Below are 57,671 nucleotides of genomic sequence, written 5' to 3'. Positions count from 1 at the left end.
GTTTTTGCCTATTTAGTCCATTTCGGGAAATAAGGGAAACTAAAACGTTTGAAGTAAGCTTTATTTAATACTAATTTAACCTTTTGATATGCTGTCAGTTATGGCTTTAAAAGGTATTTTCGTCCTGTAAACGAGATGGTAATTTTTTAGTCTTTAGCTATGAACAATTTTCTTTTTGTCGCCTCAGAAAATGATGCAATTTCTAACTGCAAAGTTGGTGGGGTAGGTGATGTTATCAGGGATGTCCCACGACAGATCTCCGATAGGGGAGACCGGGTGCACGTGATCGTTCCTTCTTATTCCCGCCTGCACAAAATGGGAAAATTAAAGGCAACTTTGAATTTTGAGTTGAGAGGCGAAGCTTATTCGGCCCAGCTCTATGAGGTTGCGCCAAAAGAACAGCACAAAAACATTACGCACTATGTGATCCATCATCCCGAGATCGAAGCGGGAAGCATTGGAGGAGTGTATCATCATGATCCCTATGAGCCCTTCTTCACCGATGTGATCAAGTACACCATTTTTTGTACTGCAGTGGCCGAAGCTGTAAGACAGGGACATTTTGGAAAACTGGATATCATTCACCTTCATGACTGGCATTCCAGCATGCTGTTGTTCCTTAAGAATTTCCATCCTTCTTATAATAAATTGAAGAAGGTGAAATTTGTTTATTGTATCCACAACCTGGCTCTCCAGGGGATCCGTCCTTTTGAGCATAGCTATTCTTCTTTAGCAACCTGGTTCCCTAACATAGACTGGAACAGGGAAGCTCTTAAGGATCCGCGTTATCACGATTGTTTTAATCTCATGGCCATGGGAATAAGGTTCGCCGATTCTGTACATACAGTTTCTCCTTCATATAAACAGGACGTTTTGCTGCCGAGCGAAGCACCCGAATTTATTGGGGGCGAAGGTCTTGAGGAGGATCTAAAGCAGGCCGATAGGGAAGGCCGTTTTCACGGAATTCTCAATGGGTCAGATTATGAGAATGTACCGGTTAAAAAAGGAAAGCTTTTCCAGAATATTGCCACTACGATCTTTCAGCAGCTTCAAAGAGAACCCCACAGAAGTAAAGCCGAATTTCTTGCCCACACAGGTGAAAAAATAGTTCCTTTTTTGAAGAAACGGCCAAAGTTCATTTGCGCCAGTGTTGCCAGGCTTACAGAGCAAAAGTTCTATTTCTTTAAGCGTTCGCCAGAAGCCCTGCTGCAAATCCTCGATCAACTTGAGGAAGTAGGCGGAGTATATGTGCTGCTTGGGACAGGAGCTCACGACTATGAGGACCTGTTGAAAGATCTTAGCTATAAAAGAGAGAACTTTATATTTATTAATACTCAGAGTGAAGCTGTAGTCAACTCCATTTACAGGGATTCCGATCTCTATTTCATGCCAAGTCTTTTTGAACCTTGCGGAATAAGTCAGATGCTGGCAATGCGAAATGGGCAGCCATGTCTGGTTCACCATACCGGCGGACTTAAAGATACCGTGCAGCACGTGCATACAGGATTTGCCTTTGATGGAAAGACCTACGATGAAAAAGTTTACAACATGGTAGAGAGTTTCAAAGAAGCCCTATACCTTTTTCAGCACGAAAAAACTACCTGGAAACAGATACAGGTAAATGCCAGGAGAATGCGTTTTACCTGGAAAAAATCTGTGGATGAGTATTACAAACTCCTTTACGCTTTCAATCCGGCGGAGGTGAGAGTAGCTTAAGCTCAGCCAGCAGTGGTCAGTCTTCAGTGGTCAGCACCTCCTATGTGAATAGGGGCAGTAGTCAGAAACTTAGAAATACAAAAGTAGCTGCAGTGGTAGAGAATGAAGGTTAGTACGGAGGAAGCATAAGTTGCAGTATACGGGAGGTGAGTGAACCTGCCCGAATACTGCTTTTTGCTTTAAACAATGTCCGTGGATAGGTTTAACAAAGGTAAAAATCACTACCTTATATTCTTATCAAATTGTTGGCTTATGAAACCAGAGAAGCTCTTTCTTAAGGATGACGGCTCTATCCCGAATAGTAAACTTCCGTTACTGGTGTACAGGAAAGTTACAGACGAAACCGGGGAAACTGCTGCGAAATATTTTGAAGAACTGTTTGCTAAGAACAATTGGAAGAACTCCTGGCGCAACGGAGTTTTCGATTATCACCACTACCACAGCAACACCCATGAGGTGCTTGGGATCTACAACGGTAGGTCACTGCTACAATTAGGGGGCGAAAAAGGGGAAAAACTGGAAGTCTTTGCAGGAGACGTGATCGTAATTCCCGCCGGGGTGGCTCATAAGAATTTGGATGAGGAGGACTTTGCTGTGGTGGGAGCTTATCCTGAAGGTAAATCTCATGATATGAATACCGGGAAACCCGATGAGAGACCAGCAGCAGACCAGAATATTGCGGCGGTGCCTTTACCCGGGGCCGATCCTGTTCTTGGAAAGGATCTGGGTCTTAGGAAAATATGGGCTGAAATTTCCTGAAATAAAATTTCTTTCATCTGCCTAACTCAGCCATTTCTTTTGTTTGTTTCCTCAAAAAAAGCCTATTTTTGCCGGCTCTTATGACGAGCAGCAATAAAACATATTTTATCACCGCTTACTCCATTGAGATCCTTGGAGCTAAGCTAACCTCAATCTCTTTCTTTTAAAGGAAAGACAATCATCCATTTCTTCTTTAGTAAAAATAACATGAAGCAGATCTTCAACCTTTTCGATTTTTCCCAGAAAGTAGATTATAAAAATGAAATCCTGGCAGGACTCACCGTTGCGTTGGCGTTAATTCCTGAAGCTGTTGCTTTTGCAATGATCGCAGGACTTTCACCTTTGACAGGTCTTTACGCTGCTTTTGTAATGGGTCTTGTGACTTCTATCCTGGGAGGACGTCCGGGAATGATATCGGGTGCTACCGGGGCAGTAGCAGTAGTTATTGCAGCACTGGCAATTTCGCACGGGCCGGAATATGTTTTTGCAACCGTTGTACTTGCAGGAGTGCTTGAACTGCTGGCAGGAGTCCTAAGACTTGGAAAGCTGATAAGGCTGGTGCCACATTCGGTGATCTTTGGGTTTGTAAATGGTCTTGCCATTATCATCTTCATGTCTCAACTGGACCAGTTCAAAACCCTAAATGAAGCCGGGGAGCTCGTGTGGATGACGGGCCAGAACCTTTACATTTTGCTAGGCTTAGTTCTGCTCACTATGCTCATCATTTGGGGATTACCTAAGTTAACTAAAGTATTTCCTTCCTCCCTTGCAGCAATTCTGGTGGTATTCGGGCTGGTTGCATTCTTTGGAATAGATACCAAGACTGTAGGTGATATTGCTTCTATTGAAGGAGGTTTTCCTCCGTTTCATATTCCTATGGTGCCCTTCACCTGGGAAACTCTTGCTCTTATTTTCCCTTTTGCGGCAATCATGGCAGGAGTAGGATTAATTGAAAGTTTGCTTACCTTAAATATTGTGGATGAGCTTACCGAAACCAGAGGGAGAAGTAACAAGGAATGTGTGGCGCAGGGAACTGCAAATATACTTTCAGGATTCTTCTCGGGAATGGGAGGCTGTGCCATGATCGGGCAGAGTTTGATCAACGTTTCTTCAGGTGCAAGAGCGAGATTATCGGGAATTGTTGCTGCTGTAATGTTACTGGTCTTTGTTATGTTCGCGGCAAACATTATTGAATTGTTACCAATGGCCGCTTTAACGGGAGTTATGATCATGGTTTCCATTGGTACCTTTGAGTGGGCGAGTTTAAGAACCTTCCGAAGAATGCCAAAGAGCGATGTATTGGTGATGGTGCTTGTAACTTTCGTTACGGTAGTACTTCACAACCTGGCCCTTGCCGTACTTGTTGGGGTGATCATTTCGGCTCTTGTTTTTGCCTGGGATAACGCAAAGAGAATCAGGGTCCGCAAGTATGTTGACGACAAAGGTGTAAAGCATTATGAGATCTACGGACCCCTTTTCTTCGGAAGTGTAGCTGCATTTAATGAAAAGTTCGACGTTACCGGAGATCCGGAGGAGGTGATCATTGATTTTTCTGAAAGCCGTATCGTCGACATGTCGGGAATTGAAGCCGTGAACAGGTTGACCGACCGGTACCTGAAGCAGGGTAAAAAATTGCATCTTAGGCACCTTAGCCGCGATTGCAGGCAACTTCTTAAGAATGCCGATGAGATCATCGAGGTCAACATCCTTGAAGATCCTACCTGGAAAGTTGCTACAGACCGAATTTAATTCTTAAATTCAAGTCGTAACTAAATTTGAACCTATGAAATTCAGAGATAGAGACGACATGGAATTCGATCCTGTGCCTTCCTTGAAAAGCAAGGCCCTAAGAGTCAATCTCAACGAGCACATCTACGGTACCTTTGCCGAGATTGGAGCAGGGCAGGAAACGGTTCGTAATTTTTTTCGTGCCGGGGGCGCTTCAGGAACTATAGCAAAGACCATGAGCGCCTATGACAAGGACTTTAGTGATGCTATCTATGGAATTGAAAAAGATGCCCGCTATGTTACCGAAGCCCGGCTCAAAAGCATGCTCGAATACGAAACCCGACTTTTAGAGGAACGAATCTCCAGGGAAAAACATCCCGATAAGCTCTTTTTTAGTTACGCCAATACCGTTGCCACCATAGATTTTGCCAAGAAATATAAGGGCCATGGATGGTTGGGAATAAGATTTCAGACAGATCCAAAAGAGGATTTTAATGAGATCATTATTCATGTTCAGTTTCATGAAAATAATGCAGGCCTTCAGCAAATTACGCTGGGAACTATGGGCACCAATTTGATCTATGGGGCCTTCTACCAGTATGATGATGCCAAAGTTCTCCTGCAGCATCTCTATGACCATCTCAACAGCGACCAGGTGGAGATCGACATGATCAATTTTACAGGGCCTGTCTTCAAAGATGTTGACAATCGCCTTATGAGCCTTCAGCTAGTGAAAAACGGCATGACCCAGGCGGTCATGTTTGCTTCTTCGGGGAACAACGTTTTGCCAGCCAATGAGCTGTATAAGAAGAATATTCTCACGCTTCGGGGAAGTTACCGGCCGGTTACAAAGGTGAACATGAACATGTATGAGCAATCTCTCGATCTGTTTCTGAAGGAGAAAAAAGTTAAGAAGGAAAAGACCCGGGTCATTTTTGAGATCACGCTTTCAAATTTAAAATCTGAAGGAGATATTGACGAAAAAGATTTCCTTGACAGGGCAGATCTTCTGGGTTCCCTGGGACAAATGGTGATGATCTCAAATTTCCAGGAATACTATAAGCTGGTAGAGTATTTTTCCCAATTCACTGCAGAAAGAATGGGATTGACGATGGGAGTCAATACATTTATCGCTTTGTTTGATGAAAAATACTACCGCCATCTTAGCGGAGGTATACTGGAGGCCTTTGGTAAACTCTTTTTCAGGGATCTAAAGGTTTATCTGCATCCGCTCAAGGATCCCGACACGGGAGAGATCATTACCAGCGAAAATCTTAAGGTCCATCCCCGCATGAAGGAGCTTTTCAAGTTCTTCAAGGACAATGGCAGGGTAGTGGATATTACCAATTATAATCCGGAGATCCTGGATATTTATTCCCGTGAAGTACACAAAATGATCTCTGAAGGAAAGAGTGGATGGGAAGACATGCTGCCTCCAAGAACTACCGAAATGATCAAGGAAAAGCGTTTGTTTATGCCTGCTGAAGCCTGATTGGAAGAGGTTTTAAAAATGACATTTTTGAAGCTCTATTCAGGACTGTTATTTTGCCGTTTCTTTAATTGGAAAACCTGTTTTATTCATGCTCCTGCTCAAGTCCCCAGGCCTTGTTAATTTTTCCAATTAATTGGGTAAAGCGTTCATCCTTACGCAGGTCTGCAAATACCTTGGGAAAAAGATACCTGATGATCTCGTTTGAAAAAGAACCCCACTCCTGCACATTTTCAAGAGAACGAAAAGCGGCATTTTTTTCATCATAGAGGGCATGTAGCATAGCCATGGGGAAAGGATTTATACGGCTGTGAATCTCCTCTTTTAAGTTCTGTCCCCACTCGCTATTGCCAAGTGCGTGATAACAAAAAGCCATCAGGGTCTGTACTTCTGCCCTGGAAGGAGTACTAAGAGGAAGCGCGTGAGGCAATGTTTTCTTTAAAGCGAACAACGCTTCTTCAAATTGGTCAAGATGATAAAGGCTCAGCCCTTCTACAAAATGAGTGAAGCTATAATCGGGATTGATCTCTCTTGCTCTTTGAGCTTCTTTAAGGCCTTCAGCATACTTCTTATTTCCCAGATAAATAATTGATAAAAAGATCCTGAAGGCAGGGGAAAGAGGATTGAATTTTACAGACTTTTCGCCCACGGCAAGTGCTTCTGTAGCATTTCCCATCATTAGATTGATCCAGCCTAGCCAGATATAAGCTTCGGCATAACTGGGTGAAAGATTTATTGCTGCTTCGAATTCCCTTTTGGCAGCAGGACCATTCTGTTCTCCGGAATAGGCAATCCCTAACGAGCAGTGAGCTTCTCCGAGATTGGGGTTTAGTTCCACAGCCTTTGAAGCAACAAATATTGGGGATAGGGAATTTGGCGGCAAGGGGAGTCCATAGTATTTTAACAGGGAATGTGCATCAGCAAGACCTGACCAGGCCAGAGCATAGTCAGGATCAAGTTCTATCGAACCTTTAAAGAGATCAAGTCCGCGGTAGATACCGTCCTCTGTTCGCAGGTCCAAACTACTTCTGCCTAAAGTGTAAAGCCGGTAGGCCTCAAGGTTCTGGGTAGGATGCTGTACCTCCCGTGTTTTCTCACGAGGAGACAGCCGAATCTTCAAGGTCTCTAAAATGTCATCTGCAACCGCATCTCTTATTGAAAAAATGTTCTCTGCCGTTAATTTCTCTTGATACATTTTTGACCATACCTGTGAATCATTCGGGGCATGTACTAAACGAACATTGATCCTGATAATTTTTCCTGCCTGCTCAACTTCCCCTTCAAGAAGCCAGGTGACATTAAGCTCCCTTCCAATAAGAGCCGAAGTTTTTTCGGTTTTAGGATAATTTTTTACGGAGGTCCTGGAGATGACATGAAGATCACTTATCCGGGAAAGTGCGGTAAGGATATCACCATGTATCCCTTCGGCAAAGTGCAATTTCCTGGAGCTGAGGTCTTCAAAAGGTAGAACGGCCAGAGCATTTTTTGAAGCCTCATCTTCTGTTTTGTTACTTGGATCTCGCGGTGGTTCCGGAACTTTCTTTGTTTCTTCGGAAAGATTGGAGGCGAATTTTCTGATTTCCGGTTTGGGCACTTCATTCCATTCGTCCTGCAAATACCTGCTGAAATTCTCATAAACTTCAAGGGCAGCCTTATTGTTACCGTCATAGTGAAGTGACTGCATCAACTTCATATGAAGCTCTTCCGAGTCAGGATCTAATTCTATTCCCTTTTTCAACCATTTAGCCGCATTTTCATAATTATTTTGTTGTAAGAATGAATCTGCCAGATTTGAACAGGCATCTCTGGCTAAAGTATGGAACCTTTCCCGCTCTTTCTCCAGCCAGTGATCGAATTCCAGGGAAATGTTGCTGACAAAGAATCCTTTAAGAAGATCACTTCTATAGACCTTTAGTGCATTTTCATAATCCTGTTTCCCGATCGCTTCCTCGAAGAATAAAGCATCTGAAGAAAAAGCCTGGGGAACCATCATTATCTCTTCTGTGCCTCTGCTCTTTAGTGCCTCTTTCCCAAGAGTTTTTCTTATGTGGTAGAGCATATTGCTAAGGGAATTCCTTGCACTTTTTTGATCCTGCTCAGGCCAGAAAAGAGGGAGCAGGCTATCTCTGCGGTGAAAGCCGCGGGGGCGGTGCAGTAACAGGAAAGTAAGCAGGGCTAAACGTTTTGGGCCGGCCAGAAAGGAGTTTTCCAACTCTCCCTTAGAATTTCGTATTTCGGCCGGCCCTAAAATGTTTAACTCAATCACTTCTAATGAATTCTGCTCTTAGATGGAAATCTAAGACATAAAACGGAGTTAGCAAAGAATCGCCGGTAATTTTACTGCATTAAACAAACAGGAGAATTAAATCCTGTTAAAATTGAATCTATAACTTAAAACCTAATTATCATGAAAAATCAAAGTTTTGAAAAAAAATTCATTGCTGCCGGGATATTTTCCCTCCTATTTATCGGAATTATAAGTTTGGTCATGTTTGTGGGATGTGAACCTGAAGATATTCAGGAGTCTGAAGCTTTGGCATTGCAGGCAAAAACTGATAAAGGAGTAAAAGCGAAGCAGAATGTGGTTGAAGTAGTAACTAATCATATGGACCTACAGATCCAGTCTCAAATCCCTTCTGGATGGACGACCTTTGAGTATGTCAATAATGGTCATGCTCCGCACTTCTTTGTTATCGAAAGAATGCCCGAAGGGAAAACCTTTGAGGATAGTAAGGCAGAAATTGTTCCTCTTTTCCAGGATGCAATGGATGCAATTGTTGCCGAGGATTGGGGTAAGATGAACGAGGCTTTTGCTGCGATTGGGGCTGTTGAATGGTATGGTGATATTGTCTTTACCGGAGGACCAGGTATAGTTTCAGAAGGCCATACAGCCAGAAGCACAGTCTACCTGGAGCCGGGTACTTACACTATTGAATGCTATGTTAAAAATGAAGCTAACATCTTCCATGTCACCATGGGGATGATCGAAGGATTTACAGTCACTGATGAGGAAAACGGTTATGCCGAGCCCAAATCAACAATGGAAGTTGATATTTCAACTAACTCCGGAATCACTTTTGGTGAAAAGGTACGTCCCGGAAAACAGATCATAAAAGTCAATTTTGAAGACCAAACCACTTACACCCATGCCCTTGGTCACGATGTACATCTGGTAAAGCTCAGCGATAATGCCGATGTGGACGGCCTTAATGCCTGGATGAACTGGTCATCACCTGCCGGTCTTCTTACTCCGGTTCCGGAGGGTGTGACATTTCTTGGAGGAATGCAGGAACTGCCGGCAGAAGACGGGAACTACGAATCAAGTGTAGGTTATATAGAGGCCAGGTTAGAACCCGGTACCTATGCATTTATAGCAGAGATCCCCGATCCACAGAGCCATAATATGTTCAAGATATTTTCTGTTCCGTCGGCAAAGTAGGAATGTGCGTTGTTGTAATCCGCAACAGCGTCTCTGCCGGAGTATCCCGCCCTTGGTGAGACTCGAAACTGTAAAAATCAGGTGTCTAAAATGTCATTTTTGACACCTGATTTTTCTTTTAATCTTCCTTCAGGAATTTTCCTGCGGAATCAAATTCTAATTCCCGACCATCTGCCAGTTGCACTTCGTGGCCGTCATCCTCTTTTTCCCAACTCACTACATGGTCTGCCAGGTTGTTCTGCTCTAAATAAGTGCTAATCACCTGCGGAAGAGCCTGAAGAGGAATTGTAAACCCTTCCTTGCTGTCAATTTCTGTGATCTCACCGTTCTTATTGAAATCCAGCTTGATTCCGTTTGCCAGTTTGACCTCATACATTTCATCCTTGTCCCAGTTGTACCAGCTGTCATTCTTCTCTACTTTTGCAACTTGTTCCGAAGAAAAATGTTTCTTGAGGAAATCCTGAGAGCTTTGAGGTAACTTACCTGTATCTGCCTGGGCAAATGTAATGGCGGTGGAAAACAATAATCCTATACCTGTCAAAAATAACTTTTTCATGATCTTTTATTTTTAGTTCCTATAAATTTAGAACAAGCTGCTGTCCTGGCAGCCGGCAAAGATTTAATATTCTGTTAAATAGCTGGTTGGGATTGAAAGCTGAGAAGGTCCCCATTAAATACCTACAACTCATAAAATAATCTTATAAAATAATTATCTGCATTAGCATTTTTTAATTTTTTCTTACTTTTTAGAAAAAGCAACTATGAAAGAACACAAAAAGACTATTGAGAGCTATTTTGCGTCTATTGGGAGCAAGGCCAGTGAAGTAGGTCTGGCTAAAGAAGATATAAAAAAGGATTTTCTACATAAGCTTTTTTATCATCTCGGCCGGGTGCCTGCGTTAACGACAAATAATGATCTTTATACCGCACTTGCACTTACAATTCGGGATAGGGCTCTTAGGCAATTTGTACGTTCTACAGAAGAATTTGCTCAAAAGGATGCCCGTGGAATCGCGTATTTTTCAGCCGAATATCTTCCGGGGCCTCACCTTGGAAATAACCTTCTAAACCTGGAGATCATCGATGAAACCCAGGAAGCCTTAAGTGAATTAGACCTGGACCTGGATCAAATCCTTGAACAGGAAGTGGAACCGGGTCTTGGAAATGGTGGATTAGGCCGCCTGGCTTCCTGTTATATGGACTCTTTAGCAACCCTTGGAATTCCCTCCATAGGTTACGGAATACGGTATGAATTCGGAATCTTTAAGCAGGATATCCGGGATGGATGGCAGGTAGAAGCTACAGATAAGTGGCTGCATAACGGCAATCCATGGGAAATCATGAGACCCGAAATATCTTATGTTGTCAAGTTTGGTGGCCGCACCGAACATGGTATGGATGAAGAAGACAGATATCAGGTAAAATGGCTGCCTGAATCGGAAATAAAAGGAACTGCCTATGATACACCTATCCTGGGGTATCAAAGCAACGGGATCATCATGCGACTTTGGAAAGCCGAAGCTGTCGAATCTTTTGACTTCTCAGTCTATAATCTGGGAGATTACTACCGTGCTGTGGAGAAGAAAATGCGGTCGGAAAATATTACTAAAGTACTGTATCCAAACGACGAGAATCTTTCAGGCAAAGAGCTGCGCCTCAAGCAGCAGTTCTTTTTTGTATCCTGTTCTTTGCAGGACATGATCAACCTACATACAGTGCAGGGTAGGAAGCTGAAGGATTTTCATAAGAAGTTCGTTATTCAGCTAAACGATACACATCCTTCAATTGCCGTAGCCGAACTCATGAGGCTATTGGTCGATGAACATCAAATGGAATGGGAAGCTGCCTGGGATATTACCCGGGAAACCTTTGCATATACGAACCATACCTTACTACCCGAAGCTTTGGAGAAATGGGCGGTAAGTTTATTAGGCAGGTTGCTCCCCCGGCATTTAGAGATCATTTACGAGATCAATGGTCGTTTTCTGGATGAACTTCGGGATAAAGGATTTAGCGGAGAGCAGATCGCCCGTATGTCCTTGATCGATGAGCAGGGGGAACCTTCAGTTAGAATGGCTCACCTGGCGACAATAGGAAGTTTTAAGGTCAACGGGGTTTCTGAACTGCACTCCCGACTTCTCAAGTCGCAGGTATTAAATGATTTTGCCGATCTCTGGTCCAATAAGTTTACTAATGTAACTAACGGAGTGGCCCACAGGCGCTTTCTTGCAGTTGCCAATCCCGGTCTGGTGAAACTTATTTCGGAGAAGATCGGTGACAAGTGGTTGACCGATCTTACAAGCTTCAGTTACCTGGAGAAATTTTCCGAAGATGAAAAATTTCAGAAGAGATGGCAGGAGGTAAAACTTCAAAATAAAAAATTCCTTGCACAGCACCTGGAAGAGCAAACAGGAGTAAGGGTAGATCCACACATGCTTTTCGACGTACAGGTCAAACGTATCCATGAGTATAAAAGGCAGCACTTAAAACTGCTGCACATCATCGACCTGTATTTGAGAATAAAGGAAGAAAAATCTGAAAATATTGCACCTTCAACTTTCATATTCGCAGGAAAAGCTGCGCCCGGCTATTTCATGGCCAAACTCATTATAAGACTGGTTACCGCAGTGGCCGATCTCGTGAACAATGATGAGGAGGTAAATAAGCTCTTAAAGGTGGTTTTTCTACCGAATTTCAATGTGAAACAGGCACAGAGAGTTTACCCTGCAGCCGATCTTTCGGAGCAGATCTCTATGGCAGGAAAGGAAGCTTCGGGTACAGGAAATATGAAATTTGCACTGAACGGGGCGCTCACAATTGGTACACTTGATGGAGCGAATGTGGAGATCCTTGAAGAGGTAGGAGAGGATAACTTTTACCTGTTCGGACAAACCACAGAGGAAGTTCAGCAGTCGAAAAAAGAAGGTTACCGGCCTTACCAGTTATACCAGGAAAATAAGAAGTTAAAGAAAGTCCTTGATTTTCTGGTGTCGGGAGAACTGGCCGACGGCGACACTGAGCTATTTAAACCTCTTTATCACAATTTACTGCAGCAGGACCCATATCAGCTCTTAAAAGATTTTGATTCCTATTGTACAAAGAAAGAAGAGATCTTTAAACTTTGGGATGATAAAAAGGAATGGACCAGAAAATCTATTCTTAATGTTGCAAGGATGGGGAAATTCTCTTCAGATCGTTCTATTAGGGATTACTGCGAGAAAATATGGAAAGTAGAACCTGTAAGGATTAAGGACTAACTTGCCAGCCGGGCTTTTTGTTCAGCCAAATGGGCAGCCTTTACTTCTTCACAGTACTTTTTACAGTACGTAGTATGGTAGGAATGGTTGGAAAGGAATTTTACCTGAATTTCATTCCATTCCTGCCTTGACAGCTGCGGCTGGCTGTGTCTTATTTCTTTGTACAATCTCTCGCTAATTTCATAGAAGCTATCAGTACCCAAATACTCAAGATCGGCATCAGCCAGGATCTTTTCCGAAAGATTCTTTGGTTGCTGAGGTATTTTTGTGGCCATGATCATCCCGCAAATTCTTTCGATCTCGTTAGGAGTAATATCGAATTCAGGTAGTTCGGCAGCAGCCATTTCACAACTTTTGCACTCATGTTCCTCCCTGCCTTTGATGAACCCAAGGTCGTGGTAAAGGGCTGCAACTTTAATAAGGAACAGTTCCCTGCCTGAGATTTGTTCCTGTTCTGCTAGAAAAATTGATTTTTCAAGAACATATCTGGTGTGGTCGGGGGAATGGTAGTATAACCAGGAAGGGAGGTTATTCTCCAGATTGGACATTACTTTCCTGTAGATTTGCGTGAACATGATCTTCAAAAGGGTCTTTTGCGGTTTGTTTTCCAATTCCTCCTTTTACCTCTTTTATCCTCTGGACAAAGAAAAAGGCTTTAGGATCTATATTGATAGTGGCTTCTTTTATTCTGTGTATTTCCAGTCGGGTTACAATGGTCATCACAATATCGCAATCATGCTTTACATTGTAAGTTCCCGGTAAATATCCTCTTTCTCCCTTATAGACAGTAATAGCTTTTCCAAAGTCATTTACAATAAGGGATTTCACCTTTTCACATTCACTGGAGATTATGGTCAAGGCCGTGAACGCTTCAAAGCCATCTATTACATAATCTGTGGTCTTGGCCGCAGTGAAATATACTAAAAATGAATACATCGCAGTCTCTATGTCAAAAACAAATGCTGCACCAATAAAGATCAGGGCATTGAAAGTAAGAATGATCTCGGCCGTGGAAAACGCAGATCTTTTGGTGGTATGCAGGGCCATGATCTCAATACCATCTAATACACCTCCGGCCTTAATGACCAGGCCAATTCCCAGCCCAATCAGGAATCCACCAAAAACGGCTATTAGAACCTTGTCTTCGGTTACGGCAGGAATTTCTACAAAATGCATTAGGACGGTAAGCATGAGAATAGAAATAAGGGCACGAAGTGCGAAGGTTTTACCGATCTTTTTGTAGCCCAGGTAAAGGAAAGGAAGGTTAAAGATTACCAGGAGATAGGTAAAAGGCACCTGAAGGATCTCTTCAACGAGAATGGAAATTCCCGTCACTCCGCCGTCAAGAAAGTGGTTGGGCAGCATGAATCCTTCCAAAGCGACCATTGCTGAAAGCACTCCCAGTAAGGAATATACTATGGAATGAAAGGAGAAAAGTGATTTCCAGTTGATCGTTTTGTTCTGTTGCATTACTTGCTATTAATAACGACTAGCTCCTCATAAGCTTGTATAGTTTTTTATTCTTGAAGTTAACCAAATCCACCTGTTTTCGTTGAAAGTGAAGCTGAAAATTGAGATCATTTTCTTTCTGCAAAATCAGCATTACTTTAATGCCTTGACAAGGTTTTCGAATACCTGATCTTATATTTCTCTCCATTAATTTCCATCGATTTGGAAAACTCTATTTGATTAAGTTAAGAAAAAAAATATTACATGACTTCTTTTTCAGAGTAACTGTTCCCATTATATGGATCTAATAGTTATATTCTTATGAGCTCTTTTTGAGGTAGTTATTTTCTTAATTCAGCTCCTTCACCGAAAGAATTAACCAGACTTTTTCCTGCCACCGTCGCACGTAAAGGGCGGTTTTGTTGGTTCCGGGTTCGATATAGGTTTGTCCCTGTGATTCCGGCCATACCACATCTGAGTTTATTCGGTAAATGATCTAAGCAGTCGATATGCGCCGTCTTGGTTTGTCGATGAGCCGGGAAGTAGGGTAGTGAAATTTTCCTTCTTCAAAGACGTAGTGATAATTCCCGGTCTGTTGCCAGGGAAAAAACGAACGTAAATTGAAATATCTGCGATTAAATTAATATTAATTAGATAAGCTAAATATCTGATTAACAAAAAATTAGTAGTCCTGTCGTCTTTGGCTTGCAACCTGGTGTCGGGGATAGTCTTTGGGGCTCACTTTCCTGTACTTCAACGAAATTTATTGACAAGCTGAAGTTTCTTTACTAACTTGATAATGAATTAATTAACCAAAAATTAATGACATGGCAGCAGAGAACACCAGGATCTACATGATTGTGAATACAAAAGAGATCCAGCCGGGGAGTGTGGACAAACATGTAAAATTTAAGGATAACCGGGGCAATAAAGAACCACAAGGGGATCCCGTCAATTTCACTTCGGAAGTAAGCGCAGGAAAGAAAGTCTTTTGGTTAGGGGAACCAAAAGATGAACAAAGGGACACTATAGAAATAACGGGTGTGAAACGTAAAGGTGATGGCCCGAGGCTTCTCCAGGATATCGGAAGTGATCCTTCCCATCGGGGTTCTTATACCGCGCAGGTAGTAGATGAATATATTGAGGGCCTGGAAAGTTATTCCCTTACCTTCAGGATCAAGGGACACAAAGTTGAATATGAGGTTGATCCAAAAATCAGAATGGTAAATGTTGAATGAAAAAAAAGTACCTCATATTACTTTGCTTTCTACTTCCACAGGTAATTAATGCTCAGGAAGTAGAAATCGATTCTCTAAAGGGGATCTATTATTCAACACCCGAAAGAAGGGAAGATCCCCGGCTTCTGATCGAAATAGCAGAAGAGGAGAAAAGTGCAGATAGTATTTTAAAATACGCCACTCTTGCTTTGAAGAATCTGGACGAAAACGCTCCGGATTCTTTAATTATAAAAGTGAATCGGGTCAACGGAGTAGGATGGCGCTATGCGGCCGATTTTGATAAATCCCTGGAGTTTCTATATAAAGCTGCCCGACTCGGAGAAAACACTAATCACCAAACAGAACTGGGAATAGCTTATGTAGAAATTGCCAATACCTATTCTGAAAGTGGAGATTTCGTGAATTCTCCAACGTACTATGAGAGAGGAATAGAATTATTAAGAAAAGATGGGGAATCTGTCATATTCGGTCTTGTCCTTTACAATTTTGGTGATGATCTCCTGGAAAAAGGACAGGCAAATCTTGCCTTAGAACCAATTACCGAGGCCAGAGAAATTTTCAGGAATCATAAGGAGGAAATCTATGAGGCCTACAGCCTTGGTAATCTAGGCCGTATCTATGCACTACAGGGAAAATCCTATGAAGCAGAAAAATATCTAAACCAGGCCATTGAAATTTTGGAGAAGGAGAAGGATTTCTATGGGATTGCAGATTTTTTAAAGGCAATGACGGAAATCTATCTCGAAAAAGGCCAGGATTACGCTGCTCTGGAATTTGCGGAAAAAGCCCTGGATGTAAGTCGGCAATACGGATTAAGAAAGGAGCAGGAGGAAATTCATTTTCAATTGTTTCAAATATATGAGGGTTTGGGGGATGCCTCCCGGGCTTTAGACCACTACAAAAGCTATATAGCTTACAGGGACAGTATAAAGGATGTGAAGACCATAGAGGAGATGGCAGATCTGCGTACCAATTTTGAACTGGATAGAAAACAGACTCAGGTGGATCTCCTTAACGAGAGACAGGCCAACCAGCGCAACATTATGATAGCCACGGGAGTTGCCTTATTTCTCATATTGTTACTGGCGCTTGGTCTGTACAGGCGGAATAAATACATAGGCCGAACCAAGAAGATCATTGAAAAGGAAAAGAACCGCTCCGACCGTTTGCTGTTGAACATCCTGCCGCAGGAAACAGCCATGGAACTTAAAGAAAAAGGCAAGGTAAAAGCAAAGCGTTTTGACGCAGTGACTGTTCTGTTCACCGATTTCAAAAATTTCACCCATTACGCCGAAAACCTTCCGCCGGAAAAGCTTGTAAAGAGTGTGGATTTTTACTTCTCAAAATTTGATGAAATTGTAGACCGGCATGGGCTCGAGAAGATAAAAACTGTAGGAGATGCCTATATGTGTGCCGGGGGAGTACCTTTTCCGGTAGAAGATCACGCCCGGCGGGTAGTAGCAGCAGCCTGCGAAATGATAAGCTTTGTAAAAGATGCCCAAAAGATCGAGTCCAACAAGGAAACCCGGTTTGAAATAAGGATCGGGATCAACTCGGGACCTGTGGTGGCAGGAGTTGTAGGTAGTAAAAAATGGGCCTATGACATATGGGGAGATGCAGTAAACATTGCAGCACGTATGGAGACCTGTTCCGAGATCGGGAAAATTAATATTTCAGAAAATACCTATAGGCTGATTAAAGATGAATTCGATTGCGATCACCGGGGGGAGATCAGTGTGAAAAATAAAGGCATGATGAAGATGTACTTTGTGAAAGGTCCAAAGCAGGCAGAGCAAAGCTGCGTAGCCTGATGGCTGACTTTCAAAAATGACATTTTTGGAGTACAACTTTGGGTAAACTATAAAAGAGGTATATCTCTACCTAATGAAGAAAATCTTCACCTCAAGTATAGCTATAAGGCATGGAACACAACGAATTACAGCCGGGAATATAAGGTAGGAGATCTTTGATAATGGCCATGGCCAGGCCTATCTTCATACCAAATCTCCTTGAAAGGGGCTATTGTTTTTTGCCCTATGTGCAGCATTGCTAAGGCAACAAGATGTTTCAGTGGGTCAAAGGTGCCATTTTTAAGAAGATTTATTTTTTTTATATATTTAATATTCAGGCAGCTATTGTCTGCTTTGCTCCCAAACATGGGGGTAAAAATTCCCCCTACTTTATTCTTTGGTCAGGAAAATATTAATCAACCTAAATATTATGAGAAAAGAGAGCGAGGGAAGAATTTCCAGAAAAACATTTTTACAACAGGTAGGCCTGGGATTGGGAGCTTTAGGAACAGGAATCTTTTTTCCTGCGAGTCTTTCGGCTACAGAATTCCTTTCCGGCAAAACAAATTCAAAAAAGAAGCTGGTTGTGGTCGGCGCCGGTCTTGCAGGCCTTGCTGCTGCCTGGCAACTGCGCAAGGACGGTCATGAGGTAACGGTTCTTGAGGCTCGAAACAGGCCAGGAGGCAGGGTCTCTACTATAAGTAAGCCTTTTGCTGAAGGTCTGTATGCTGAAGAGGGCGCTGCAGCTTACTCTGAAAGTTATACTGAAGCAGTAAAGCTCATCAGGGAATTTGAGCTTGAAACAATTCCTTATGCCTGGCCAGAAGAAGAAATCATATACCACCTCAACGGAAAACGTATCACTGCCAAAGCAGGCGAACAGGTGGATTGGCCTTACGAGCTCGATCCTGAAGAACAGGGGAAAGATCCCATGGCACTGGTTCAAAAATATATCATAGATACCCTACCGAAAGAGGCCGGAGATCCCGGACTATGGGATAAATCGCCGGTGGTAAATTTTGATAAAATGTCTCTTGCCGATTATCTGAAAAAGCAGGGTGCGAGTGACGGAGCTATAAAGCTCCTGCAAAATACTCAATGGTTTGCTGCCGTACCTCACAAAACCTCCGGACTGTCTATGGCAATGTCAGATTTTGGGCTTTTCATGAGTGGTATGCCTTTCCTTCTAAAAGGTGGGAATGATCTCCTGCCAAAGAAAATGGCTGCACGAATGAAGGATGATATTCAGTATGGAGTGGAGGTAGAGAGTATAAAGGACTCAGGTGACGGGATAGAGGTCATTGCTAATAGAAATGGAGAGAGAACCAGTTTTAGCGGAGATGAAGTTATAGTCACCCTGCCACTAAAGGTACTCCAAAATGTCACTTTTGACCCTCCTCTTTCAGCAGCTAAAACAGAGGCTATAGACAAAATGCCAAAGATCGATCTAACCCGCGTCTACCTTGAGGTCGATAAGCCTTTTTGGAGGAATGAAGGACTATCGGGAATGGCGTTTACAGATCTTCCTGTGATGCAGGTTAACCCCTATCACAATATGCATAATATGCAGGAAGGACCTGCTATTCTTGAGAGCTATGTTGCCGGTGACCGTGCAAAACAACTAAAAGGCCTTTCAGATAAGGAGGCAATTGAAAGGCAACTGAACGAAATGGAGAAAGTGCATCCCGGTGTAAAAGATCATTTCACCGGTGGATATTTCAAGGCCTGGGGAGAAGATCCCTATGCGCTCGGTGGCCCCAGCTGGCCGGCACCCGGGGATGTAACTGCTCATTTAAAAGACCTACAGGCAGCACAGGGGAATATTCATTTTGCAGGGGAGCATACCAGTGTCTTAAGAAGTACCATGGAAGGAGCCTTGAGATCGGGCTATCGTGCAGCTAGAGAGATTAGCAGCTAAGCTAGTCGGTAAAAAGTTTCCCGATGGAGTAGGTACGGGCGCTGCCGGCAACTTCAACCCGCTGGTCTTTATTACGGCAGAACAACCGGCCACCTCGTTCTGACAGTTGCATTGCCGTTAATTCATTCTTTCCGAGTTTCTCACTCCAGTAAGGCGTAAGGGAACAATGGGCAGAACCGGTCACGGGATCTTCAAAAACAGAAGCCCCGGGAGTAAAAAAACGGGAAACAAAATGGCATGCTGTCCCTTTAGCGGTAACTACAACTCCGCCCGTTCCCAGGTCGAGTTGATCGAATTGGCTTCGGTCAATTTGTATATCTCTTACTTCCTGTTCGCTGTTATACACCAGGACAAAATCCCTGGCTTTCAAGATTTCCTGGGGTTGAATATTCAGCGAATTTTTTAGGAGGTCCGGGAGAGGCGTAGTAACAGGATTTCGGGATGGCAGGTCAAGCACATATTTGCCGTTGTCGACTGTCACTTTCAACTCACCGCTAAGGGTGTCAAAAATGATGGTATTACGCGAATATTTCCTGATCTCCTTTAAGGCATGAGCAGCTGCAAGAGTGGCGTGTCCGCAGAGGTCCATTTCCATTTCGGGCGTGAACCATCTTAGGTGAAACTTGTAGCCCATATCTACAAAAAAGGCCGTTTCGGCAACAGCATTCTCTTTTGCTATTTTCAGGAGAAGCTCATCGGGCAGCCATTCAGAAAGCGGGACCACACAAGCGGGATTACCACTAAATAAGCGGTCTGTAAAAGCGTTGATCTGGTATAGGTGTAATTGCATTGCATAAAAGTAAAAATTCAGGATCACTAATGGCCACACCTTAACTTTTAATTGAGCTCCTGCATAATTTCTGAAAATATCCTGTATGATTCCAACCTGTCCCTGTGATGGTAAATATGTGAAGCGACCATGACTTCACTGACTCCTGTTTGTTTCAGAAATTCGGCAGTTTGTTCCTTTACCTTTTCCTTACTGCCAACAAAGGCGTATTTCAACATTCTCTGAAAAGCAGGATTTGCAGCCAACTCTCTTAGTTCAGCATTCATTGGAACAGGCGGTTGCATATAATCAATATTCCCGGTCATTACTCCCAACATCAACCTGAGAAGACTGGTGGAGATGTCATTTGCCTCTTCATCAGTTTCGGCCGCAATAACATTGATGCAGCCGATGGTATATGGCTTCTCAAGATATTTAGAAGGCTGAAATTTGTTGTAGTAGATATTCAAGGCTTCAAAAAGCTGGGCAGGTGCAAAATGGCTGGCAAAAGCATAGGGTAAACCTTTTTCTGCAGCAACATGTGCACTGTCTGTACTTGAACCCAGAATATATAAAGGAACATCAACCCCTTCAGCTACTGTGGCCCGTACCTTAGCGTTTTTATTTTCTACCGAGAAATATTGCTGGATCTCCGAGATCTCTTCCGGAAACTTATAAACTGCCTGCATACGGTCACTTCGAATAGCATGCGCAGTGATCTGGTCTGTTCCCGGAGCCCTTCCCAGTCCAAGATCGATCCTGTCGGGATAAAGGGAACCCAGGGTGCCGAATTGTTCAGCTACTATAAGAGGTGAGTGGTTTGGAAGCATGATGCCACCACTACCCACTCTAATCTTTTTCGTGCCGCCTGCGATGTGACCAATTAGTACTGAGGTAGCCGAACTGGCAATACTTTTCATGTTGTGATGCTCTGCCAGCCAGAATCTATGGTAGCCCATATCTTCTGCCTTCTGAGCCAGATCCAGGCTATTCTTAAAGGTTTCCTGTACAGAGGAATTCACGCCAACACTGGCGAGTTCAAGAATGGAATATGGTATGAGAGATTTCTTTTGAGACATAACAATTTATTTTTTTTCAAATTTCGGGAATTTGAAAAGGAAGACCGGCAGGATTTGGTTTTAAAATGACCTTTTTGAGAGGCTAGTTAAAAAATGATATTCAGAGGAAAATTTTTATCCGTCCCTTTAATTAAAAACTCAATAGCTCTCCTTCCTAAGTACTTCCAGCGGCGGACTTTTTATTACACTAATACTATTAGTGAGACCAATAATCATAACCAGCAAAGTGATTGCAGGGAACAGGACCAGGAATGGGAAATACGAGGGAATAAAGGCGGTGTCAAACAATAGCCAGGCCAGCAGTTGTCCACTTACGAGGGAAAGAAAAATTCCCGACAGGGTACCCAATGCTCCAAGGTAGAAGTATTCCAGGGCCAGGATCTTCAGGATCTGTTTACTGCGGGCGCCGAGGGTTCGCAATAGAACACTTTCTCGAATCCTCTGAAATTTACTGGTCCTCACCGCTCCCAGGAGCACAATTATTCCTGTCAAAATGCTGAAAAAGGCCATAAAGTTGATGAGCCATGCGATCTTATTCAGCAGGTCCTCTATTACCTTAAGGATTTGCCGCAGATCAATAATTGATATATTCGGATACAATTGAACGAGATCCTGTTGAAGGGAAGCCGAGGCGTTTTCATTTGCCACCTTGGTAGTGATGACGCGAAACTGTGGTGCATTTTCTAATATTCCTTTTGGGAAGACTATAGAGAAGTTGGGTTGCATCCTGCTCCAGTCTACAGTTCTCACGCTGCGAACTACGGTGTTCATGATCACCCCCTGCACATTAAAGGCTACTTTATCGCCAAGCTCCACTTTTGCGTCTTCAGCGAAATTGTCACTAACAGAGATTGGGATGAGGTTAGGATCTGTCACTTCGGGTATCCACTCTCCGGCAAGAAGTTCTTCAGAATTAATAAGGGAATCTCTGTAAGTTACCCGGAATTCATGATTTAAGACCCATCTGTTGATGTTGGAGGTAGAATCTTCCCTTATCTGGTTAACTGTTCTTCCTTCTATTGTGTGCACGCGCATTGTTACTATAGGGATATCATCCAGAACAGGATTCCCGCTTTTCCTTATCGTTTGTTCCACATCTTTCTCCTGTCCCGCCTGCACGTCGAGCAGGATCATATTAGGGCTATTGGTTTGCGCATCAATAGAGGCCTGTGCCAGGAGAATATCTTTTGTGAAGTACAGGGTGCTGATGAGGAATGCACCTACCCCAATAGCAAGAACAAGCGTAAGAGTTTGGTTTTGCGGCCTGTAAAGATTCTGTAAGCTTTGCCTTGCCGGAAAGCCCCAGTTCGAAGGAAAGTTATCGCGGATGGCTTTCATAAACAGCCGCGCTATTCCGGCAAGTATGGAAAACGTTACAATGATCCCTACCACAAAAGCCAGGGAATATCTCCAGTCCTGCAACAGCCAGTAGGAAAATAGGAGAATAAAAAGAAAGATGGCACCAAAAACTGCCAGCTCTGCTTTACCTTTTTTCTTATTTGTTCTGCTTTGAACTCTTAAGGCCTGTAAAGGGGAAATATAGAGAGTGCCAATTAAAGGGATCAACGCGAACAGCACCGCCATAAAGATTCCCAGAAGTAGGCCGATAAGAACTATTTGGAGCGAGAAATTCATCTCTACATCCAGAGGTAAAAGGTCTCTAAGCAGGATGGGGAAAAGCTGCTGTAAAAACAATCCGGTAATAGTTCCTAAAATGCCTCCAAGCATGCCCATTCCTGCAATTTGAAGGAGGTAGATATAAAAGGTCTGTCTTTTTGTTGCTCCAAGGCACTTCAACACTGCCACTGCTTTTAACTTGCCCTTGATATAAATATTGATCGCGCTGGCGATCCCTACACACCCGAGAAGCAGCGCAATAAAAGCGACCAGGTTCAGGAACTTTCCGAAATTTTCATAGCGTCGACCAAGCCTTTCACTGGTCGAGGTGTGGGTGTCAAGATCTGCCTCCATGGCATCGAGCCGTGGATCCAGCACTTCGTCCAGCTGTTCAAGGTCGACCTTGGGAGCTGCAGTAAAGTAGAAGTCATAAGAGATACGACTTCCGGTTTGCACCAGGCCGCTTTCTTTAATAAACCTGAAAGGAATTACCGCCGGGGGTGCCACCGAACTGAAAAATGCATTGCTCCCCGGGACCGAAATTAAGGCTCCTGCTATAGGAAGTACCACTTCTCCTATTTTTACTTTGTCCCCCGGCTCCAGACTCAACTGCTTCATGACAGTGGCATCAACAAGAGCTTGTCCTTGTTCCTGGTAAGTTCTTGCAGCATTGGGAGGATCTGTCTCCAGCTCTCCATATAAGGGAAAGTCGCCTTCGATTCCCCGAACCTGTACGAGTTTGGTGCCCTCCTTGCCGGGAAAAGCTGCCATAGAGACAAAACTGATCTCTTTGGCTTCGGCACCTCCAAGGGAATCCATTATTGACAGGAGTTCTTTTCCGGGAGCTTTGTCCATATCAATTTTATAATCGGCACCCATCATGGACTTTGACTGCAGGGAAATATTGTCTTTCAGTGTCTCTCCAAAGGATTGGATGGCCACAACGGCAGCAATTCCCAGGACTATGGAGGCCATGAAGAGCACAAGTTTTCGGCTGCTGGCTTTCCCGTCGCGCCAGGCCATTTTTACCAGCCATGAAAAAGAGGAGGTTGATCTAAACTTGCTCATGAGACTCCATTATTTTTCCGCCTTTAAGGCGCAAAATTCGCTGCGTCATATTTGCGAGATCAAGATCATGTGTAACTATCACCAGAGTAGTGCCCGCTTCCCTGTTAAGCTCAAACAGCAGTTCAATGACTTTTTCTCCCGTTTCGGCATCGAGATTACCGGTGGGTTCATCTGCAAAAAGAATAGCAGGGTTATTGGAAAAAGCCCTGGCTACGGCTACCCGTTGTTGTTCCCCTCCCGATAGCTGCGAAGGATAATGATCATACCTGTCACCCAGCCCAACTTTATCCAGTAACTCCCGACCTGTTTTCATGGCATTTTTGGCACCCTGAAGTTCGAGTGGAACGGCAACATTCTCCAGTGCCGTGAGGGTGGGAAGGAGTTGAAAGTCCTGAAATACAAATCCAATCTTCTGGTTGCGCAGCACTGCACGCTCATCTTCTGTGAGTTCGCTGAGATTAGTATTGCAGAGCTCTATGTTTCCCGCATCAGGTTGGTCAAGTCCGGCGCAAAGACCCAGCAGGGTGGTCTTTCCACTCCCTGAAGGACCTACAATGGCAAAGGTCTCCTTTTCTTCAATATCAAAACTTATGTCGTGTAGTACGGTGAGCTGCCTGGAGCCGCTGGAATAGCTCTTCTCCAGGTTGCGCACGTTCAATATTTTTGTCATCTTTAAAATCGCTTTCAGAAAAAGCAAAATAAGAAATGATTTCCACTTCAAGCCTGTAGCTATGAGAAACCTGTTGTATTTGCCATTTTTGACCACCCTCTTTTTCTTTGCCTCCTGCGGGGAAACTTCCAAAGAGGAAAAGCATACTGAAACAGAAACCGCTACTGAAGTGGAAAATGAAGCTGAAGGAGCTGAAGCTACCGGGGATAGCGGGAAGATCCTCTTTTTTGGAGACAGCCTTACTGCAGCCATGGGATTGGATCCGGCTGAAGGTTATCCTGCCGAAATCCAGGAAATCATCGATTCCCTGGGGCTCAATTACGAAGTGATCAATGCCGGACTTAGCGGGGAGACTACCGCAGCCGGTAAGAATCGCATCGAATGGGTGCTCAATCAGGATGTTGATGTGTTTGTGTTAGAACTTGGTGCTAATGATGGCCTACGGGGAATTCCGGTAGAGGAGACCAGGAGAAATCTCCAGGCGATCATCAAAACAGTACGGGAGAAAAATCCCGATGTGGAGATTATCCTTGCCGGCATGCAGATCCCGCCAAACATGGGGCCGGAATATACTTCAGATTTCAAAGAAGTCTTTCCTGAGCTTGCCCGCGAAAATGAGGTTCACCTGATTCCCTTTCTCCTGGAAGGCGTAGCCGGAAACCCTGAATTAAATCAACAGGATGGCATTCACCCTACAGCCGAGGGTTACGACATAGTTGCACAAAATGTTTGGGAGGTTTTGAAACCCGTGCTCACCGAAGCCAAATAGGTTCCAAAAAAGGCATTTTTGGATCCCGTCTTTCCCGGCTTTTATCAAGGCAGACCCGGTACGGGTGTCAAAATGAATTTTTCACGATGTCCTTTCGGACTGTTTTCCCTTTTCGATCTTTTCTTCTGCCCATTCTTCCTCTTCTTCTTCAGGTTCTTCAGTTTCCCCGTTCTGATCTTTTTGAAGAGGCTGATAAACCAGCTTAATGAAGATTGGAAAGTGGTCTGAACCTATATCTTCCAGTCTCTTCAACTTCAGCAGTAAAAAATCGGAACTGTGGAAGACGTGGTCCAGGGGCCATCGAAAAACAGGATATTGGGCATGAAAGGTATTGTAGAATCCGCGGCCAATTCGAGGGTCAAGTAAACCACTTAGGCGCAGGAATAGCTTTGTAGTTCGGGACCATGCCACATCGTTGAGGTCGCCAAATACCAGAGTGGAATCCTTTCCATCAATTTCCTTACCTACCAGCAGTAACTCGGCATCACGATTGGTAGAGGTGTCGTCTTCAGAAGGGCTGGGCGGTTTGGGGTGCAGGCAATGAATGTTGATCTTTTCCCCGGTTCGGAGCTTTACCTTACCATGAACTGAAGGGATCTCTTCGGTGATCAAATATTGGATATCGATATCTTCCAGCTCCAGCTTGGAATAAAGGTGCATTCCATAGAGGTTATCCTGTGGGATCTTTACCGTATAAGGATACTCTTCTTCAATTGGTTCAAGTTCCCTCTCCCATTTCTTATCACTTTCCAAAGTAAGGACGAGATCGGGGTTTTCCCTGATGATAAGTTTGATCAATTTGTCATACTTATCATTGGTGGTTAAGACATTGCTTACCAGAACAGAAATTTGCCTTTCTACATCTTCCCCTACATATTCTTTAACCTGTTTGGAGGCAATGTAGGTGTAGGGATAGATCTTTATAGCCTGGTAGATGAAACTCAATGCAAGCAGGCCTACCATTATATATTCCCAGATGGCACTAAAATCAAAAGCAGTGACGCAGTAGATGAGCACTGCTATTATAAGCGTGCTTATTTGTAATCGCGGAAAATCAAAGTCTCTTATCCACCAGTTGTCGAGCTTACTTATGGATGCTACTGTAGGAAAAAGGATAATGATCCCCAGTATGTAGGCAGCTAATTCCGGAATATTCATATTATGGTTAGATAGGCAAATCAAATATACAGCTTTGGTTTTAACTGTTAAACACCCTTGAGTATTTCTTTCAAAAAGGGAACTTTTCAGCCCGTCTTTTCGAACAGAAAGGAAGATCCGGAACTGGAGATTATCAAAAAAAGATGGAGTTTTTTCGTCAAATTGTGGAAAACCGTAAAAACTGCTGCGTAGATTGTTTTAATTTTGAAGGTATAATAATGAAGTCGTGAGATTACCTAAACAAGTAGGAATGTTTCGAAAAGTCTTGGTGGCCGAAGATATGGACAGCATAAACCTTGCAGTTTCAGGGTTGCTAAAAGATCTGGAAATTGAGAAGGTGGAGCATGCACAGTATTGTGATGAAGCCTGGTTACTCACTAAAAAAGCTCTTTTGGAAGGTGAACCTTTCGATCTTCTTATTTGTGATCTTTCATTTAAAAATGATCATCGCACGCAAAAAATAAATTCCGGAAAGGAACTTATCTCCATCCTTAAAAAGGAGGATCCGGAACTAAAGATCCTGGTCAACTCCATTGAAGATCATCCGCAAACTGTGCGAGACCTTTGGGAGTCGGGGAATATTAATGGTTACATCTGTAAGGATCGTCATGGAATGCGTGATCTGCAGGAAGCTATTCTTGCAGTAAACAGGGGTGAAAAATATAATTCTGCCCGTATTGAGAATGTCTTGAAGAGCAACAATATGTTGATTCTAGGGGATTGGGAGATGGAAATGCTAAAGGCTGTCGCTACGGGTCATACCCAGGAGGATATACAGGAGGATTTTAAAAACCGGAACATTTCCCCCAGTAGTAAAAGCTCTATTGAAAAAAGATTAAAAGAATTGCGTGAGGAGTTTGGTGCCAATACCACCCCTCACCTTGTAGGGATCCTCAAGGATCTCAAGTTGATATAGACAAAGAAAGGCCGTTTCTTAAGTCGCACTTCCGAGAATGTAGGGTAATCGGAATGTACGTAGGAGAGGCGGCCTCTTTATTTCCGGATGTTTTTGCAGTGAGTATCCAAAAAAGGCATTTGAACCTTCTGTTTTTTGCAGCGGTTCCCAATTTATGGTGCTGCTGTTTTTAAAACTCTGCTCTTATCAGGTTTGTTCCAAAAGCTTACTCTCAATGAGCCATTCACATCATTCCATCCCGTAGGGGCCTATTCATGACTTAGTTTTGGTGATATATTAATCCTAAAACTTAGAACTATGAAAACGCTCATCTTTTATTTCGTACTACTTGTATTCGGAACAGGTCATGCACAGCAATTTACCGAACTTAAGGAAGCCAGGGTGGGATTTGCACCTCTTTCTAAAGATGTAAAGCAATCGGGCAACAGCTTCTCTTACAATGTAAAGGAGTCCTATTCGGGGGAATTTGAAAAAGATCCTCTGGCTTTTATGGACGCCTATTTCGATATAGAAAACTTCATCAATGCTGTAGGCCATGAAGATTATGATTTCTATGAAGTAAGCTTCGTAAGCAGAAAAGGCATTTTAAAAGCCGAATACACTGCCGAAGGTGATCTTTTAAGAAGCAGCTCCAGATTCAAAAATATTGTTTTACCAGAGCAACTAAGAAGTCAGCTCTACCGTGATCATAAAGGCTGGGCCATGACTAAGAATGTCCACGTAACCAAAGGAAATGAGGGTATCCTGAGTAAGAGCTATTACAAGATCAAGCTCGAGAACGGGAAAGACCGAAAGAGAATTACCCTGGAGGCTCCTCTGGGAGGAACAGAAGTGGCGAGCAATTAATCTTAAATGGATTCGACCCCTATACCATCAGGCGACCTTACCGTTTGATGGTTTTTACTTGGCAGGAATAGCTGGAACATTAAAAATCTTTAAATTGGAGGAACAAATCACAACTGGTATGAAGGCACTTGTCATCGATGACGAGGAACTGGCGCGCCGGCGGGTTTTAAACCTTCTGGAAGATGTTTCAGAAATAGAAGTGATAGGGGAGTGCTCCAATGGACAAACCGCTATCAAAAGGATCAATACTGAAAAACCTGATATCATTTTTCTGGATATCAACATGAAAGACATGAATGGGTTTGAGGTCCTGCAAAAGATCGAGACCAGGCCCAAACCTGTGGTTGTATTTGTTACTGCCTATGATTCCTACGCCACTCGTGCTTTTGACGTTGAAGCTTTTGATTTTCTACTGAAGCCTTTTAAGGACCAGCGGTTCTTCAAAACTGTGGAGCGGGTATTGAATACCAGTAAAACGGAAGCCGATGATCTTTTTGAACAAAGGATAAAAGAATTGTTCAGGATATTTTCCAGGGAGGCCCAACAGGGGAAGCTGAGTAAAATTCCGGTGAAACAGGGGAATAAAACCGTGCTTGTAGATCCGCCGGATATTCTTTACATCATCGCTTCAGGTTATTATGCCGAGATTTATACCGGTGAAGGCAAGTACGTTTTAAGAGAATCTTTGAACAACCTTGAGGAGCAGTTGGAGGGTGGAAATTTCTTCAGAATACACCGCTCTACGATTGTCAACCTCGACCATGTGAAGGAGATAGTACATTCAGACTACTCTGAAGTTGATGCAAGAATGAAGGACAATAAATTGCTTCATGTAAGTAAATCGAACAAGAAAGAATTTTTGGAAAAACTGGGGATCTGAGCATGAAACTGAAGAAATACATTGACCTTAAGCTGATCATTTTACTTGCCGGTTTCTACGGGCTTTTCAATATTGTATTTATTACAAAGACAGCTTACCTAAGGACGGTTTTCCATGATAGAAAGTATGAACCCTGGTATGATTTCCTGGTAAACAATGTATTGATCGACTGGTTGATCGTGGTGTTTTATATGACCATCATTGCCATTAGTACAAAACGTTTTCTCAATAAGAATTACTCCTGGGTAAAGATCATTAGTATTCATGTGGTCTTTTCTCTGCTCATTGGATTTATTATAAGACTCATTTTTGATATCTACAGCATCCTTACAGGAATAATGACTTTAGAGGAGTATGAGGTAAAAGAAAGCTTTACCAGGTTCATGATCGTGGTAGACCTCAATTTTCTCATTTACTTTGCTATGACCTTTATCATCTACACCTACTATTATGTGAGACAGGTAAAGGAAGCCGAGCAACACCGGGCACAGCTGGAAACTCAGCTGGTCAATACCAGAATGAAGATGCTGTCTTCACAGTTACAACCACATTTCTTGTTTAACACCCTAAACAGTATTGCAGTACTGGCCGATCTCGATAAAGAAAAGGCAAAAGACACCATTGCAGATCTCAGCGACTTCTTGAGAGAGATCCTCTATAGTGGAGATGAGACTGTGATCCCCTTAGAAAGAGAGCTGCGAACGCTCGAATACTACCTGAATATTCTCAATGTAAGATTTTCCGATCACTTAAAGATCACCCGCGAGATCGATGAAAACTTGTTGTCTAAAGAGGTTCCTGCTCTGTTGCTACAGCCAATTCTTGAAAACTCTATAAAACATGGCTATTCCTATGAACATGTAGATCTGGAAATCATTATCAGGATCTACTTAGACAAAGATGATTTGGTCATCGAGGTTATTAATGACGGAGCAGGTCTTAAGGAAGAACAAGAGAAGCTGATGAAAAAAGGAAAAGGATTGGCAAATATTAATGCCCGACTAGCAAATCTTTATGGAAATAAATACAGCTTTACGGTTCGCAATAAAAGGCAGGGAACAGGAGTAGAAACAGTAGTAAGGATCCCGACCACTCCGCATTCCCTAACCTTATAATTTTTAACTTACCATCCAGATCAAAAATGAAAGCAGGCCGGTTAACAAGAAAATGATCATGCTAAGGAAGGGCTTATAAAAAGCAACTTTATCTATTTTTTTACTGGTGTATACCTGATGCTGCCCGGGAAGTTCCTGCTGATCTAAAAATGAACGAACACCTACTTCTTTCGCCTTTCTTCCTTTTTCTGTAAGCTCCAGCTTTTCCATGTTGATGAAAATGAATTCATGCCTAAACAGCTCGTTAAGGTTAAAGGTGTTTTCGGAGGAAAGAATAACAGTGGGATCACCTTGATCAATAAGATCGAGGAGCTTTTCAAATGTTGTTTCAGGTGCTTCAACCACTGCAGGGGAATTGTTCATGCTTTCGAATTCATCCTACAAAAGTAATTAGTCGGGTGATTAATTTTTATTTATATATTTAATGATATATATTAAAAATTTTTATGGATGTAACCTTTCATCAACTGCAGGTATTCTTAAAAGTTTGTGAGACTTTGAGTATTACAAAGGCCGCCGAAGAACTGCACCTAAGTCAGCCCGCTGTATCCATACAGATCCGGAATTTACAGGAGCAGTTTGAGATCCCTTTGTTGGAGGTGATAGGAAGAAGGTTGTTTATCACCGATTTTGGAAAGGAAATAGCAGAGGTTTCCCGGAGGATCCTGGGGGAAGCGGAGTCTATGAAATCAAGGGCGGCGGCATACAAGGGACATCTTATTGGAAAATTAAACATCACGGTAGTTTCTACGGGAAAATACGTCATGCCACATTTCCTCACCGATTTTCTAAAGCGGCATCCGGATATTGAACTGCTGCTTGACGTTACGAACCGGGCGCGAGTGTTGGAAAGTCTTGAAAAAAATGAGGTAGATTTTGCCTTACTTTCCCTTTCTCCCGAAAATTTAAAAGTGGAGCACATCGACCTGATGGATAATGAACTCTACCTCATAGGTGCCAAAGATTCAGATTTTGAAGAGCCTCAGGATACGAGCTTTTTAGGTCGTGTACCACTCATCTTTAGAGAGCAGGGTTCGGGAACTCTAAAAACTATGGAAGGCTTTTGCAAAAAGAATAACCTTAAAGTAAACAAACGCCTGGAGCTGACCTCCAACGAGGCCGTTAAGCAGGCCGTAATAGCAGGTTTGGGATATTCAGTAATGCCTGTGATAGGAATAAGACAGGAATTGAGGAGCGGAGATCTCAAGGTCATACCTATTGAAGGTCTTCCCATAAAATCTACCTGGAAGCTGGTTTGGCTCAAATCCAAGAAATTATCCCCTGTTGCCGAGGCTTACCGTTCTTTTATTCAACAAGAAAAAAGCAGGATCATTTCTACTCATTTTGCAAATATCCTGTAGAGCGGGAATAAATAGCCTCTTACAAAAGGTGTCAAAAAGGTAAACCGGTTGATCTTTTAAGGAGCTATTTTTGTAAATTTAATCAGCTGCAATTAAGATGGCAGATATTGAGTAATTGAATAAGGACAGACTATGAAAACAGGTAAGATTACGGTGGAAACGCTGGTATCGCTTCCAATAGAGAAGGTATGGCATCTATGGACGGCTCCGGAACATATCAAAAGGTGGAATTTTGCCACACCGGAATGGCATACTCCTGCTGCAGAAAATGACCTGCGGAAAGAAGGCTCCTTCAAATATAGGATGGAGGCAAAAGACGGCAGCGCCGGGTTTGATCTCTCCGGAAAGTATAAGGAGGTAGAGCCTCACCGACTTATTCGTTATATTCTTGGAGACGGCAGGGAAGTAGGCATTTACTTTAAGGCGGTAGACAATGCTACTTTTATTGAAGAAACATTTGATCCTGAAGAACAGAACAGCCGGGAAATGCAGCGGGATGGCTGGCAGGCTATACTTGAAAATTTCAGGAAGTATGCCGAACAACACGGCTAATAGAAAAGGCTGTGAAATCTTATTGTTGTGGCCAGTTAAGATGAAAGACAACATGCAGGTCAACAGCCTCATCAATGAGTTCCACAGTTTCGGGGCGGGCTTCAATCCTATCGCGAAGTTCGACCTTATACGAAAGCCTGTCCAGCAATAAGTTCTGGCTCATCCCGTCGTCATCGACATCGCCGAGACTAAAATCAAATCCATAAACAGGATTGATATAAAGATCCTCTTGTGTAAGATCCCAGCTAAGGCTGCTTTCGTTTTCATGAGTTTCTGAAATGAACCAGATAGCGGTACGCAGTTCATTTTTGACAAATCCTGTCTGGTGTACTTTTTCCAGAGCAAAAATTAGGTCAGCCAGTTGGTCTTTACCGGTTGCTTCGGAATCCCAGGCATTTCCCCGGTCATAAAATTTTATCAGTTCAATCCTGGTGATCTGGACGGTATTCCCGGGAATTACCTCAAAAGTGAGTTCCTTTTTAAGGACCTTGCCGTTAAGATCCTTAAATTCCAGGATCACAGGCTGAGTGCCGGGAAATGGAAATTGGAAGTAGAGCTGAATATCCTGTTCAAGTGTTCTTCCATCAAAGGCAGAATAAGCCCTGCTACTATTTTCTCTCACCCACTTAATCTCAGATAAAGGAGTATCGGTAGCAAAACTTACCACTGCCGTTTCATCTACATCAGGAGAAAGTGATGAAGGGGTAAGATCTACTTCAAATTTTACAGGAGTTTCTTTGTTTGGGGAATTGGATTCAGAACTGCAGGACGCTAACAGGATAGTCAGCAAAATGGCACTAAAAATTTTCTTCATTGTCTAATTCATGATGGAGCTAATATAGCTGTTTTAAGTTTCTGTTGTGCAAGTAAAAAGGAGGATAAAGTTTTTTTAAAACAATAGAGTTAAACATGGCAAAAAGAAAAAAGGCTGTTCCTAAGAACAGCCTTTAGCAGAACTTTACCGGGTGGCATTACAAATCTTATTATTCAAGTTCAATTGGCAAAAGTACCGTGTCGATTACATGTATTATCCCGTTGGAGGCCGAAATGTTTGCTGCTTCAATTTTGGCCTCATTGCCAATAGCCATTATATCTTGATCTTTGTTGATCCAGAAGGATTCTCCCAGCAAAGTTTCGATCTGCTTTAAGTTCTTTTTGGGAACAACGCTGTTAGCTGCTCTACGTCCTTCTACTACGTGGTAGAAAAGTACGTCAAGTACTAGAGTGGCAGAGAGATTAGAAATATCGTTGTCTGAAATATCTAAGGTATCATAGAGATGATAGAAAGCATCATTTGTAGGAGCAAAGACAGTATATTGATCGCTTCCATTTGAGAACATGTCAATCAATTGGGTATCCAATTCTTTATCTACGTATAAAAGGGCCTCTACAAGTTCACTAAACTCTGGTTCGGCTACAGCTAATTCACCAATTGACATATCACCCGGTGCGGGAGCTGCTTTATCAGATTTGGTTGCTGCCTGGATTTCTAGGCCGGCATTAAGTTCAGTTTCATTCATTTCTTCCTTTGAACAGGAGAAGAAAACCAAAGAGAGTGCTGCCATAAATAACATGTTTACTGACAATTTTTTCAATGAGGTAAGAAAAACATTTTTCATAATTAAAAGAGTTAAAGGTTATAATGGTCTAAAGATAAATAAGTTATCCTTATTGTTTAAGTAATTAACAAAAAATTAGAACAGAATGATCTTTTAAAGTGAATTTAAATTAACTCTGTTTCATAAACGTATGTAATTTCATAACAAAGGATAGGCAAAGGGAACAGGTTGAAACCTGTTCAAATAAAATACCTCCCCGACGGGAGATTCTAAACATCAAAAGAAGTATAGGAGAATAACAAGACTATGAAACCGAGGGTGAATTTTTCGAGGGGCTAAACCCAGTGAAGAAACCTTAAAGGATCCTACTGGCTCAATATGAGATAGTACAGAATAATTCCTGCCATACCCAATAGGCCAAAGAGGAGCTGTGCCTTCAATAACCGGGAGTCCCGGTTAATGTAGTTTCTATAATTATTCAAATACCTCTTGCCAACTCTTTTATATATTTCCATAGCCTTTTCATTTTTACTTTAAAGGGGGCAGCTTATTTAAAAGACGTTATGAAAAAAGGTTTGTTTCTGCTCAATAGGTGGTTTAACAACAATTTACAGTAAATGTAGTAGATCTCTTACTGAATAAACCAAAGTAGAAATGCAGCCAGACCGAGAAGCAGGATTGCCAGAAACACAAATTGTCCTCTTAAAAAAAGCCAGTCCCAGTTAATATGCGAAACATAAGCCTGATAAAAATCTCTTCTTTTAACTTGCTTTTCTGATGTTCTCATAACGTTCGGTATTGGTTCTACAGGAAGAAGGGCAATTTTAATTCCACAATTTCCGGACAACCTTTGCCGATACTATAAAATTGTTCTTAAAAATTAAGAAATATCAAAATTTCAAAGTTTTTGGCAGCCTGTAATTCCTACAGTTTGTGTGGGTTGTAAGGATTTTCAACTACTCGGCTGGAGCTCAAAATTCACTTTGCATTTAAGCTGTTTTCTTCTGCCGTTCATCGAACCAGAGGATTGGAATTGATGAAAATTTCTACAGAATATGTAGAATTTAAGAGAGCTATCTCCGCAAAAATCCAGGTAGGGACAAAAAAACCTCTCGCCGGGAGAGGTTTTTGTTTTTCTATTTTCTTTTGAGAATATCGGGAACTTTGTCCAGGTACATTCTCTGGTAATCTGGTTGGAACATATCGCCATCTCCAACGATCTTCAAGTTGCTCTCTTTAGCCTTCTGCTGTGCAGATGTTGTTGCACTTATGGTAATTCCCTGCATATGATTTAAAGCAGCCTTTAGGAAAGGCTCTTCGGGATCACCCAATGTCCCCAGATTATTGATGTTTTCTGAGATCTCCACATCTGGAAACAGTCCGTTCACGTAATCTGACTTTCCATCAACGTTAGCCGATTTCAATACGAGTGGCTGTAAGGCATAGGTGTGATTCTTGTTAACTCCCGACTTTGTAAAGTCTTCACTGTCATACAAAGTAACCGAAGCCTGGAATTTACCGGTGGTGGGCTCCCCAATCTGCACTACATCTATATAAGGTTCCAGTCCATTTATGATAAGTTCACTGGCCGAGGCTGTACTTTCTGTGGTCAGGACATACACCTTCGAAAGGTTTAGGCTGTTGATGGTTTGTCCGTTTCTTATCTTATTGTTGAAAAGTTGTGTAAGTCTTTCGGGTTCATTGGCTTCAAAATATGCCTGGTACTCGTCATTCCACTGCTCCCTCATAAAAACCTGTCCGTTGAACTGGCCGGTGATCATGCTGGCAAGGTCAATCGCGGTCTCCACATTTCCACCTCCATTATACCTAAGGTCCAATACCAGTTCGCTCACACCCTGGCTCTTTAATTCTGCAAAGGCAAGATTAAGTTCATCATCGAAATTAGCAATGAAACTGTTGTACATTAAGTAACCTACCTTTTTTCCGTTCAGGTCAAGAGTCTTTACCACATGAACAGGATTCTCGGTATAAGTTGACTGGCTAAGGCTTGCAGTTTCATCTGTAAGAACCAGAGTTCCATCCTCAACTTTTCCAATATTAATGGTAAAGGTATTATTGTTCAGAAGGGATTCGAGATTATTAAGAGTCATTTTTTGTCCGTTGATCTCCGTAAAAACGGTTCCACGGGTAAGGCCGGCTTCAGCAGCCGAAGTATTAGGGATCACATATTTTAGAAATCCGAAAAGATAGTCGGTACCACTAATGCGGCCGAGACCGAATTCCATTCCGGCGGTACTGCTGCTTATTCCGTTAAAACGATCTTCCAGAGCCTCATAGTCATCGGTCATAAAACTGAAGCGGTCGCTACTGGATTTAAGGCTTTCAAAAAGATTTTCAGGAGAAGTAAATCCCGCAAGAAAATCATATCTCTCATCGTCTGTATCAAAATAATCATTGGCAAGAACCGAAACATCTGCTTTATAGAGGTAGATCTCGTTCATACCTGAATAAATAAAGTCCTCTACCTCAAGTGCTGTGTTGTCAACAGGTGCTTCAGGATTTTTGGAGGTAAGGTTTTGCTCCAGGACCTCATCATCTTTTGAACAGGAAGTAAATATCAGGGCAAAAAAGGCAAATAGCAGGGGGAAATTCTTCATCTTCATATACGAGGGTTTTTTGTGGTTAAAGTAGAGCCGGGGGGAAGCTTTACGGATAGTTACTATTCAGCAATCATGCCAATTTAGTTAAAGCCCTTTATGCGAGGTGATTAACGTGCTTGTAGTCAGTGGGATATAGCTGGTTTTCCAATGGTGGTAATTTCTGTTCCCTGGCTGCAGTATTAAAAGACAAGGCCGAAAATCCTTTAAAAAATGACATTTTGGAAAGGCCTTTTAGTTGAAGTTTTAATGGAGGTTATTCTTCTTTTCCTCTTCTTCTTTGGTCTTCTTCACCTGTTTCTTGAGCTTCACCACGGTATAGATCATAACGGCAATGATGACTAAGCTCATTACGATGCCAAAACCTAATGCAGTATTTGAAACAAGGTGGATCATGAACTTCAAAATAGGAAAAATTTTTAAGGCCTGGAAGTTATGTAAAGGTAAAGAAGTCCTGCCGCTATAGCCAGAGCAAAACTTAACAGGGTGCCAATAAGAACATATTCGGTTAACTTTCGGTCTTTGGCCCTGGAAAGGTCACTGAATCGAAGAATGGACTTTGCCGCTATAAGCCAGCCAATTGCAGGCCATTGCTGGAGCACGATGAACCCAAAGACGAGAAATCTTTCCAGGATTCCGATGTATTTGCCTGCCTGGGGGAGGGAATCAGCTTCTTTGTCCTCAGGCATTTCCCACTTGCTCATAAGCAATCGCATGAGAACAGCTGCAAATGGACCAAGAAGAATTAGAGCAACGCCCAGAGCAAGAATTGCAGGGGTATAAAGAGTTTCTGTATCTACTTGAAAGGGATAATAGCTGTAGATGACTCCTACGATCACAAGAAGATGGAAAACCTGGTCGAATATGAAGAGCTTTGCCTTTTTAAAATGATCTTCAAGATATAATTTGGTAAGATCAATGAGCAAATGTGTGATCAGAATTACAAGGATCCCTATCCAGTATTGTAATTGGAACCCAAGAAGTACGAGCAAGGCCAGGAAATGTATCCCTATATGTGCATAAAGCAGTGGGGAGCGGTACTTTTTTTGCCTTTTTTGAGTGACCCAACTATCGGGCTGGAACAGGAAATCTCCCATTAGGTGAGCAAATATTAATTTTAAGGCAAAAGCTGTCATAAGTTGCCTATTTCTTTACGGTAGTAAGTGTCCAGCTGCATGATCTCATCATATCCGCCTCTTTTGAGAGCTTCGCTCAGGCTACTTTGAGATTTTCCGAGCATTCCCGCCATTTCGGTCTGGCTTTTGTCCGGATGCTGTAAAAATGAGCTAACGGTTGCGGCTACAGTTGGACTCCAGCTGTTCATGGTGAGCAAGGCCAGGCTAAAAAGCAAATTGAGAACTTCATCTTTTGATCTGTTTCCTGTAGATATTCCCATTAGTTGTTTCCTGAGATCTTCAAAACATAATCCTGACCTAATAAATGCTGAGCCATTGGATTCGCTGATGCTTTTTCCCTTGAAATCCTGTTCTCCAATTCCTATGGCAATACGCACATCCAGATCTTTATGCTGTTTTATAGCTGCTTTGATTTGGTAGGCTGCCTCCAAGGCCAGTTCTGGCTCAAGGCGCAGCTGAAAACTGTCACCCCTATAGATCTCCCAGTCCCGGGATTCCTTTCCATAGAGGTAGAGGCCATCCTTTAGCAGGGACAACCATTCATTAACAGGGGCTTGTCGGGAATTTACTATATCTCCGGTTATTACTGCGATCATGTGCCTAATATCGGTTAATTTCCCGATATTACCAAATATCGGATCATAACCCGATAATCATGAATATCGGTTCAGAGATTCTTAGCTGGAAAACTTCCTTAAAAAAACCTATTTTTGAAGGTAATCAAATAAAGCAGCACTTATGTCTAAAACAACAATCAAAGTCAACAGCAATGGTTCCCTTTTAGTTTCGGGAGAATTTGAGATCGTCGATAAGAATGGCAACAATTATGATCTGGGTGGCAGGGAAAAGGTGAGTCTGTGCCGCTGTGGGAAATCGGCTAACAAACCTTTTTGTGACGGCTCTCATCGCGGACATTTTGAACATGAGGCTGAAGCTTTTGACCTTCCAAAAAAGCCTTGATCCGCTTAGGCTTTTTTACGCATGAAAAATTCCCGCTTTTCCTGTCGGAAATCAAGGATGGGGCTAAATTGCTTCCCAAGTTATTCCAGATCATTTTTCAATCCAAAAGGAGGTGTTTTGACGGGGCTTCTGAAATAATAGAAAAGCGTTATCCCTGATAATTCTATTCTTATTAAACAAAGGGAATAAAGGATTATTTCCTTACTCCTGAAATCTATTTTCCAATATTTTCTTCTGTTTTAAAAGTTGCCTGGTCAAGGAATGTGGTAATCTGTGGTTATACAAGAGCTTGTAGTAAAGCCGCACATTCATGCGTTCGAGTACCGAGGCTTCAGAAACTGAAAAGCGTTTACGAAAAAGAGCTTCTGCTTTAACTACTTGAGCTAAAGATTTTGCCGCTAATCTTTGGGGCAGTACCAGGGTTCTTTCCATCGTATTTAGGATCTTGCCTAGTTCTTTTTCTATTTTTTCCCGCTGCTCAATCTCATCCTGCAACTGGAATTGAACCTCTTGATCATTACTGCTAAAAAAGCTCCTTCGGGCTTCCCATAGTAATAGATTATTCATAACCTGCAGCCTTTGAAGGCGGGCAAGAAGTACGATTTTTTTCATCAGTAAAAGTGTTAATTAAAGATTAATAACAGGAGAGATTTTCCCGTCTAAATAAATATTATTAACAAAAAATTAACACCTTCCTGTCGGCTTTTATTACCCGTCGTCATAAGTCGGAAAATGCATCATAAAAAGCCTCACCTTTACCTAAATTAAGTCCATATTAACCTTATGAAGAAGAATTCAAACATTACCCTTCGGGAAGCCATTGGATCCAGGATACGGGAGTTGCGTAAAAAACATCAATACTCCCAAACTTTTGTTGCCAATGACCTTGCTATTACTCAGGCGGCTTATTCCCGAATTGAGAATTCCAGTAACGGCATTGTGGTGGATCATATTATAAGACTTAGCGGGCTATATGAAGTTACTACAGACTATATTTTAAAAGGTAATAATCAATTGGTAGAAATGAGCACAGGGAATGGATTTATGCCTTTCATATCTTTAAAAGCTCAGGCAGGATTTTTAGAGACTAATGATACAGTCGTAAATTATGATCAGGCAGACTGGTTTAGGATACCGGGCTTCAATCCGACCCTTGATCAAAAATTGTTTGAAGTGGAAGGAAACAGCATGGTTCCCACCATACTTCCCCGAGATATTCTAATATGCCAGGTACAGCCTAATTTCAAGAAACTGCTTAACGGAAGTCTGGTTGTTATCATAACAAGTAAGGAGGTAGTAGTAAAGAGGTTGGAAAAATTAGAGGGAGAGCGCATCTTTTTGAGCAGTGATAATCCATCAGATGCAGAACCAACTGTTGAGATCCCGCTTCAGGAAATAAAACAGGTAATGATCGTTTGTGGTAAGATCACGAGTGCTCTTGTCCCTCACCATCAAATCGTGTCAGAAGGAAAGATGAAGTCTCTGGAAGAATCGGTAAACCTTCTCAAAAAAGAGTTATTTTCCATTAATAAAAAGCTGCACTCCCGCCAGAACTAAGTTGCTGTTCCAGTTTTTCCGGTACATGTCTTTTTCTCCCTCACCAGCTGATCGTTTCCGGGAATTCTCCTGTTTACCGTTTAGAAATACCCTATAATGTTGATCATAAAGTTAAGCTTGTGGTAAAGTTTGCATTAGTTCCTCCTTACTAATTGGGAATTGAGTGCATCATACAGATTCAGTCCATTTAGCTATTCCTCCAAAGCTTTTAACTGAGCAATTAGAATACTGAAGGACCTAATAATTCCCTCCTCCTTTCTCTTAAGTGCTATTGAGTCTGCATTTTTCGTTCTGAGTAGTTCCCGGTATTCATTGATTTCCTTCTTCAGCCTGTTTGCCTGGAGATAGTGTAAGGAGGTTGTATTCTTATGAATGAGGTCAGATAATTTGTCAATATTCTTACCTTCAGCTGCCAGCGCAAATTCTTTCTTATACAATTCAACGGTCCTAACAGAATTGCTGATAAGCTTGTGAAATACTTTCTTATTTTTTCCGGCCAGGGCAAGGTATCTGGAAATATCAAAAGAAGGCGTAGGGATCTCATCTTTTACCCGTTCTATTGCAATATTAAATTCAGTTTCACCTTCCTTCCGAAAAGCCTGCTTTTCGATTTCTCCCCGCCCTGCTTTTAAGTGGTCAACAGCTTTATCTAAGAGCCTGGAGATGGACTTCAAGCCCAGCATCTCAAACAGCATCTTCGATTTGTGCTGCAGGTCATCCAGTTTCTGAAAGGAGCCGGTATCCAAGGCGCCCAGGAAATTCTGTTTATGCTCCTGTAGTTGCTTTTGGATAAGCAGCATGAGATCCTCATCTCTACGCTCTTCTTCTAAAGCAGAATTTTCTATTGTAGCCGCAGGTTTATCCTGAACAGGCAAAACTTCCTTCGCTTTTACGGGTAAATGGGAAAGGATCTTTTTCTTCAGGTCAAAAGGTTCAAAGGGCTTTGTCAAAAGTCCGTTGAACTTGGTTTCCCGGTCATCCTGAAGCACTTCCTGGCTCTTATCGGCAGTAAGAGCGAGGATAGGAGTCTGGTTATAACCGGCCAGCGTCCTTATGCGGTGCGTTGCTTCATATCCATCCATTACCGGCATCCTGATGTCCATAAGAATAAGATCATATTTGGTCTTCTTTGCCATCTGTACAGCTTCTTTACCGTTTCGGGCTTCGTCTGGCTGGAGCTGCCACCATTTTTTTAAGAATTGGGTGATGATCCTTCGGTTGATCTCAACATCTTCCACCAAAAGGACCTTCAGGTTTTCCAGGGCACCTCTGTTGTCATATTGGGGTAGCTCCATGGAAATGTTCTTCTTTTCCGCTTTTTTGACACCCAACCTAAAGTAAAAGGTAGAGCCTTTCCCGGGGGTGCTTTCAACATGAATCCCGCTGCCCATAAGATCTAGCAGGAGCCTGGTAATACTAAGGCCTAGACCGGTGCCACCAAACTGTCGAACAGTGGAGCTCTCTGCCTGGGCAAACTTCTCAAAGATGTGTTCCAGTTTATCTTTTGGAATCCCTATCCCTGTATCGGTCACTTTAAAATCAAGCCATACATTGTCTCCTTCTATTTTATAAGGAGTTACGGAAATATTCACCTTTCCGTTAGAAGTGAATTTGACGGCATTACTTATGAGGTTATGAAGTACCTGGGAAAGTTTTAGTTGATCTGTAGCGATACAATCGGGAGTTTCTTTAGCTATTTTCAGCTCCAGGGCAGTATCCTTTGCTTTGGCCATTGGCTCATGAGCCTGCTTTATTCCTTTTAGCAGGGCTTTTAAGTCAAAGTCTGTTGTTGAAACCTCTGCTTTTCCTGCTTCCAGCTTGCTGTAATCCAGGATGTCGTTGATGAGGGCCAACAAATTTCTGGCAGAGAACTTCAAGGAATCAAGATTCTCCTTTTGATCTTCCCGCGGCTTTTCTTCCAGCAGGAGGTTCGTGAGACCAATCACCGCATTCAAGGGGGTACGTATCTCATGACTCATGGTAGAGAGAAAATCCTCCTTTGCTTTTGAAGCTTCTTCAGCTTCTTCCTTTGCCTGTTTTAGGGCTTCTTCGGCCAGTTTGCGGTCGTTGATGTCAATGTTCATTCCAAACCACCTGCTAATATTTCCTTCTGTATCAAAGATTGGAGTAGCTTTAACATTGGTCCAGTGTGGTTTCCCCGAAGAGCTGAGCATTCTGTACTCCATGTCGAAGATCGTCTGCGTTTTTACCGCTTTTTGCCACTGAGTTATAACACGCACCCTGTCATCTGGATAAATGGCGTTTAACCAGCCGTTTCCTGTCCATTCCTCATAGGTTTGGCCGGTAAAGCTTCTCCAGGAAGGGCTATCTACTGCGATAGAACCGTCAGGTTGGGTTTCCCATACTGCCAGGGCTGATGCTTCCACAAGATTTCTAAAGCGTTGTTCACTTTCCTTTAAGGCTTTCTCTGCTTTGGCCTTTTGCATTTCATCCCAGGTCTGTTGACAAACTTCTTCTACAAGTGCGATCTCCAGGCTATTCCATGATCTCGGGTATTTTTGATGTATAGAAATTACGGCGACTAATTTTCCGTTCTTGATAAGCGGCACAGCAATATAAGCCTGGATCTCCTTTTTAATGATGTCTTCTTCTACCTCCTCATTCTTCATAAGATTCAATGGCACCTCATTGAGGACAAGGGTTTCCCCTTTTTTGAGTTTTTCCCACATCTCCTTGTTGTAGTCAGATATCTTGTATATCCCCGTAACAGGAGCCACATCTTTCACATATCCCCTTCTATCTGCAAGTGTATCTTCATCATCAAGAACTTCAGAGAAGTATGCTCTGTTTACATCAAGGTGAGCTCCCAGAATTTGCATTGCGGCTTCCTGGATTCTTACAGGCTCTTCCAAAGGGCGAAGGGCTTCATTGAGCTTCAGTAAGAACTTTTGACGTTCTTCGGCCTCTTTACGTTCTGTGATGTCCTTGAATATGATCGCGACATGCTGCTCGTTTGGGGAGTCAATTCTAAAGGCATTTACATCAAACCAACGATTAAGGCCTTCGGCATAATCTTCAAATCTCACCGCTTTCCCGGTTAAGGCCACGTCCCCATATATCTTTTTCCAGTAATCTTCAATGTTAGGTACCAGCTCATTTATGCTTCTTCCCAATACATTCGTTAAGCCCGTTTGTTCTTCAAAGACCGGGTTGGTCTCGAGGTATTTGTAATCCACACATTTACCCTCCTCATCCCGAATGATCTCAATGATACAGAATCCCTCATCCATGGAGTTGATGATCTTCTTGTACTTATCTGTAGCTTTTTGAGTTAATTCTTCTTTTAGTTGTATCAACTCGTTTTCGGCCCGTTTTTGTTCTGTGATGTCCAGGAAGGTCATTATAAAGCCATCCCCGTTTTTTACAGCAGAGACGTCGAACCAATGGTCGAAGTTTTCTCCTTCATAGTAGCGCTGTACCCGCAGAGGAATCCCTGTTTCTACTACCTGCACATATGACTCAAAAAAGCTCTCCTTAACCCCCGGGAAAAGTTCCAGCAACCTACCGCCTACAAGTTGATCCTTAGTTAATCGATTTACCTTTTCTGCGGCTTTGTTTGCTCCTTTAAATTCAAAATCAATGATTCTCCCTTTCTCATCCCTTACCGAATCCAGGAGTGTAATGGAAGAAATGGACCCGTTCAACATTTGTTGAACAGTTTCTTCTGTTTGTTTGCGTTCAGTAATATCCTCTGCTGTAGCCACGAGATATTTATCACGCCGGGTAAGCCTAAAATGGAACCAGCTTTTAAATCCATCTCCTTCGTACCAAACTTCAAAATCTCCCGGCTCTCCGGTTTCGGCAGTTTTTCGGAATTCTTCAAGAACTACCGTATTCTTTACATGCGGAAAAACTTCTGAAAATCGCTCACCTATAATATTTTTGGGGAGATCGAATTTTAGATGATTAAAGGCATTGGCCATGATAAACCTGAAATCTTCCACACCACCTTTATCATTATACAGGATCTTATAAAGTATAATGGAGTTAGGGGAAGCATCAAAAACCGACTGTAACAGGGCTTTATTTTCTTTTAGTTTTTTAGCCTGATGTTTTATTTCTTCCAGGGAAGTCTTGAGCATTTCTGTTTCTGAGCTAAGACCTCTTTTTTCAGCTTGTTCTTTTTTGATCTCGGTCACGTCGAGGACCCTGTGGATGATATAATCCACTTCTCCCTCGGGGCTAAGAACCGGGGTGTTGGTAGGGCTCCAGTATTTTTCTATAAATTTTCCATCTTTGTCCCGTATGTCGTACTGTTGAATAGCCATACGATGGGCCCGTTTTGTCTCCAGAACCTTTTCCAGGGACGCGCCCAGGTTCTCTACACTTTTAGCATCGGGAGCAGCAGGATTATCGGGAAATACTTCAAAAAGATGTCTTCCAATGATCTGCTCACGTGTTGTCTCTGTGGCCTCCAAATAAGCATCACTGGCCATTTCTATTTTAAGTTCCTTCGAGAGTACGAGATAAGCATCGGGTGCATTCTGTAAAACTTCCAGTAAATTTTTACTGCGCTTTTCGCTCCTGCGCAACTCTTTTTCGGCCTCTTTTTTCTCAGTAATATCCTGTACCAGGCCAATGATCTTGGGAGACCCGCCATCTGCATCTTTGAGGAACCTACCGTGGACTTCAAGATTTCGCACTTTACCATCTTTGGAAAAGATACGGCGATGATATTTATAAGGAGTATTGGTCTCAACTGCCTTTTCAATGATGTCGTGTATCATGGGAACATCATCTGGATGCGAGCGTTCATCGATCCATTCAATGGAAGGAACAAAGGAACCCGGTTCTTCTCCAAACAACCGGTACAGACCTTCAGAGAAAAAAACGGTGTTGGTATCAATCTCTACCTCATAACTACCCATGCCGGCAAGAACTTCGGTAGAGCGCATAAGATTTTCTGCTTTATGTCTCTCCTCTTCAGCTTTCACACGTTCGGTGATATCCTGCAAAGTACCATATACCCTTAGGGGGTTGCCTTTATCATCCCTAATAATGGCGGCCTTGCGATGAACATGCCTTATGCTTTTGTCGGGACGAACAATCCGCGTGATGGTGTCAAAGGCCTTTCCGGTGGAATGGGTTTTATCCACAGCATCTTTGAGGACCTGTTGGTCTTCAGGATGAACAAAGGTGTAGAATTCATCAATTGGTAGACCCCGGGGACGGGGTTCGATCCCGAGGATCCTGTACATTTCATCGCTACAGTGCATGATCTCCCCGGGAAGCTCCCGTTCAAAGCTACCTATACGGCCAATCTTTTGGGCGTCATTTAACCTCCTGTGTTCCTCCCGGAGTTTTTCCTCACTTATTTTTTGTTCATGAATATTCTGGGCAGTTCCAATGGCATGTGTTACTTCCCCCTGCTCATTGGATTTGAATATTTTTTCGGTAAGTAGATACCATTCCCACTTATTGTCAACAGTACGTATTCTCACTTCTACCTCACATTCTTCCTCTTCGGAAAGAGATAGGCATTTTTCAAGGCTTCTCATGCGTGCCTCATAATCCTCGGGATGAATAAAATCCCTGAAGATCTCTGTTCCGCGGCTAACGAGGTAGTTGGAATCATAGCCCAGAAGTTCCTTTACCTTTTTGCTTATATATACCACCTTCTTCTTCTGAAGGTCTACAACAAATAATATATTGGAGCTCAGATCGGCTACTTTTTCGAAAAAATCGAAATCCTTTGGAAAATTATTTTCTTCAGAATGATCCTGAGGCTTATCGGGGTCTGTCATTTGATATCAAAAAATTATCTAACTCGGGGGCTAATCGAAAAGGCATCTTTGGTCGCAAGAGGGGCGAGCACTTAAAATGCGTTTAAAAGATCCCGGAGGGAAATATAAGTAAAACTAATGGAAATTGATGTGGTTCTTTATAGCACCTTCAGCACTTAGCATTACCTTAACATTTAAGCTATACCTGCGGTTTTGAGCAATAAAACGCGAGGGCAAAGAACTATGGAGGTTAAAATGTCTTTTTCACTATATAAGGAATTGATCTTCTATTAATTATATTTGAGTAAATCAATCTAATTTAACGATTATGAAAAAAATAGTCCAAACGCTTTTGCTCCTGGTCTTCATTACCCCGGGTTTTGCCCAGGAGAAAGGATCGGGACCTGCAGCAAATCAATTTGAGGTTCCCGTGGAATATTACACGCTCGATAACGGCCTGAAGGTGATCCTCTCGCAGGATAAAACTGCACCTACCGCTATTGTTGCGGTGTACTACAACATCGGGTTCAGGATTGAACCAAAAGATCGTACAGGTTTTGCCCATCTTTTTGAGCATATGATGTTCCAGGGATCAGAGAATCTCGGAAAAATGGAGTTCATTAAACTCGTACAGGAGAATGGCGGAATCCTTAACGGTTCTACCCGATTTGACTTTACCAATTATTTTGAAATCGTTCCTGCCAATAAGCTGGAAACCATGCTTTGGGCAGAGGCAGACAGGATGAGAGGTTTGAATATCACCCAGGAGAACCTAACAAACCAACAGGGGGTGGTGAAAAATGAGGTCAAGGTGAATGTTTTGAATCAGCCGTACGGAGGATTTCCGTGGCTGGATATGCCTCAATATGCCAACACCAACTGGTACAACGCCCACAACTTTTACGGAGACCTGGAAGATCTCGATGCCGCCACTCTTGAGGATGTGGAGAGTTTCTTTAACACCTATTACTCGCCAAACAATGCTGCTCTTGCTATAGTTGGTGACTTTGACATAGCACAGGCAAAGGAATGGATACAGAAATATTTCGGGGATATCCCTTCGGCTCAACTTCCGAAGAAACCCGACATTTCAGAGCCACGGCAGGAAAAGGAGAAGGTATTCGAGAAAAATGATTCTTTAGCCAACAAACCGGCAATAGCAATTGCATACCATATGCCCGAGCGTAACACTCCCGAATATTATGCCATGGGGCTTCTCAACCAGATTCTTATCCAGGGAGATAATTCCCTGCTACAAAAGAAACTGGTAGATGAACTCGGTTACACTTCTAATGTAAGCGGCGGGATAAATTACCTGGGCAATATGTTCAACTATAACGGTCCCATGCAGATCATGTTCAACTTCACCTATGATGATGAGACCTCTAAAGAGGAGGTAGTAGCTGCGGTAGATGAAGTGATCGACCAGTTGAGAGGCGGGGTGACAAAGGAAATGCTTCAAAATGCGATGGTGAAAATGAGATCGCAACTATACGATGACCTGGGGGGAATGTTTGGAATGGGAAGGGCCGATCTTTTGGCCACCTTTGCCCTTTTTGATGACGACCCCGGCAGGATCAATGAATTGGAAGAGGAATTTAGCCAGGTGACACCCGAGCTTATGAACAGAACAGTTTCTGAGTACTTCAGGGATACCAACAGAACTATTCTTACAGTAAATCCACTTTTGGCAAATAATAAAACTTCAAACTAATGAGAACCACAATATTCATATTTGCATTAGCTCTCTTTCTGGTTTTTCCGGGGAGGGCACAGGAGAAGCAAACTCCGCCACAGGGAGGGGAACCAAGAGATTTTAAACTTCCCGAAAAGGAAGTGGTGACCTATGACAATGGATTGAAGCTGGTACTTGTTCCTTATGGAAGCATACCCAAGGCTGCAATCAATATTACCCTTAAAGCCGGAAATATCAATGAAGCCGAAGATGAGGTTTGGCTGGCCGATCTTTTAGCCGATCTTATGGAAGAAGGTACTACAGAAGGTTATTCTGTAAAAGACCGGCTGGCAGGAATGGGAGGGAACCTAAATATAGGAGTGGGTACTCATACGACCTCCTTAAGCACTAATGTATTATCTGAATTTGCTCCCGAAGCAGTTGAGATCCTGGGAGATGTGCTTGTTGATCCTGCGCTGCCGGAAGGGGAACTGGAACGACTTAAAAAGGACATGAACCGCAATTTGACAGTGTCCTTATCGAGACCCGGAAGTCAGGCCCGAAAAGCCTTTTTTGAAGAAGTATATCCCGATCATCCTTACGGCAGGGTCTATCCTACAGCAGAGCAGGTAAACTCTTATGATATAGAAGATGTGAGATCCTTTTATGAGGATAATTTTGGAGCAAGAAGAGCAACTGTGTACGTGGTGGGTAATTTTGATGCAGAAAAAGTAAAAGCAGCAGTCGGCCAAAAGCTGAGCAGCTGGAGACCGGGTCCCGATGTGGATTTTCCCGTAGCTCAACCCAAATCCAACGGCACTGTCGCCATAATCGACCGTCCCGGAGCACCACAGTCTACCATTTACTACGGGATACCTGTGGTAGGTCCTAATAGTGAAGATTACATCCCGCTTGATGTGATGAATTCCCTTTTGGGAGGTTCTTTTGGTTCCCGCATTACAAGTAATATTAGAGAAGACAAAGGATACACCTATTCCCCATCCAGCGCCTTGGTTTCAAATTACAAAACCGGCCTTTGGTTTGAAAATGCCGATGTTACGACAGAATTTACCGGAGCTTCTATAGAAGAGATCAACAAGGAGATTCGTCGCCTACAGAATGAGGCTCCCGGGGAAGAGGAACTTCAGAGGATCAAGAATTACGAATCGGGGATCTACGTGCTGCAGAATTCCACTCCATTCGGAATAATAAGTCAGCTCAATTTCCTGGATGTTCATGATCTTCCGGAGTCTTTCCTTGTGAATCAGGTGAAGAATATCAATTCCGTTACTCCGCAACAGGTGCAGGCTATGGCTAAAAAGTATATTCAGCCCGAGAAAATGACCCTTATCGTGGTAGGGGATAAGGAGAAAATAAAAGATCAGGTAAGCGAAACCATGAAAACACCTGCCGTAATCAAGAAGTAAACTGTCTTCTTCAGAAGAAAACCAGGAGGCTGACTAAAAACGCAGATAACCCCTCATTCTGAAAAATATTTCAGAACAAAAGGGACGAAAAACTGCATTTTTGGTCAGCCTCTTTTTTATCCTTTTTCAACCTTCATATAGATGATATTTGTCATTCTTTAACTCTCTGTTGATCCTTAACTTTAAGAGCCGTTTAGAATATTTAAAAGCTGTGAAATGCTTTTGAATTCAACGATTGGCGACAGACTTCTCTTTTTAAATTAAATGATCGAAGCTGAAATTGGGATTTAAAATTTCCGTTTCCCGGAGAGAGAGAATAAAAAGAGCCGTGGACTGACTTTTACGGGAGAGATCCCATCACGATACAAAAGATCTTTATTTAAAGTCTACAGTTATGAAAGTCAAAAAGAACCCAAAGGCCGAACTAAGCAGGTTCAGTATGATCTTCTTTCAAATAGGCATGATAATCATGCTGGGCCTCACATATGTTGCCCTGGAGTGGAATTTTGAAGCCGGGGAAGATCTGGATCTCCTAACGGTAAAGGTCACAGATATTGAACAGGAAGACGTTCCTGTAACCCAGCTCAATACACCCCCGCCACCTCCGCCACCACCTCCACCACCTATGCCCGAGGTGATCGAGATCATTGAAGATCAAGAAGAGATGGAAGAAACCACCATTCAGTCTACAGAAACCAGCCAGGATGAGAGAATGGAAGAGATCGTGCAGGTGGAAGATATCGCCATTGAGGAAGAAGAGGAGGAAATCGTGAATGTGCCATTTATGGTGGTAGAACAGATCCCGATCTTCCCCGGTTGCGAAGATATCAGGAGCAAAGATGAGCAAAAAGAGTGCATGTCCAGGAAGATAGATGAACATGTGAGGAAAGAATTCAATACCAGGATAAGTGAAGAGTTGGGCCTCACCGGCATGAACCGGATCTTTGTGGTCTTTAAGATCAATGAGAAGGGGAATGTGGTCGATATAAGGAGCAGGGGACCCAATAAGCGCCTGGAAGACGAGGCGGCAAGAGTGGTGAGAATGCTTCCCAAAATGATCCCGGGGAGACAAAGAGACAGGCCCGTTGCAGTAGAATATTCCCTTCCAATAATGTACGAAATACGGGAAAGGATCTAACCAAGTTTAACTGCGAAAGACCCTGATTTTTTCAGGGTCTTTCATTTATTATTAAAAAGGATGCTGAAACAGGTTCAACATAGCGTTGAGGGCGGAAGAGTCCGTCACCCTGAATTTATTTCAGGGTCTAATTTTAAAAGGATGCTGAATCATGTTCAGCATGACCTTTTGGGGCGGAAAGATCCGTCACCCCGGATTCTTTTCAGGGTCTAATCTTAGAAGGATGCTGAAACAGGTTCAGCACGGTTGAGATACCTGCGTCACCCTGTATCTATCTCAGGGTCTCTTTTTTTACCATAAATTTCTACAAAGGCACGCGAATCAATGGATTTATTCCATTCTTGTGGATTTTCTCCTACTTTTTCAGAAATAATCTCTATTTTTACATTTTTTGACAGCCTTCATGAAAGACCAGTTATTTGCCGTCATAGATGTAGAGACTACCGGGGGAGGAATTAATGGAAACCGGCTCACCGAGATCTGTATTGTCCTGCTGCGGGGCAGTGAGGTCATCGATAAGTTCACCAGCCTCATCAATCCCGAAAAGGAGATTCCGCGGCAGATCACTGCCCTCACCGGAATCGACAATGAGATGGTTGCCGATGCTCCAAAATTTCATGAGGTGGCAAAAAAGATCGAGGAGCTTACCCGGGACGCCATCTTCGTAGCGCATAATGTCAACTTCGACTATAATGTTCTGCGGAATGAATTTAGGGATCTTGGCTTTGAGTACAGCCGCAGGAAGCTCTGTACTGTTCGTCTCTCCCGAAAACTAATTCCCGGATTATTTTCTTACAGCCTGGGCAGGTTGTGTGATTCCATAAATATTCCGCTTATCAACCGGCACAGGGCAGAAGGGGATACCGATGCTACAGTAATCCTTTTTCAACGCCTGCTGTCGCTGGATGATGATTACAGGGTGATCAATTCTTTCCTGCACGCGCGCTCCAGGCAGGCTACCCTGCCACCACATATTGATGCCGAACAGATCAACAATCTTCCCGAAAGTGCAGGTATCTACCTGTTCAAGGACAGGAAGCACAAGGTGATCTACGCAGGCAAAGCAATTGATATAAAAAAGCGGGTGGTTTCTCATTTTTATGACCGCATGAGCAAGGAATATGAGTTGGGACAGGAGACCTTTTATATAGATCACGAGACCACAGGTAGCGAGCTGGTAGCCCTGCTTTTGGAAGCTGAATGTATAAGAAAGTATTATCCGCGATTTAACAGGGCGCAGAAAAGACCTGGTCCCGTTTACCAGATCGTGAGTTATACCAATCAGCGGGGAGTGCTGCAGCTGGCGCTGGAGAAAACCCACAAACAGCGGGAGTCTATAGGGACCTTTTACAGCCGCGGCCTGGCGCAGGAAAAACTGGAATTTCTTTGCAGGGAGTTCCATCTCTGTCCTAAATACTGCAGTTTACAGGCCAACGTGGAGGTATGCTCCCATTATGAGATCGAGAGCTGTGAAGGCGTTTGCTCCGGAAAAGAACCTGTAGAGATCTACAATAGAAAGGTAGAAAAAGCCATTGCTTCCCTCACCGGGGAATCCGCCACCTTTGTGATAAGGGAGAAGGGAAGGCACTTCAACGAAGAGGCTTTTGTACTGGTAAGAGAAGGTCAGTATCAGGGATTCGGGTTTATCGAAACAGAAGTTCAGGTGAGCAGACTAGAAGATTACGAACCATTCCTAAAGAGACAGATAGCCACCTACCATACCCATAAGATCCTGAGCAATTACCTGCGGAAACAAGGGGCGCCAAAAGTGACATTTTTTGATGGCGAACCCGAAACCGTAGAGGCAAGGCCGGTGGACAGGGCCAGGAAAAATGCTGCTGTCATGGCGAGTCATGGAACGCTGTCGCTCTTTTAAGGTAAATACAATAAGTTGTTTGAGAGCTATTATAGGAATCCAATAAATAAGAATAAGGAAGGTATTAGCCGCGAAGCCGGCAATCTTCCGAATCATAACCACTCACCCTCAAAAAACCTTAAACCTTAAACCTTAATCCTTAGTCCTTATTTTTGTTCTTTCCGTCTTTGCGAAGGAGCTGTTAAGCGACTGCGGCAATCTCATTCTTTAGAGCAAGGAATTGTTCTTTTTTGCACAAAAGAACCAAAATAAATCCAGGCTTACGAAAATGTTGCTTAAACTGCCAGCCTAAAATTTTACAGCTCGCTTACTTCAGTTTTTAATATTTTGTTTGTAACCAACTATAGGAATTCAAAGAATAAAGTAAGTAAGGTATTAGCCGCGAAGCCGGCAATCTTCCGAATCTTAACTACCCACCTCAAAAAAAGATCCGCTCCAAATGAAAGCAGATCTTTTTAATCTCATTGAACCTTAGTCCTTAAATCTTGAACTTTAAATCTTAAATCTTGAACCTTGAACCTTGAATTTTGAATTTTAAATCTTGAATCTTGAATTTTAAACCTTAAACCTTAAACCTTAAACCTTAAACCTTAATCCTTAATCCTTATTTCTTAACCGGTAGCTCTCTCGTTAACCAGCCTCTCCTGTTTGCGGTAGCCATGGCATAAGGCGTGATCCAAAACAACCCGAAAGTATAAAACAGGCTATATGAGTAGGCCCAGAAAGCTTCAGAAATATTGTACTTCCTGGCATAAAAGAATGCCGGCAGACTTGAGAAAATCAGGATACTCAACAGAGTGGAACTCAAAAACAGCACCGGGTGCATCACTAAGAGGACGATCATAATGAGAAACAGGGGATATGCGGTAAGCATGTGCATCCACTGATTTAATAACAGTAACCTGGTTCCCGATCTTGATCCATTTCTGAAAGGCTTAAAAGCAAACTTTGTCATCATAAGATTCTCCCGCACGTTACTTCTTTCCCAACGGGTGAACATTTTATGCAGACTGCTGAATTTTTCAGGAATATTTGTAAGTACATACGCGTTGCGCTGAAACAGTACGTGGTAGCCTTGCTTCAGGATCATGTTTGTCATGGCACGATCTTCCCCAATGTCTGTAGGCTGGCCCATAAAAGTCTGGTTGATCCACTCGGGCAGGCAGTTCATCACTGCTTTGCTGCGATATGCTGCCAGGGCACCCGGAGTACAGAGTACAGAACCCAGTACACTTTGAGCAGAACGAATGAATTCAAAACTAAAGACAAAGCTCACATTCAGCATACGCGGGATAATTGCTCTTTCATTGTTGAGAACGCGCACGTTACCGGCAACTGCTCCGCAATTTTCATTGGTCACAAAAGGCGAGACCAGGTTGCGCAAAGTATCTTTTTCCACAATGGAATCGCTGTCGACCGTAACAAAAACCTCTCCCGTCGCCAGGTTAAATCCGCGGTAAAGCGCATGTCTTTTTCCCTGGTTATGAGGCTGCTGATAGATCGATACCCGATCTCCCAGTTGCTCCTTGGCTTTTTTCATCCATTCCCAGGTATCATCTTTACTACCATCGTCAATGGCTATCAACTGCAGTTTTTCTTCAGGATAGAGGCTGTTCGTAAGGCTCACAAGGGTTGAGTAAACCTGCTTCCCTTCATTGTAGGCAGGAACGATTACGGTACAGGTGGGCAGTTCCTCATCTGTAACCGATGTCACCGGCTTATAGCGGAAGAACAGCTGTGTGATATAAGCCAAGAATCCTAGTCTGAACATTAGCAGGAAACTTGTGAGAACCAGGAGGATGGTTCCACCAACAGTGTTGGTGCGGCTTAAATTCATTTCCTCAAACTGAGGCTGCAGCAGGTAAACTGAAATTGCACCGCCAATTAACAGCAGGAAAGTTGAAACTAAAGTAAAGATGTGCCTTTTTGTAAAGATCGCCTTGCGGTAATTTGCTGAAGCAGCAGCTTCAGGAGATGCGTTATCGAAATTTTTATTCTTATTAATACTAACTTTTTCAGCCGAAGCTAAAGTGGGTAATTCTAAATCTTTTGTCATCATTTCTTCTGAAATTTTTTATTCTGTCCGGATAGCTGTCAGTGATTTCAGGAGGCACCCACAGAACAGGACATCAGGAGCGGCAATACCAATTATTGTACCCAAAAAAATAGTGCTGTAAATCAGGCTTTTTGAGAGGTCAAGAAGATGTCAGGTTGTGGCAGAAGGAGAATTCCTGGGGATTTTTTCTACAGTCGGTCGCAGGAAAAGTGGAATTTCCTGATCTGAATTTAAAGGTGGAGAAGAGTTCTGAGATCATTTTTTTCAGGAGTAAGGTCCGGCTTCAGTTAATAATTAATAAAGGAGGCAGGTGGTTTGACCATTATTTTTTAAATTAATGGGAGATAGGATTTTAGCCCCTCACAAAGTGAACTGAAGTTAAATCTAAAATTAGTAAGAATGAAAAATTCAAAGTTAACCGGACTCTTAATGATCTTGTGCATGTTATTCGTGGCTGCCTTCGTTTCTTGTGATGATGAGGAAGAGGAGATCGACCTTACAGAAAATGAAATGCAAAAACAGGAAGTCTTCAATCAAATCCTCAATGATGAAGAACTTTTTACTGAATTCATGACCCGGGTGCGGGATAATGAGCAGATGCTGCGCAACATGTACACCCGGGAGCAGGTAGAGGCCATGATGATGGCAGATCCCGAAGTGATTGATGTAGTGCTGACAGACATCCACTCGATCATGATAGAAGACACGACGCTGCTTCGCAATCCAGAAAGGCGGGAACGAATGATGCAGAACATGACCACAATGATGGAACGGGATACTGCTATGTACCGGGAGATGCAACAGAGAATGCAGCAAAGGCAAGTGGAAAATGAGGAATAGAACCTGTACTCATTCCCTTAAAATGACAGGTTAGAAGGCTGTTTTTGAGCATGGAATCTAGAATCTAGAATCTAGAAACTAGACCTGGAACCTGGAACCTTGAATTCCCCGGATTACAAATCCGGGCATCTGATTTATTGAGCTATTAGCGGAAAACAAAGGCAACTGATGCGTCTCAAAAATGCCTTTTTTGAAAAGTCTTTTAAATTCTGAACCTTGAATCTGGAATCTTAAATCTTGAATCCTGAATCTTGAATCTTGAATCTTGAACTTTAAACCTTAAACCTTAAACCTTAAACTTTAGACCCTGAAGCTCTGTACAGCTGGTAAGAAACAGTACCCAGCCAGATGACAATAAGCGAACTTACCAGGCGTTCATAAGCCCCGTCAAAAGAATCGGGTATAAACGGCAAAAGCGGTGCGAATATCAGCCACAGGACTGCCACGCGGCGGGAGAACTTCTTGAGGAATGGCTTTATCTTTTGAAGCCCGGCACTTATGGTAAAAAGTAGTGCAGGGAACAGGAGGGCCAGGGTGTAAACCAGTTTGCGGTGAATGGTGAAACCGGGTCTTCCGGCGTACTGGTTATGTTCAGCGATAAGAATAATATCGACAGCTATGAGCAGGCAAATGCCGAGACTTATGAGCCATTTGGTGCCCTTCCTTTTCAGAAAATAAAGACCTGTGGCCAATCCTGCAAAGCCCACTGCAAGAAGGTCCAGCCCAAGATCCTGTATCCAGCCATATTTTCCAATGGCCAGCATGCTAATAGTATCGGCAATGGGATCATGTGCTTCGTGTAGAGCAATGCCAATGACATCGGTTGCTATAACAGCGAAACATCCAAAGATGCCAATTGCTCCGCTAATGCTGTACTGATACTTCATAATCAAAGGACTGTTTTAAAGTGCTGCAAATTAATTTCTGAAAGATTTTAATATAAAAAATTCTGTTGGATAAGGAGGCCTTAAAACAGCAGACTTGTACTGCTTGAATTTAAGTGCGAAAAGGCGTAACTTGAAGGTAAAAAATGGAGCTACACAAAAAAGAACTTGAGAACAGGAGTGCCAGGGAGGTTTTTGAAGATCACCTTGAACTGGCTCAGAAGGGAGAATTGGAAACCGATTTGGAGCGAAATTATTCTGGGGAAAGCGTGCTTTTAACCAATTACGGGGTTTTCCACGGAAGGGAAGGAATGAAAGAAGCAGCAAAACTTCTGAAGGATCAACTGCCCGGAGGTAACTACAACTATGAGCTCAAACTTTGCCATGACGAAATGTGTTTTCTGCATTGGACGGGAAAATCTGATGTTTCAGTCATCCCCGATGGGGCAGATTCCTATCTTATTAAGAATGGAAAAATAATGGTGCAGACCATTTACTATTCCGTACAAAAACTTCCCTGATTTCTTTGCAGCTAACATTCAGCAAATTTTGAATCTAGAATTTTCACTTATGAATATATTATACCTACACGGCCTTGACAGTAAACTTAGTCCCGAAAAGCGGGAAGTACTTGAAAACTATGGAAAAGTAATTTCGCCAGATCTTAATTATTACGAAAATCCCAATGCCATTGAAACTATTTTAGGGATGTATCCTGATGCAGAGATCGATGTCGTTATTGGCAGCAGCATGGGCGGATTTGCAGGATATCATGTTTCTAATGCACTAAACAAACCTGCGCTATTATTCAATCCGGCGCTTGTCAAAAGATCTGTAATTCAAAATATTCCGAAGATTGAAAAAACTAATACGCTCAAACAGATCGTCATAGGACAAACCGATGAAGTGGTTTCTCCGGCAGATACCCTGAATTTTCTTCCCCGGAATTTTAATCGCACTACGGACCTTCATCTCCACCTGGTGCCTGAAAACGGACATAATATCCCTGTGCCGTTGTTTAAAAGGGAGGTAAGATCCTTCTTTGAAAAACTTTAAAGTTGCACTTACCGGAGCAAGGAGCAGAATTGCGGTGGTTGCGGCAATAAAAATGTCATTTACTTCATTTCACCTTATACAAGGTCGTCACCAAAACTCCTTTATAACCGGGAGCCGGAACAGATAACAAAAGCTTTTCTTCTTTGACACCAAAATCGAATGGAGGTGCGGAAAGGTCTACGCCACTTCCCTTTTTTAGCCTGATGCCCTGCCCCGAGATGATATCTTTGTTGGGTTGAAATTCACCTTCCGGTAAATGCTCCGTCAGTATGATGTACTCGAACTGAGATAATTTTTCTACCACTTTGGAGATTTCAGCATTTGATAAATGCTGTAACACCTGTCTCAATATCGCGCAATCTCCCGAAGGCAGTTTCTCCCCGGCAATATCTAAAACCTGAAATTCGAGATGCTCTGCTGCGAAGGTATTTTGGTTATAGGTTATAAGTTCCGGGACAATATCAACTGCGATGTATTTTTTGCAGTACTTTACCAGTTCTTTTCCCACATTAAAATCTCCGCAGCCCAGGTCACACACTACCGGAGGGGTTTCGAAACCATTTAAAAATTCAGATACAGCAGCTACATATTGAGCGACTGTTTCAGGATGATGTGAGCCCAACCCGGAGTAGAAGCCGGTCTTACCACCCCACAAATTGTTCTCGTAGATCTGCTTCATGGCATCTTTGGTGGGCCATGGCTTCTTAATTTTTCTATTTTTCATTCCTATCACAAAACTCCGAAACAATAATCACAAACCATAAACAACAGGCAAATATTAAATTCTCAATTCAGAAATTAAAAGGCCAGATTCCCTCCTTTAAGGTACTATAAGTGCCAGGTTCTTCAGCAAACAACAAAAGGAGGTACAGATTCTGCCGAAGAAACTAAATATCCTTATTTTCAGGATCAAATTCTTTTCTGCATGAAAAAAGCGAAGAAGAAATACATTAAATATTTTCCTGTTCTGGGCTGCATTTCCACCGGTCTCATCTATACGGCCATAGGTGTCATCGCACTTCTTTCCCTGCTTAGGCTCAAGGACGGCGGCGCTTCCAAGAACAGCCTTCTTGCTTTTGTGCAGGATTGGCCCGGCGGCGAGATTATCATTTGGGCCATCCTGCTGGGCATGCTTTGTTATATCGTATGGCGCATCTATGAATCTTTTCGTGATCCCTATCATTATGGAAGTGGCTGGAAAGGACTTGCCCGGCGAACCGGTATCGGCCTTAGCTCCCTTGCCGATGCACTTATTGCCTATTCTGCCCTGGTAGTTTTACTCGGTTCTGCCAATTATTCTGAACACGGCGATCCGGAGCAAAAGAGAGAAATGACGGCTAATATGCTGGACTACGGCTGGGGCAAGTGGCTTGTGGTGGGTCTGGGCATATTGATAGCTGTAACTGCCGCAGTGCAGTTGTTCTACGGCATTACCCGGGGCTACCGGGAGCGTCTTGATATTGTAAAGTTCAGCGGGAAGAAAAAGACGGCCATCTTTTTCCTGGGGTTTACCGGTTACGTAGCCCGAGGGGTGATTTTGGGTATCATCGGCTTCTTTTTCA

At 42.8% G+C, this 57,671-nt stretch carries 49 protein-coding genes (1 of these 49 only partly in view); 26 read left to right on the top strand and 23 right to left on the bottom strand.

Annotated features, from left to right (window positions below; translation table 11 throughout):
• The first annotated feature begins 159 nt into the window (after positions 1–159).
• The 4 genes from VR862_RS11100 (at position 160) to VR862_RS11085 (ending at position 5,695) form a co-directional block, all read left to right on the top strand.
• Complete coding sequence (locus VR862_RS11100; RefSeq protein ID WP_324721041.1) at positions 160–1,716, top strand: glycogen synthase; 1,557 nt, start codon at positions 160–162, stop codon at positions 1,714–1,716.
• Positions 1,717–1,968: 252 nt separating this feature from the next.
• Entirely contained in the window at positions 1,969–2,475 is a 507-nt protein-coding gene (locus VR862_RS11095) for a cupin domain-containing protein (protein WP_324721040.1), read from the top strand.
• A gap of 207 nt (positions 2,476–2,682) precedes the next feature.
• Positions 2,683–4,224, top strand: a complete 1,542-nt coding sequence (locus tag VR862_RS11090) for a SulP family inorganic anion transporter (RefSeq protein WP_324721039.1) — start codon at positions 2,683–2,685, stop codon at positions 4,222–4,224.
• A gap of 34 nt (positions 4,225–4,258) precedes the next feature.
• Complete coding sequence (locus tag VR862_RS11085) at positions 4,259–5,695, top strand: TonB-dependent receptor (protein WP_324721038.1); 1,437 nt, start codon at positions 4,259–4,261, stop codon at positions 5,693–5,695.
• Between the two features lie 82 nt (positions 5,696–5,777).
• On the opposite strand, the gene VR862_RS11080 is transcribed toward VR862_RS11085, so the two are convergent.
• A complete protein-coding gene (locus VR862_RS11080; RefSeq protein WP_324721037.1) occupies positions 5,778–7,958 on the bottom strand; it encodes a tetratricopeptide repeat protein in 2,181 nt (726 codons plus the stop codon).
• Positions 7,959–8,099: 141 nt separating this feature from the next.
• Between VR862_RS11080 and VR862_RS11075 the strand changes: the two genes are divergently transcribed.
• Positions 8,100–9,131, top strand: a complete 1,032-nt coding sequence (locus VR862_RS11075; RefSeq protein ID WP_324721036.1) for a hypothetical protein — start codon at positions 8,100–8,102, stop codon at positions 9,129–9,131.
• Between the two features lie 118 nt (positions 9,132–9,249).
• Here VR862_RS11075 and VR862_RS11070 read toward each other — a convergent pair whose 3' ends face one another.
• Positions 9,250–9,687, bottom strand: a complete 438-nt coding sequence (locus VR862_RS11070) for a PepSY-like domain-containing protein (protein WP_324721035.1) — start codon at positions 9,685–9,687, stop codon at positions 9,250–9,252.
• A 205-nt stretch (positions 9,688–9,892) separates the two neighbouring features.
• On the opposite strand from VR862_RS11070, the gene VR862_RS11065 reads away from it, so the two are divergent.
• Positions 9,893–12,388, top strand: a complete 2,496-nt coding sequence (locus tag VR862_RS11065; RefSeq protein ID WP_324721034.1) for a glycogen/starch/alpha-glucan phosphorylase — start codon at positions 9,893–9,895, stop codon at positions 12,386–12,388.
• Here VR862_RS11065 and VR862_RS11060 read toward each other — a convergent pair.
• Together VR862_RS11060 and VR862_RS11055 are read right to left on the bottom strand one after the other, a co-directional pair.
• The gene (locus tag VR862_RS11060) at positions 12,385–12,936 is read right to left on the bottom strand and encodes an HD domain-containing protein (RefSeq protein ID WP_324721033.1); all 552 of its coding nucleotides are present in this window, start codon (positions 12,934–12,936) and stop codon (positions 12,385–12,387) included. The genes VR862_RS11065 and VR862_RS11060 overlap by 4 nt on opposite strands.
• Positions 12,917–13,858, bottom strand: coding sequence for a YitT family protein (locus VR862_RS11055; protein ID WP_324721032.1), 942 nt, complete (start codon positions 13,856–13,858; stop codon positions 12,917–12,919). The genes VR862_RS11060 and VR862_RS11055 overlap by 20 nt, the downstream gene beginning before the upstream one ends.
• 806 nt (positions 13,859–14,664) lie before the next feature.
• On the opposite strand from VR862_RS11055, the gene VR862_RS11050 reads away from it, so the two are divergent.
• From VR862_RS11050 to VR862_RS11040, 3 genes are all read left to right on the top strand, one after another.
• Complete coding sequence (locus VR862_RS11050) at positions 14,665–15,075, top strand: hypothetical protein (RefSeq protein WP_324721031.1); 411 nt, start codon at positions 14,665–14,667, stop codon at positions 15,073–15,075.
• Positions 15,072–16,886, top strand: a complete 1,815-nt coding sequence (locus VR862_RS11045; RefSeq protein ID WP_324721030.1) for an adenylate/guanylate cyclase domain-containing protein — start codon at positions 15,072–15,074, stop codon at positions 16,884–16,886. Before VR862_RS11050 ends, VR862_RS11045 begins: the two co-directional genes overlap by 4 nt.
• A 409-nt stretch (positions 16,887–17,295) precedes the next feature.
• A complete protein-coding gene (locus VR862_RS11040) occupies positions 17,296–18,783 on the top strand; it encodes a flavin monoamine oxidase family protein (RefSeq protein ID WP_324721029.1) in 1,488 nt (495 codons plus the stop codon).
• 1 nt (position 18,784) lies between these two features.
• Here VR862_RS11040 and VR862_RS11035 read toward each other — a convergent pair whose 3' ends face one another.
• From VR862_RS11035 to VR862_RS11020, 4 genes are all read right to left on the bottom strand, one after another.
• Positions 18,785–19,573: a PhzF family phenazine biosynthesis protein gene (locus VR862_RS11035; RefSeq protein ID WP_324721028.1), complete on the bottom strand. Its 789-nt coding sequence runs from the start codon at positions 19,571–19,573 to the stop codon at positions 18,785–18,787.
• Between the two features lie 47 nt (positions 19,574–19,620).
• Positions 19,621–20,631, bottom strand: a complete 1,011-nt coding sequence (locus tag VR862_RS11030) for an LLM class flavin-dependent oxidoreductase (protein ID WP_324721027.1) — start codon at positions 20,629–20,631, stop codon at positions 19,621–19,623.
• A 138-nt stretch (positions 20,632–20,769) separates the two neighbouring features.
• Complete coding sequence (locus VR862_RS11025; protein WP_324721026.1) at positions 20,770–23,316, bottom strand: ABC transporter permease; 2,547 nt, start codon at positions 23,314–23,316, stop codon at positions 20,770–20,772.
• Complete coding sequence (locus tag VR862_RS11020; RefSeq protein ID WP_324721025.1) at positions 23,303–23,986, bottom strand: ABC transporter ATP-binding protein; 684 nt, start codon at positions 23,984–23,986, stop codon at positions 23,303–23,305. The genes VR862_RS11025 and VR862_RS11020 overlap by 14 nt, the downstream gene beginning before the upstream one ends.
• Positions 23,987–24,047: 61 nt before the next feature.
• On the opposite strand from VR862_RS11020, the gene VR862_RS11015 reads away from it, so the two are divergent.
• Complete coding sequence (locus tag VR862_RS11015) at positions 24,048–24,755, top strand: arylesterase (RefSeq protein ID WP_324721024.1); 708 nt, start codon at positions 24,048–24,050, stop codon at positions 24,753–24,755.
• A gap of 81 nt (positions 24,756–24,836) precedes the next feature.
• Here the strand turns inward: VR862_RS11015 and VR862_RS11010 are convergent, their stop codons facing one another.
• Positions 24,837–25,913: an endonuclease/exonuclease/phosphatase family protein gene (locus VR862_RS11010; protein WP_324721023.1), complete on the bottom strand. Its 1,077-nt coding sequence runs from the start codon at positions 25,911–25,913 to the stop codon at positions 24,837–24,839.
• A 250-nt stretch (positions 25,914–26,163) separates the two neighbouring features.
• Between VR862_RS11010 and VR862_RS11005 the strand changes: the two genes are divergently transcribed.
• The 4 genes from VR862_RS11005 to VR862_RS10990 all read left to right on the top strand — a co-directional run bounded on the left by VR862_RS11005 (position 26,164) and on the right by VR862_RS10990 (position 29,670).
• Entirely contained in the window at positions 26,164–26,829 is a 666-nt protein-coding gene (locus tag VR862_RS11005; protein WP_324721022.1) for a response regulator, read from the top strand.
• A gap of 297 nt (positions 26,830–27,126) precedes the next feature.
• On the top strand, positions 27,127–27,675 hold the full coding sequence (locus tag VR862_RS11000; RefSeq protein WP_324721021.1) for a hypothetical protein: 549 nt from the start codon (positions 27,127–27,129) through the stop codon (positions 27,673–27,675).
• Between the two features lie 118 nt (positions 27,676–27,793).
• A complete protein-coding gene (locus tag VR862_RS10995; RefSeq protein ID WP_324721020.1) occupies positions 27,794–28,555 on the top strand; it encodes a LytR/AlgR family response regulator transcription factor in 762 nt (253 codons plus the stop codon).
• Between the two features lie 2 nt (positions 28,556–28,557).
• Complete coding sequence (locus VR862_RS10990; RefSeq protein WP_324721019.1) at positions 28,558–29,670, top strand: sensor histidine kinase; 1,113 nt, start codon at positions 28,558–28,560, stop codon at positions 29,668–29,670.
• A gap of 3 nt (positions 29,671–29,673) precedes the next feature.
• Here VR862_RS10990 and VR862_RS10985 read toward each other — a convergent pair whose 3' ends face one another.
• Positions 29,674–30,033: a hypothetical protein gene (locus VR862_RS10985; RefSeq protein WP_324721018.1), complete on the bottom strand. Its 360-nt coding sequence runs from the start codon at positions 30,031–30,033 to the stop codon at positions 29,674–29,676.
• A gap of 83 nt (positions 30,034–30,116) precedes the next feature.
• Here VR862_RS10985 and VR862_RS10980 point away from each other — a divergent pair, with 83 nt between their 5' ends.
• Both VR862_RS10980 and VR862_RS10975 read left to right on the top strand, forming a co-directional pair.
• Positions 30,117–31,031: a LysR substrate-binding domain-containing protein gene (locus VR862_RS10980; RefSeq protein ID WP_324721017.1), complete on the top strand. Its 915-nt coding sequence runs from the start codon at positions 30,117–30,119 to the stop codon at positions 31,029–31,031.
• A gap of 132 nt (positions 31,032–31,163) precedes the next feature.
• The gene (locus VR862_RS10975) at positions 31,164–31,583 is read left to right on the top strand and encodes an SRPBCC family protein (RefSeq protein ID WP_324721016.1); all 420 of its coding nucleotides are present in this window, start codon (positions 31,164–31,166) and stop codon (positions 31,581–31,583) included.
• Positions 31,584–31,602: 19 nt separating this feature from the next.
• On the opposite strand, the gene VR862_RS10970 is transcribed toward VR862_RS10975, so the two are convergent.
• The 8 genes from VR862_RS10970 to VR862_RS10935 all read right to left on the bottom strand — a co-directional run bounded on the left by VR862_RS10970 (position 31,603) and on the right by VR862_RS10935 (position 37,492).
• Positions 31,603–32,397 carry a membrane lipoprotein lipid attachment site-containing protein gene (locus VR862_RS10970; protein WP_324721015.1) on the bottom strand — a complete coding sequence of 265 codons (795 nt, stop codon included), beginning with the start codon at positions 32,395–32,397 and terminating at the stop codon, positions 31,603–31,605.
• 169 nt (positions 32,398–32,566) lie between these two features.
• Entirely contained in the window at positions 32,567–33,148 is a 582-nt protein-coding gene (locus tag VR862_RS10965) for a fasciclin domain-containing protein (protein ID WP_324721014.1), read from the bottom strand.
• 359 nt (positions 33,149–33,507) lie between these two features.
• Positions 33,508–33,657 carry a hypothetical protein gene (locus VR862_RS10960; protein WP_324721013.1) on the bottom strand — a complete coding sequence of 50 codons (150 nt, stop codon included), beginning with the start codon at positions 33,655–33,657 and terminating at the stop codon, positions 33,508–33,510.
• Between the two features lie 621 nt (positions 33,658–34,278).
• Positions 34,279–35,766 carry a GFO_1087 family putative carboxy terminal peptidase gene (locus VR862_RS10955; RefSeq protein ID WP_324721012.1) on the bottom strand — a complete coding sequence of 496 codons (1,488 nt, stop codon included), beginning with the start codon at positions 35,764–35,766 and terminating at the stop codon, positions 34,279–34,281.
• A gap of 91 nt (positions 35,767–35,857) precedes the next feature.
• Positions 35,858–35,980, bottom strand: coding sequence for a hypothetical protein (locus VR862_RS10950; protein ID WP_324721011.1), 123 nt, complete (start codon positions 35,978–35,980; stop codon positions 35,858–35,860).
• A gap of 26 nt (positions 35,981–36,006) precedes the next feature.
• Positions 36,007–36,156, bottom strand: a complete 150-nt coding sequence (locus VR862_RS10945; protein WP_324721010.1) for a hypothetical protein — start codon at positions 36,154–36,156, stop codon at positions 36,007–36,009.
• Between the two features lie 23 nt (positions 36,157–36,179).
• Positions 36,180–36,896, bottom strand: coding sequence for a DUF3307 domain-containing protein (locus VR862_RS10940; RefSeq protein ID WP_324721009.1), 717 nt, complete (start codon positions 36,894–36,896; stop codon positions 36,180–36,182).
• Positions 36,893–37,492, bottom strand: coding sequence for a transcriptional regulator (locus VR862_RS10935; RefSeq protein WP_324721008.1), 600 nt, complete (start codon positions 37,490–37,492; stop codon positions 36,893–36,895). The genes VR862_RS10940 and VR862_RS10935 overlap by 4 nt, the downstream gene beginning before the upstream one ends.
• 142 nt (positions 37,493–37,634) lie before the next feature.
• Between VR862_RS10935 and VR862_RS10930 the strand changes: the two genes are divergently transcribed.
• Positions 37,635–37,856 (top strand): CDGSH iron-sulfur domain-containing protein, encoded by a 222-nt coding sequence (locus tag VR862_RS10930; RefSeq protein ID WP_324721007.1) that lies wholly within the window; start codon positions 37,635–37,637, stop codon positions 37,854–37,856.
• A gap of 201 nt (positions 37,857–38,057) precedes the next feature.
• Here VR862_RS10930 and VR862_RS10925 read toward each other — a convergent pair whose 3' ends face one another.
• Positions 38,058–38,468 carry a hypothetical protein gene (locus VR862_RS10925; RefSeq protein WP_324721006.1) on the bottom strand — a complete coding sequence of 137 codons (411 nt, stop codon included), beginning with the start codon at positions 38,466–38,468 and terminating at the stop codon, positions 38,058–38,060.
• A gap of 171 nt (positions 38,469–38,639) precedes the next feature.
• On the opposite strand from VR862_RS10925, the gene VR862_RS10920 reads away from it, so the two are divergent.
• Positions 38,640–39,413, top strand: coding sequence for an XRE family transcriptional regulator (locus VR862_RS10920; protein WP_324721005.1), 774 nt, complete (start codon positions 38,640–38,642; stop codon positions 39,411–39,413).
• 191 nt (positions 39,414–39,604) lie between these two features.
• Here the strand turns inward: VR862_RS10920 and VR862_RS10915 are convergent, their stop codons facing one another.
• Positions 39,605–45,178, bottom strand: coding sequence for a PAS domain S-box protein (locus VR862_RS10915; protein ID WP_324721004.1), 5,574 nt, complete (start codon positions 45,176–45,178; stop codon positions 39,605–39,607).
• Between the two features lie 307 nt (positions 45,179–45,485).
• Between VR862_RS10915 and VR862_RS10910 the strand changes: the two genes are divergently transcribed.
• The 4 genes from VR862_RS10910 to VR862_RS10895 all read left to right on the top strand — a co-directional run bounded on the left by VR862_RS10910 (position 45,486) and on the right by VR862_RS10895 (position 51,273).
• Positions 45,486–46,871, top strand: a complete 1,386-nt coding sequence (locus VR862_RS10910) for a M16 family metallopeptidase (protein WP_324721003.1) — start codon at positions 45,486–45,488, stop codon at positions 46,869–46,871.
• The gene (locus tag VR862_RS10905; protein WP_324721002.1) at positions 46,871–48,259 is read left to right on the top strand and encodes a M16 family metallopeptidase; all 1,389 of its coding nucleotides are present in this window, start codon (positions 46,871–46,873) and stop codon (positions 48,257–48,259) included. Before VR862_RS10910 ends, VR862_RS10905 begins: the two co-directional genes overlap by 1 nt.
• A gap of 394 nt (positions 48,260–48,653) precedes the next feature.
• The gene (locus VR862_RS10900) at positions 48,654–49,397 is read left to right on the top strand and encodes an energy transducer TonB (RefSeq protein WP_324721001.1); all 744 of its coding nucleotides are present in this window, start codon (positions 48,654–48,656) and stop codon (positions 49,395–49,397) included.
• 403 nt (positions 49,398–49,800) lie between these two features.
• Complete coding sequence (locus tag VR862_RS10895; protein WP_324721000.1) at positions 49,801–51,273, top strand: exonuclease domain-containing protein; 1,473 nt, start codon at positions 49,801–49,803, stop codon at positions 51,271–51,273.
• 604 nt (positions 51,274–51,877) lie between these two features.
• Here VR862_RS10895 and VR862_RS10890 read toward each other — a convergent pair.
• Positions 51,878–53,329, bottom strand: coding sequence for a glycosyltransferase family 2 protein (locus VR862_RS10890; protein WP_416384498.1), 1,452 nt, complete (start codon positions 53,327–53,329; stop codon positions 51,878–51,880).
• 399 nt (positions 53,330–53,728) lie between these two features.
• On the opposite strand from VR862_RS10890, the gene VR862_RS10885 reads away from it, so the two are divergent.
• Positions 53,729–54,169 carry a hypothetical protein gene (locus VR862_RS10885; protein WP_324720998.1) on the top strand — a complete coding sequence of 147 codons (441 nt, stop codon included), beginning with the start codon at positions 53,729–53,731 and terminating at the stop codon, positions 54,167–54,169.
• A 293-nt stretch (positions 54,170–54,462) separates the two neighbouring features.
• Here the strand turns inward: VR862_RS10885 and VR862_RS10880 are convergent, their stop codons facing one another.
• On the bottom strand, positions 54,463–55,056 hold the full coding sequence (locus VR862_RS10880) for a DUF998 domain-containing protein (RefSeq protein WP_324720997.1): 594 nt from the start codon (positions 55,054–55,056) through the stop codon (positions 54,463–54,465).
• 143 nt (positions 55,057–55,199) lie between these two features.
• Between VR862_RS10880 and VR862_RS10875 the strand changes: the two genes are divergently transcribed.
• Entirely contained in the window at positions 55,200–55,574 is a 375-nt protein-coding gene (locus tag VR862_RS10875) for a nuclear transport factor 2 family protein (protein WP_324720996.1), read from the top strand.
• A gap of 49 nt (positions 55,575–55,623) precedes the next feature.
• Entirely contained in the window at positions 55,624–56,109 is a 486-nt protein-coding gene (locus VR862_RS10870; protein ID WP_324720995.1) for a YqiA/YcfP family alpha/beta fold hydrolase, read from the top strand.
• A gap of 64 nt (positions 56,110–56,173) precedes the next feature.
• On the opposite strand, the gene VR862_RS10865 is transcribed toward VR862_RS10870, so the two are convergent.
• Positions 56,174–56,833, bottom strand: coding sequence for a methyltransferase domain-containing protein (locus VR862_RS10865; protein ID WP_324720994.1), 660 nt, complete (start codon positions 56,831–56,833; stop codon positions 56,174–56,176).
• Positions 56,834–57,034: 201 nt separating this feature from the next.
• On the opposite strand from VR862_RS10865, the gene VR862_RS10860 reads away from it, so the two are divergent.
• Positions 57,035–57,671 carry the 5' portion of a DUF1206 domain-containing protein gene (locus tag VR862_RS10860; RefSeq protein WP_324720993.1) on the top strand. The gene runs 206 nt beyond the window's last position, so only the first 637 of its 843 coding nucleotides appear in the window; its start codon is at positions 57,035–57,037; its stop codon lies off the right edge, out of view.

The sequence above is a fragment of the Salinimicrobium aquimaris genome, assembly GCF_035607535.1.
In the GTDB taxonomy this organism is placed as follows: Bacteria; Bacteroidota; Bacteroidia; order Flavobacteriales; family Flavobacteriaceae; genus Salinimicrobium.
The sequence above is the reverse complement of the archived record's forward strand: the minus strand, read 5'-3'. Positions and strand labels throughout refer to the sequence as shown.

Coding starts and splice junctions, on each gene's coding strand:
- VR862_RS11100 (WP_324721041.1), top strand. CDS start 160: ATGAACAATTTTCTTTTTGTCGCCTCAGAAAATGATGCAATTTCTAAC.
- VR862_RS11095 (WP_324721040.1), top strand. CDS start 1,969: ATGAAACCAGAGAAGCTCTTTCTTAAGGATGACGGCTCTATCCCGAAT.
- VR862_RS11090 (WP_324721039.1), top strand. CDS start 2,683: ATGAAGCAGATCTTCAACCTTTTCGATTTTTCCCAGAAAGTAGATTAT.
- VR862_RS11085 (WP_324721038.1), top strand. CDS start 4,259: ATGAAATTCAGAGATAGAGACGACATGGAATTCGATCCTGTGCCTTCC.
- VR862_RS11075 (WP_324721036.1), top strand. CDS start 8,100: ATGAAAAATCAAAGTTTTGAAAAAAAATTCATTGCTGCCGGGATATTT.
- VR862_RS11070 (WP_324721035.1), bottom strand. CDS start 9,687: ATGAAAAAGTTATTTTTGACAGGTATAGGATTATTGTTTTCCACCGCC.
- VR862_RS11065 (WP_324721034.1), top strand. CDS start 9,893: ATGAAAGAACACAAAAAGACTATTGAGAGCTATTTTGCGTCTATTGGG.
- VR862_RS11060 (WP_324721033.1), bottom strand. CDS start 12,936: ATGTCCAATCTGGAGAATAACCTCCCTTCCTGGTTATACTACCATTCC.
- VR862_RS11055 (WP_324721032.1), bottom strand. CDS start 13,858: ATGCAACAGAACAAAACGATCAACTGGAAATCACTTTTCTCCTTTCAT.
- VR862_RS11050 (WP_324721031.1), top strand. CDS start 14,665: ATGGCAGCAGAGAACACCAGGATCTACATGATTGTGAATACAAAAGAG.
- VR862_RS11045 (WP_324721030.1), top strand. CDS start 15,072: ATGAAAAAAAAGTACCTCATATTACTTTGCTTTCTACTTCCACAGGTA.
- VR862_RS11040 (WP_324721029.1), top strand. CDS start 17,296: ATGAGAAAAGAGAGCGAGGGAAGAATTTCCAGAAAAACATTTTTACAA.
- VR862_RS11035 (WP_324721028.1), bottom strand. CDS start 19,573: ATGCAATTACACCTATACCAGATCAACGCTTTTACAGACCGCTTATTT.
- VR862_RS11030 (WP_324721027.1), bottom strand. CDS start 20,631: ATGTCTCAAAAGAAATCTCTCATACCATATTCCATTCTTGAACTCGCC.
- VR862_RS11025 (WP_324721026.1), bottom strand. CDS start 23,316: ATGAGCAAGTTTAGATCAACCTCCTCTTTTTCATGGCTGGTAAAAATG.
- VR862_RS11020 (WP_324721025.1), bottom strand. CDS start 23,986: ATGACAAAAATATTGAACGTGCGCAACCTGGAGAAGAGCTATTCCAGC.
- VR862_RS11015 (WP_324721024.1), top strand. CDS start 24,048: ATGAGAAACCTGTTGTATTTGCCATTTTTGACCACCCTCTTTTTCTTT.
- VR862_RS11010 (WP_324721023.1), bottom strand. CDS start 25,913: ATGAATATTCCGGAATTAGCTGCCTACATACTGGGGATCATTATCCTT.
- VR862_RS11005 (WP_324721022.1), top strand. CDS start 26,164: ATGTTTCGAAAAGTCTTGGTGGCCGAAGATATGGACAGCATAAACCTT.
- VR862_RS11000 (WP_324721021.1), top strand. CDS start 27,127: ATGAAAACGCTCATCTTTTATTTCGTACTACTTGTATTCGGAACAGGT.
- VR862_RS10995 (WP_324721020.1), top strand. CDS start 27,794: ATGAAGGCACTTGTCATCGATGACGAGGAACTGGCGCGCCGGCGGGTT.
- VR862_RS10990 (WP_324721019.1), top strand. CDS start 28,558: ATGAAACTGAAGAAATACATTGACCTTAAGCTGATCATTTTACTTGCC.
- VR862_RS10985 (WP_324721018.1), bottom strand. CDS start 30,033: ATGAACAATTCCCCTGCAGTGGTTGAAGCACCTGAAACAACATTTGAA.
- VR862_RS10980 (WP_324721017.1), top strand. CDS start 30,117: ATGGATGTAACCTTTCATCAACTGCAGGTATTCTTAAAAGTTTGTGAG.
- VR862_RS10975 (WP_324721016.1), top strand. CDS start 31,164: ATGAAAACAGGTAAGATTACGGTGGAAACGCTGGTATCGCTTCCAATA.
- VR862_RS10970 (WP_324721015.1), bottom strand. CDS start 32,397: ATGAAGAAAATTTTTAGTGCCATTTTGCTGACTATCCTGTTAGCGTCC.
- VR862_RS10965 (WP_324721014.1), bottom strand. CDS start 33,148: ATGGCAGCACTCTCTTTGGTTTTCTTCTCCTGTTCAAAGGAAGAAATG.
- VR862_RS10960 (WP_324721013.1), bottom strand. CDS start 33,657: ATGGAAATATATAAAAGAGTTGGCAAGAGGTATTTGAATAATTATAGA.
- VR862_RS10955 (WP_324721012.1), bottom strand. CDS start 35,766: ATGAAGATGAAGAATTTCCCCCTGCTATTTGCCTTTTTTGCCCTGATA.
- VR862_RS10950 (WP_324721011.1), bottom strand. CDS start 35,980: ATGTCATTTTTTAAAGGATTTTCGGCCTTGTCTTTTAATACTGCAGCC.
- VR862_RS10945 (WP_324721010.1), bottom strand. CDS start 36,156: ATGATCCACCTTGTTTCAAATACTGCATTAGGTTTTGGCATCGTAATG.
- VR862_RS10940 (WP_324721009.1), bottom strand. CDS start 36,896: ATGACAGCTTTTGCCTTAAAATTAATATTTGCTCACCTAATGGGAGAT.
- VR862_RS10935 (WP_324721008.1), bottom strand. CDS start 37,492: ATGATCGCAGTAATAACCGGAGATATAGTAAATTCCCGACAAGCCCCT.
- VR862_RS10930 (WP_324721007.1), top strand. CDS start 37,635: ATGTCTAAAACAACAATCAAAGTCAACAGCAATGGTTCCCTTTTAGTT.
- VR862_RS10925 (WP_324721006.1), bottom strand. CDS start 38,468: ATGAAAAAAATCGTACTTCTTGCCCGCCTTCAAAGGCTGCAGGTTATG.
- VR862_RS10920 (WP_324721005.1), top strand. CDS start 38,640: ATGAAGAAGAATTCAAACATTACCCTTCGGGAAGCCATTGGATCCAGG.
- VR862_RS10915 (WP_324721004.1), bottom strand. CDS start 45,178: ATGACAGACCCCGATAAGCCTCAGGATCATTCTGAAGAAAATAATTTT.
- VR862_RS10910 (WP_324721003.1), top strand. CDS start 45,486: ATGAAAAAAATAGTCCAAACGCTTTTGCTCCTGGTCTTCATTACCCCG.
- VR862_RS10905 (WP_324721002.1), top strand. CDS start 46,871: ATGAGAACCACAATATTCATATTTGCATTAGCTCTCTTTCTGGTTTTT.
- VR862_RS10900 (WP_324721001.1), top strand. CDS start 48,654: ATGAAAGTCAAAAAGAACCCAAAGGCCGAACTAAGCAGGTTCAGTATG.
- VR862_RS10895 (WP_324721000.1), top strand. CDS start 49,801: ATGAAAGACCAGTTATTTGCCGTCATAGATGTAGAGACTACCGGGGGA.
- VR862_RS10890 (WP_416384498.1), bottom strand. CDS start 53,329: ATGACAAAAGATTTAGAATTACCCACTTTAGCTTCGGCTGAAAAAGTT.
- VR862_RS10885 (WP_324720998.1), top strand. CDS start 53,729: ATGAAAAATTCAAAGTTAACCGGACTCTTAATGATCTTGTGCATGTTA.
- VR862_RS10880 (WP_324720997.1), bottom strand. CDS start 55,056: ATGAAGTATCAGTACAGCATTAGCGGAGCAATTGGCATCTTTGGATGT.
- VR862_RS10875 (WP_324720996.1), top strand. CDS start 55,200: ATGGAGCTACACAAAAAAGAACTTGAGAACAGGAGTGCCAGGGAGGTT.
- VR862_RS10870 (WP_324720995.1), top strand. CDS start 55,624: ATGAATATATTATACCTACACGGCCTTGACAGTAAACTTAGTCCCGAA.
- VR862_RS10865 (WP_324720994.1), bottom strand. CDS start 56,833: ATGAAAAATAGAAAAATTAAGAAGCCATGGCCCACCAAAGATGCCATG.